At 70.5% G+C, this 55,313-nt stretch carries 57 protein-coding genes, 1 tRNA gene and 1 CRISPR repeat array (1 of these 59 only partly in view); of the genes, 9 read left to right on the top strand and 49 right to left on the bottom strand.

Annotated features, from left to right (window positions below; translation table 11 throughout):
* From atpA to ACFVNO_RS09050, 20 genes are all read right to left on the bottom strand, one after another.
* Window positions 1-98 carry the beginning of a F0F1 ATP synthase subunit alpha gene (gene atpA, locus ACFVNO_RS08955; RefSeq protein ID WP_220562986.1) on the bottom strand. 1,543 nt of this gene lie to the left of the window's left edge, so the window shows 98 of its 1,641 coding nt (coding positions 1-98); it begins with the start codon at window positions 96-98; its stop codon lies beyond the left edge, outside the window.
* A gap of 65 nt (window positions 99-163) precedes the next feature.
* Window positions 164-985 (bottom strand): F0F1 ATP synthase subunit delta, encoded by an 822-nt coding sequence (locus ACFVNO_RS08960; protein WP_355266532.1) that lies wholly within the window; start codon window positions 983-985, stop codon window positions 164-166.
* The gene (locus tag ACFVNO_RS08965; protein WP_355266529.1) at window positions 985-1,533 is read right to left on the bottom strand and encodes a F0F1 ATP synthase subunit B; all 549 of its coding nucleotides are present in this window, start codon (window positions 1,531-1,533) and stop codon (window positions 985-987) included. Before ACFVNO_RS08965 ends, ACFVNO_RS08960 begins: the two co-directional genes overlap by 1 nt.
* Window positions 1,534-1,563: 30 nt before the next feature.
* Window positions 1,564-1,782, bottom strand: a complete 219-nt coding sequence (gene atpE, locus ACFVNO_RS08970) for an ATP synthase F0 subunit C (RefSeq protein ID WP_220562989.1) — start codon at window positions 1,780-1,782, stop codon at window positions 1,564-1,566.
* A gap of 109 nt (window positions 1,783-1,891) precedes the next feature.
* On the bottom strand, window positions 1,892-2,746 hold the full coding sequence (gene atpB, locus ACFVNO_RS08975; RefSeq protein ID WP_355266526.1) for a F0F1 ATP synthase subunit A: 855 nt from the start codon (window positions 2,744-2,746) through the stop codon (window positions 1,892-1,894).
* Between the two features lie 93 nt (window positions 2,747-2,839).
* Window positions 2,840-3,055: a hypothetical protein gene (locus ACFVNO_RS08980; protein ID WP_220562991.1), complete on the bottom strand. Its 216-nt coding sequence runs from the start codon at window positions 3,053-3,055 to the stop codon at window positions 2,840-2,842.
* A 63-nt stretch (window positions 3,056-3,118) separates the two neighbouring features.
* Window positions 3,119-3,556 (bottom strand): hypothetical protein, encoded by a 438-nt coding sequence (locus ACFVNO_RS08985; RefSeq protein WP_220562992.1) that lies wholly within the window; start codon window positions 3,554-3,556, stop codon window positions 3,119-3,121.
* A 231-nt stretch (window positions 3,557-3,787) separates the two neighbouring features.
* Window positions 3,788-4,939 carry an MraY family glycosyltransferase gene (locus ACFVNO_RS08990; RefSeq protein WP_355266522.1) on the bottom strand — a complete coding sequence of 384 codons (1,152 nt, stop codon included), beginning with the start codon at window positions 4,937-4,939 and terminating at the stop codon, window positions 3,788-3,790.
* Window positions 4,940-4,979: 40 nt separating this feature from the next.
* The gene (locus tag ACFVNO_RS08995; protein ID WP_378890883.1) at window positions 4,980-5,777 is read right to left on the bottom strand and encodes an L-threonylcarbamoyladenylate synthase; all 798 of its coding nucleotides are present in this window, start codon (window positions 5,775-5,777) and stop codon (window positions 4,980-4,982) included.
* Between the two features lie 76 nt (window positions 5,778-5,853).
* Complete coding sequence (gene prmC / locus ACFVNO_RS09000) at window positions 5,854-6,717, bottom strand: peptide chain release factor N(5)-glutamine methyltransferase (RefSeq protein WP_220562995.1); 864 nt, start codon at window positions 6,715-6,717, stop codon at window positions 5,854-5,856.
* Window positions 6,714-7,784, bottom strand: a complete 1,071-nt coding sequence (gene prfA / locus ACFVNO_RS09005; RefSeq protein ID WP_220565322.1) for a peptide chain release factor 1 — start codon at window positions 7,782-7,784, stop codon at window positions 6,714-6,716. The genes prmC and prfA overlap by 4 nt, the downstream gene beginning before the upstream one ends.
* A gap of 109 nt (window positions 7,785-7,893) precedes the next feature.
* A complete protein-coding gene (gene rpmE / locus ACFVNO_RS09010; RefSeq protein WP_355266515.1) occupies window positions 7,894-8,106 on the bottom strand; it encodes a 50S ribosomal protein L31 in 213 nt (70 codons plus the stop codon).
* A gap of 194 nt (window positions 8,107-8,300) precedes the next feature.
* Window positions 8,301-10,112 carry an L-lactate permease gene (locus tag ACFVNO_RS09015; RefSeq protein WP_355266512.1) on the bottom strand — a complete coding sequence of 604 codons (1,812 nt, stop codon included), beginning with the start codon at window positions 10,110-10,112 and terminating at the stop codon, window positions 8,301-8,303.
* Window positions 10,113-10,460: 348 nt separating this feature from the next.
* Entirely contained in the window at window positions 10,461-12,416 is a 1,956-nt protein-coding gene (rho, locus tag ACFVNO_RS09020; protein WP_355266509.1) for a transcription termination factor Rho, read from the bottom strand.
* Between the two features lie 442 nt (window positions 12,417-12,858).
* Window positions 12,859-13,821 carry a homoserine kinase gene (gene thrB / locus ACFVNO_RS09025; RefSeq protein WP_355266506.1) on the bottom strand — a complete coding sequence of 321 codons (963 nt, stop codon included), beginning with the start codon at window positions 13,819-13,821 and terminating at the stop codon, window positions 12,859-12,861.
* A 91-nt stretch (window positions 13,822-13,912) separates the two neighbouring features.
* Window positions 13,913-14,977, bottom strand: coding sequence for a threonine synthase (gene thrC, locus ACFVNO_RS09030; RefSeq protein ID WP_220563000.1), 1,065 nt, complete (start codon window positions 14,975-14,977; stop codon window positions 13,913-13,915).
* Window positions 14,978-15,211: 234 nt separating this feature from the next.
* Window positions 15,212-16,498 (bottom strand): homoserine dehydrogenase, encoded by a 1,287-nt coding sequence (locus tag ACFVNO_RS09035; RefSeq protein WP_355266503.1) that lies wholly within the window; start codon window positions 16,496-16,498, stop codon window positions 15,212-15,214.
* Between the two features lie 55 nt (window positions 16,499-16,553).
* Window positions 16,554-17,939 carry a diaminopimelate decarboxylase gene (lysA, locus tag ACFVNO_RS09040; protein WP_355266500.1) on the bottom strand — a complete coding sequence of 462 codons (1,386 nt, stop codon included), beginning with the start codon at window positions 17,937-17,939 and terminating at the stop codon, window positions 16,554-16,556.
* A gap of 111 nt (window positions 17,940-18,050) precedes the next feature.
* Window positions 18,051-19,139 (bottom strand): DALR anticodon-binding domain-containing protein, encoded by a 1,089-nt coding sequence (locus tag ACFVNO_RS09045; RefSeq protein ID WP_355266498.1) that lies wholly within the window; start codon window positions 19,137-19,139, stop codon window positions 18,051-18,053.
* The gene (locus ACFVNO_RS09050) at window positions 19,136-19,519 is read right to left on the bottom strand and encodes a response regulator (RefSeq protein ID WP_220563004.1); all 384 of its coding nucleotides are present in this window, start codon (window positions 19,517-19,519) and stop codon (window positions 19,136-19,138) included. Before ACFVNO_RS09050 ends, ACFVNO_RS09045 begins: the two co-directional genes overlap by 4 nt.
* Before the next feature lie 118 nt (window positions 19,520-19,637).
* Here ACFVNO_RS09050 and ACFVNO_RS09055 point away from each other — a divergent pair.
* Window positions 19,638-19,709: transfer RNA gene (locus ACFVNO_RS09055), tRNA-Arg, on the top strand.
* A gap of 212 nt (window positions 19,710-19,921) precedes the next feature.
* On the opposite strand, the gene ACFVNO_RS09060 is transcribed toward ACFVNO_RS09055, so the two are convergent.
* The 19 genes from ACFVNO_RS09060 to ACFVNO_RS09150 form a co-directional block, all read right to left on the bottom strand.
* Window positions 19,922-21,331, bottom strand: coding sequence for a tyrosine-type recombinase/integrase (locus ACFVNO_RS09060; RefSeq protein ID WP_378890894.1), 1,410 nt, complete (start codon window positions 21,329-21,331; stop codon window positions 19,922-19,924).
* Window positions 21,331-21,537: a helix-turn-helix transcriptional regulator gene (locus ACFVNO_RS09065; RefSeq protein WP_378890897.1), complete on the bottom strand. Its 207-nt coding sequence runs from the start codon at window positions 21,535-21,537 to the stop codon at window positions 21,331-21,333. Before ACFVNO_RS09065 ends, ACFVNO_RS09060 begins: the two co-directional genes overlap by 1 nt.
* Complete coding sequence (locus ACFVNO_RS09070) at window positions 21,534-21,719, bottom strand: hypothetical protein (protein ID WP_378890900.1); 186 nt, start codon at window positions 21,717-21,719, stop codon at window positions 21,534-21,536. Before ACFVNO_RS09070 ends, ACFVNO_RS09065 begins: the two co-directional genes overlap by 4 nt.
* Before the next feature lie 59 nt (window positions 21,720-21,778).
* On the bottom strand, window positions 21,779-23,527 hold the full coding sequence (locus tag ACFVNO_RS09075; protein WP_378890903.1) for an ATP-binding protein: 1,749 nt from the start codon (window positions 23,525-23,527) through the stop codon (window positions 21,779-21,781).
* A complete protein-coding gene (locus ACFVNO_RS09080; protein WP_378890906.1) occupies window positions 23,528-24,502 on the bottom strand; it encodes a bifunctional DNA primase/polymerase in 975 nt (324 codons plus the stop codon).
* A 105-nt stretch (window positions 24,503-24,607) separates the two neighbouring features.
* Window positions 24,608-25,033, bottom strand: coding sequence for a hypothetical protein (locus tag ACFVNO_RS09085; RefSeq protein WP_378890909.1), 426 nt, complete (start codon window positions 25,031-25,033; stop codon window positions 24,608-24,610).
* A gap of 90 nt (window positions 25,034-25,123) precedes the next feature.
* Entirely contained in the window at window positions 25,124-25,345 is a 222-nt protein-coding gene (locus tag ACFVNO_RS09090; RefSeq protein WP_378890912.1) for a hypothetical protein, read from the bottom strand.
* Window positions 25,346-25,452: 107 nt separating this feature from the next.
* The gene (gene dnaN, locus ACFVNO_RS09095; RefSeq protein ID WP_378890915.1) at window positions 25,453-26,604 is read right to left on the bottom strand and encodes a DNA polymerase III subunit beta; all 1,152 of its coding nucleotides are present in this window, start codon (window positions 26,602-26,604) and stop codon (window positions 25,453-25,455) included.
* An 88-nt stretch (window positions 26,605-26,692) separates the two neighbouring features.
* Window positions 26,693-27,004 carry a WhiB family transcriptional regulator gene (locus ACFVNO_RS09100; RefSeq protein WP_378890918.1) on the bottom strand — a complete coding sequence of 104 codons (312 nt, stop codon included), beginning with the start codon at window positions 27,002-27,004 and terminating at the stop codon, window positions 26,693-26,695.
* 68 nt (window positions 27,005-27,072) lie between these two features.
* Window positions 27,073-27,321 carry a hypothetical protein gene (locus tag ACFVNO_RS09105; RefSeq protein WP_378890921.1) on the bottom strand — a complete coding sequence of 83 codons (249 nt, stop codon included), beginning with the start codon at window positions 27,319-27,321 and terminating at the stop codon, window positions 27,073-27,075.
* Between the two features lie 532 nt (window positions 27,322-27,853).
* Window positions 27,854-30,049, bottom strand: a complete 2,196-nt coding sequence (locus ACFVNO_RS09110) for an FtsK/SpoIIIE domain-containing protein (protein ID WP_378890924.1) — start codon at window positions 30,047-30,049, stop codon at window positions 27,854-27,856.
* Between the two features lie 81 nt (window positions 30,050-30,130).
* Window positions 30,131-31,759: a hypothetical protein gene (locus tag ACFVNO_RS09115; protein ID WP_378890927.1), complete on the bottom strand. Its 1,629-nt coding sequence runs from the start codon at window positions 31,757-31,759 to the stop codon at window positions 30,131-30,133.
* 10 nt (window positions 31,760-31,769) lie between these two features.
* Window positions 31,770-31,955: a hypothetical protein gene (locus ACFVNO_RS09120; RefSeq protein ID WP_378890930.1), complete on the bottom strand. Its 186-nt coding sequence runs from the start codon at window positions 31,953-31,955 to the stop codon at window positions 31,770-31,772.
* A gap of 30 nt (window positions 31,956-31,985) precedes the next feature.
* The gene (locus ACFVNO_RS09125; protein ID WP_378890933.1) at window positions 31,986-32,384 is read right to left on the bottom strand and encodes an RRQRL motif-containing zinc-binding protein; all 399 of its coding nucleotides are present in this window, start codon (window positions 32,382-32,384) and stop codon (window positions 31,986-31,988) included.
* Window positions 32,385-32,598: 214 nt separating this feature from the next.
* Complete coding sequence (locus ACFVNO_RS09130) at window positions 32,599-34,056, bottom strand: hypothetical protein (protein WP_378890936.1); 1,458 nt, start codon at window positions 34,054-34,056, stop codon at window positions 32,599-32,601.
* A gap of 3 nt (window positions 34,057-34,059) precedes the next feature.
* The gene (locus ACFVNO_RS09135; protein ID WP_378890938.1) at window positions 34,060-34,197 is read right to left on the bottom strand and encodes a hypothetical protein; all 138 of its coding nucleotides are present in this window, start codon (window positions 34,195-34,197) and stop codon (window positions 34,060-34,062) included.
* A gap of 326 nt (window positions 34,198-34,523) precedes the next feature.
* On the bottom strand, window positions 34,524-35,297 hold the full coding sequence (locus tag ACFVNO_RS09140) for a hypothetical protein (protein WP_378890941.1): 774 nt from the start codon (window positions 35,295-35,297) through the stop codon (window positions 34,524-34,526).
* Window positions 35,294-35,632: a hypothetical protein gene (locus ACFVNO_RS09145; RefSeq protein WP_378890944.1), complete on the bottom strand. Its 339-nt coding sequence runs from the start codon at window positions 35,630-35,632 to the stop codon at window positions 35,294-35,296. The genes ACFVNO_RS09140 and ACFVNO_RS09145 overlap by 4 nt, the downstream gene beginning before the upstream one ends.
* A 168-nt stretch (window positions 35,633-35,800) precedes the next feature.
* On the bottom strand, window positions 35,801-35,965 hold the full coding sequence (locus ACFVNO_RS09150; protein ID WP_378890947.1) for a hypothetical protein: 165 nt from the start codon (window positions 35,963-35,965) through the stop codon (window positions 35,801-35,803).
* 391 nt (window positions 35,966-36,356) lie between these two features.
* Here ACFVNO_RS09150 and ACFVNO_RS09155 point away from each other — a divergent pair, with 391 nt between their 5' ends.
* Window positions 36,357-37,151: a GntR family transcriptional regulator gene (locus ACFVNO_RS09155; protein WP_378890952.1), complete on the top strand. Its 795-nt coding sequence runs from the start codon at window positions 36,357-36,359 to the stop codon at window positions 37,149-37,151.
* Window positions 37,148-37,807, top strand: a complete 660-nt coding sequence (locus ACFVNO_RS09160; protein WP_378890955.1) for a YdcF family protein — start codon at window positions 37,148-37,150, stop codon at window positions 37,805-37,807. Before ACFVNO_RS09155 ends, ACFVNO_RS09160 begins: the two co-directional genes overlap by 4 nt.
* A 413-nt stretch (window positions 37,808-38,220) precedes the next feature.
* On the opposite strand, the gene ACFVNO_RS09165 is transcribed toward ACFVNO_RS09160, so the two are convergent.
* A complete protein-coding gene (locus tag ACFVNO_RS09165) occupies window positions 38,221-38,727 on the bottom strand; it encodes a hypothetical protein (RefSeq protein WP_378890958.1) in 507 nt (168 codons plus the stop codon).
* A gap of 28 nt (window positions 38,728-38,755) precedes the next feature.
* Window positions 38,756-40,021: a hypothetical protein gene (locus ACFVNO_RS09170; RefSeq protein ID WP_378890961.1), complete on the bottom strand. Its 1,266-nt coding sequence runs from the start codon at window positions 40,019-40,021 to the stop codon at window positions 38,756-38,758.
* Window positions 40,022-41,071: 1,050 nt separating this feature from the next.
* Here ACFVNO_RS09170 and ACFVNO_RS09175 point away from each other — a divergent pair.
* Window positions 41,072-42,964 (top strand): DUF2075 domain-containing protein, encoded by a 1,893-nt coding sequence (locus ACFVNO_RS09175; protein WP_378890964.1) that lies wholly within the window; start codon window positions 41,072-41,074, stop codon window positions 42,962-42,964.
* Between the two features lie 17 nt (window positions 42,965-42,981).
* On the opposite strand, the gene ACFVNO_RS09180 is transcribed toward ACFVNO_RS09175, so the two are convergent.
* Window positions 42,982-43,344: a nucleotide pyrophosphohydrolase gene (locus ACFVNO_RS09180; RefSeq protein WP_378890967.1), complete on the bottom strand. Its 363-nt coding sequence runs from the start codon at window positions 43,342-43,344 to the stop codon at window positions 42,982-42,984.
* A gap of 250 nt (window positions 43,345-43,594) precedes the next feature.
* Between ACFVNO_RS09180 and ACFVNO_RS09185 the strand changes: the two genes are divergently transcribed.
* The gene (locus ACFVNO_RS09185) at window positions 43,595-44,560 is read left to right on the top strand and encodes a hypothetical protein (protein WP_378890970.1); all 966 of its coding nucleotides are present in this window, start codon (window positions 43,595-43,597) and stop codon (window positions 44,558-44,560) included.
* 43 nt (window positions 44,561-44,603) lie between these two features.
* Window positions 44,604-45,131: a CRISPR direct-repeat array (repeat unit 29 nt; unit sequence GGGACCATCCCCGCGTGCGCGGGGAGCAC).
* 610 nt (window positions 45,132-45,741) lie between these two features.
* Here ACFVNO_RS09185 and ACFVNO_RS09190 read toward each other — a convergent pair.
* Both ACFVNO_RS09190 and ACFVNO_RS09195 read right to left on the bottom strand, forming a co-directional pair.
* Window positions 45,742-46,401: a response regulator gene (locus ACFVNO_RS09190; protein WP_378890973.1), complete on the bottom strand. Its 660-nt coding sequence runs from the start codon at window positions 46,399-46,401 to the stop codon at window positions 45,742-45,744.
* Window positions 46,398-47,552 carry a sensor histidine kinase gene (locus ACFVNO_RS09195; RefSeq protein ID WP_378890977.1) on the bottom strand — a complete coding sequence of 385 codons (1,155 nt, stop codon included), beginning with the start codon at window positions 47,550-47,552 and terminating at the stop codon, window positions 46,398-46,400. Before ACFVNO_RS09195 ends, ACFVNO_RS09190 begins: the two co-directional genes overlap by 4 nt.
* Window positions 47,553-47,710: 158 nt before the next feature.
* Between ACFVNO_RS09195 and ACFVNO_RS09200 the strand changes: the two genes are divergently transcribed.
* Both ACFVNO_RS09200 and ACFVNO_RS09205 read left to right on the top strand, forming a co-directional pair.
* A complete protein-coding gene (locus tag ACFVNO_RS09200; RefSeq protein ID WP_378890980.1) occupies window positions 47,711-48,625 on the top strand; it encodes an alpha/beta fold hydrolase in 915 nt (304 codons plus the stop codon).
* A gap of 139 nt (window positions 48,626-48,764) precedes the next feature.
* Entirely contained in the window at window positions 48,765-49,535 is a 771-nt protein-coding gene (locus ACFVNO_RS09205; protein ID WP_220563008.1) for a FadR/GntR family transcriptional regulator, read from the top strand.
* Window positions 49,536-49,607: 72 nt separating this feature from the next.
* Here the strand turns inward: ACFVNO_RS09205 and ACFVNO_RS09210 are convergent, their stop codons facing one another.
* Both ACFVNO_RS09210 and ACFVNO_RS09215 read right to left on the bottom strand, forming a co-directional pair.
* Window positions 49,608-50,309, bottom strand: a complete 702-nt coding sequence (locus tag ACFVNO_RS09210; protein ID WP_378890985.1) for an exonuclease domain-containing protein — start codon at window positions 50,307-50,309, stop codon at window positions 49,608-49,610.
* A 27-nt stretch (window positions 50,310-50,336) separates the two neighbouring features.
* Complete coding sequence (locus ACFVNO_RS09215; RefSeq protein ID WP_355258037.1) at window positions 50,337-51,539, bottom strand: MFS transporter; 1,203 nt, start codon at window positions 51,537-51,539, stop codon at window positions 50,337-50,339.
* A 137-nt stretch (window positions 51,540-51,676) separates the two neighbouring features.
* Here ACFVNO_RS09215 and ACFVNO_RS09220 point away from each other — a divergent pair, with 137 nt between their 5' ends.
* The gene (locus ACFVNO_RS09220; protein ID WP_355258741.1) at window positions 51,677-52,132 is read left to right on the top strand and encodes a MarR family transcriptional regulator; all 456 of its coding nucleotides are present in this window, start codon (window positions 51,677-51,679) and stop codon (window positions 52,130-52,132) included.
* 80 nt (window positions 52,133-52,212) lie between these two features.
* Entirely contained in the window at window positions 52,213-52,737 is a 525-nt protein-coding gene (locus ACFVNO_RS09225; RefSeq protein WP_355258040.1) for an LURP-one-related family protein, read from the top strand.
* 45 nt (window positions 52,738-52,782) lie between these two features.
* On the opposite strand, the gene ACFVNO_RS09230 is transcribed toward ACFVNO_RS09225, so the two are convergent.
* From ACFVNO_RS09230 to ACFVNO_RS09240, 3 genes are all read right to left on the bottom strand, one after another.
* Window positions 52,783-53,283, bottom strand: coding sequence for a hypothetical protein (locus ACFVNO_RS09230; protein WP_355258043.1), 501 nt, complete (start codon window positions 53,281-53,283; stop codon window positions 52,783-52,785).
* Between the two features lie 132 nt (window positions 53,284-53,415).
* The gene (locus ACFVNO_RS09235) at window positions 53,416-54,066 is read right to left on the bottom strand and encodes a response regulator transcription factor (RefSeq protein ID WP_355258046.1); all 651 of its coding nucleotides are present in this window, start codon (window positions 54,064-54,066) and stop codon (window positions 53,416-53,418) included.
* Window positions 54,054-55,259 (bottom strand): histidine kinase, encoded by a 1,206-nt coding sequence (locus ACFVNO_RS09240; RefSeq protein WP_355258049.1) that lies wholly within the window; start codon window positions 55,257-55,259, stop codon window positions 54,054-54,056. The genes ACFVNO_RS09235 and ACFVNO_RS09240 overlap by 13 nt, the downstream gene beginning before the upstream one ends.
* Window positions 55,260-55,313: the final 54 nt, after the last annotated feature.

The raw sequence follows: 55,313 nt of genomic DNA on the forward strand, positions 1-55,313 counted from the left end.
CCGACCTCTTCCGCGCGGGTGGCCTCAGGCTCGTACGACTGGACGAAGCGCTGCAGCGCGTCCCGGATCTCGTCCGGCCGGATCGTCAGCTCCGCCATCTCTACGTTGTCCTTGCTCTCAAGTGGCGCCTGACCGGCGCCGTGCGTACTTGCCTTGCGTTTCTTCAGCCGGCCAGACGGCGCTGGGCCTCGGCGATACGCCCGGCGATGGTCCCGTCGATGACCTCGTCACCCACCTGGATGGAAAGCCCACCCACGATCTCGGGGGCGACCTCGATGTTCAGGTGGATGTCGCGGCCGTAGGCGCGCGTGAGCGCGGCCCCCAGCCGGGACTGCTGGTCCTCGCTCAGGGCGACGGCGCTGCGGACGACCGCGACGTAGCGCTTGGCGCGCTCGGCGACGATGTGCCCGTAGTTCTCCAGCGCCTGTTCCAGGGTACGGCCCCGGGGCCGGGTGACCGCTTCGCCGACCAGGGTCAGCGTCGCGGGGTCCACCTTGCCCGAGAGCAGGCTCTCCACCAGGGAGAGCTTGTGCTCGGAGCCGACACCGTCACGGGTCAGGGCCTCGCGCAGCTGCGGCTGGGAGGCGACGATCCGCTCGAAGCGGAACAGCTCGTCCTCCAGGCCGTCCAGGGCCGCGGCGCTGCGGAGCGAGGAGATGGTGGCGTAGACCGCCATCCGCTCCACGGCGTCCACGAGGTCGCGCGCGGTCGACCACTTGGCCGAGACGACGTCGCCGGCCACGAGGACCGCCGACGGCGAGACCTTGGACTCCAGCAGCTGCCCGATGAGGGCGGACTTGGCCTCCGCCGGGTTCGCCTGGTCGGCGAGCCAGCGGCGCAGCGAGTGCTCCTCGGTGAGCAGGGCGACGACCTGGAACAGCTCGCCGCCCAGGGCCACACCGCCGGTGGCGCCGGCCGACGCCAGGACGTTCTCGTCCAGGCGCCGGGTCACCTCGGTCAGCGACGTACGGCTGATACCACGCATCAGCGCACCTCGGCTTGCTGCTTGCCCTCGCTCTGCTCCAGCTCGTCCAGGAACCGGTCGATGACGCGGCTCTGGGCGGCGCTGTCGCTGAGGCTCTCACCGACGATGCGGCTGGCGAGCTCGGTGGAGAGCGCGCCGATCTCACCCTTCAGCTGGGCGAACGCCTGCTGGCGGTCGGCCTCGATCTGAGCGTGGGCGGCGTCGACGATGCGGCGAGCCTCGGCCTGGGCCTCCTCGCGCGCCTCGGCGATGATCGCCGCCCGCTGCTCCTTGGCCTTCTCCAGCTCCTGCGCGTACTCGCGGTGGGCCTCTTCGAGCTTCTCGCGGTACTGCTGGCGGATCTCCTCCGCCTCGGCCTCGGCCTTCTGAGCGCGAGCGATGCCACCCTCGATCTGGTCGGCACGCTCGTCCAGCGCCTTCGTCAGCCGCGGCCACATCTTGTAGACGACGCCGAGGATGATGAGGAAGGCGATGAGGCCGAAGGTGAACTCGTCCCAGTGGATGCGCAGGACGTTTTCTTGTTCAGCTGCCAAATACACGGTTGGCATCCCCTTCGCGTTCTGTATGACCAGGTGTTACTAGACGGCGAACGCGAGAACGAAGCCGAGGATGGCCAGGGCCTCGATGACGGCGAAGCCGAAGATCATCTGACCCTGCAGGACACCGCGGGCCTCGGGCTGGCGGGCGATGGCCTGGACACCGAGACCGAAGACGAGACCCACGCCGATGCCGGGGCCGATGGCGGCGAGGCCGTAACCGATGCTGTTGAGGTTACCTTCGATGGCGGCGAGATCCATTGATATTCCCTTTACTACAGGCCGACGATCATGGACGTCGTCGGGCGAACGTGACGAAACGGAAAACAGGTCCAGCGGTGCGCACTGGGAGGGACCACGGGGGCCTCTCCTAGTGCGCGCCCTCCATGGCCTCACCGAGGTAGATGGAGGAGAGGAGGATGAAGACGTAAGCCTGGACCGCCATGATGAACAGCTCGAAGGCCGTGAAGACCAGGAAGCCGATCAGGGCGATGCCGGAGTAGCCGACCGAGATGGCGCCGAACAGCGGCCCCATCTGGGACATCGGGTTGAACATGTAGAACCCGGCGGCCGCGAACAGTGCGAGCAGCAGGTGCCCGGCGAACATGGTCGCGAACAGACGGATCATGTGCGTGGCCGGCCGGATGATGAAGTTCGACAGCGCCTCGATGGGCACCACGACCGGCAGGATCCACCCGGGGACGCCGCTGGGGACCAGGCGGGCCTTGAAGTGGGCGGCGGCACCGTGCTCACGGATGCCGACCACGTTCCACAGGACGAAGATGAACAGGGCCAGGACCGCGGGGAAGGCCAGGTTGGAGGTCACCGGCAGCTGGAGGCCGGGGATGAGACCCATGATGTTCATGCAGAAGATGAACAGGAACAGGGTCACCATCAGGGGGAGGTACTTGTCCCCCTTCTTGCCCATGGTGGTCCGGGTGACCTGGTCGCGGATGAACATGACCAGCATCTCGGCCATGCTCTGACCGCGGCCGGGGACGACCTTGGCCTTGCGGGTGGTGAAGTACCAGAAGGCGGCGGCGACGATCAGTGCGACCACCGCGACCAGGTAGTACTTGTTCAGCCCGGAGGTGAGGGGAAGACCGAAGTCCACCCACGGGGTCGGGTTGAAGAGGCTCACTCCCGGAGCCTCGAACCCGCACCCGTCTCCGAAGAGGTGGCAGCCTGATTCGGACGCCGCGACGACGCTCACGTCAGCACCCACGGCGATCCCTTTCGTCGTGACGCAACTCAATCCTTGGTGTTCTCGTCGGGACGGTCCCGCCCACAGCGGGGGCGGACGCACCCGGGTGTTCGGTCAGGACCGGACGTACTGGGCATAGATGAGGTAGATCGAGCCGACCAGGCCCACTCCCAGCCCGATGGGCAGGAAGAGACCCGAGAAGCCCAGGGCCCAGTCCACGACCCAGCCCACGCCGCCCCAGAAGGCGAGCCCTCCCAGCAGGTACGAGATGAGAGTGGTGGCGTTGGCGCCGGACGATTCCTCGTCCTTCTTCGCACTCGACCGACTCATGCTCTCGCTCCGGAAGATAGCAGTAGGTGATCAGGCTCGGCGCACCCCCCCGCCCGAACGGGGTCACCGGCGCGCCTCACTGTCCTCGGACTCGGACTCGTCCTCGCCCGCGGGGACGATGGTCGGCTGCTTGCTGCGCTTGACCGCCACGGCCTGGGCCGTCAGCCACGCGATGACACACGCCAGCGCCGACCAGCCGAACACCTGCGTGTCCAGGGCCTGCGTGCCCTTGAAGGTCAGCAGGACGGCCAGGAGGATGCCGAACTTGGTCGTGTAGACGAGGAAGGCCACCGGGAGGAGGAGCTCCGGACGCCGGCCGCCGGTCCAGGAGATGACGAACGCCGAACTGGCGAACGCACCGATCACCAGGGCGACCGCGAAGAGGGCGCCGAGGAGTCCCTGGACGTTGCTGAGGGCGAAGCCAGCGATCATCGCGACCACGCCGACCAGTGCCGTCGGAATCGCGGCGCCGCGGAGGGTCCGGGCGTCGTGTTCCTGCATCAGAAAAGCTCCGTGAGGTTCAGTGGTTGCCTGCTCGTGAAAGCTATCACAAGGTTTTCGGTGCTGAATCCGGGGGTTCCTTAACGCGACCTTAACGCCTCGGGAAACGCCCGCTCCGCCCGCGTTTCGGGCCTTGTGTCACCTTGGCCACACCCGTCACGACCACCTCGGAGGCACCCCGTACCGGGTGCCGAAAGGGACCTGCGACCCCTTTGCGAGGTCACAGTCCTCTCACCGTTTCACACCGTCCCCGGAACGGGCGCCGCGCGCCCGGTCCCAGGGCAGCAGGCCGCGGCGGCGCAGCCGGGGCAGGGCGATGAGGCCGACCGCGCAGACCGCGACCAGGGCGGTCACCGTCAGCACGACCACCGCGGAGTCGAACACCGACAGCGCCACCGCGGCGAACGCCACGATCCCCGCCCACAGGTACATGAGGAGCACCGCGCGCACGTGGCTGTGCCCCATGTCGAGCAGGCGGTGGTGCAGGTGCCCGCGGTCCGGGGCGAACGGCGACTTGCCCGCCAGGGTGCGGCGCAGCACGGCCAGCACCAGGTCCGCCAGCGGCAGCGCGATGACCAGCAGCGGCAGCGCGATCGGCAGGAACACGACCAGGCCGGAGTTGAACTCCTCGCGGGCGGTGTTGGCGTCGAACTGCCCGGTCACCGTGATGGTGATGGAGGTGAGCAGCAGGCCCAGCAGCATGGAGCCGGTGTCGCCCATGAACACCCTGGCCGGGTGGAAGTTGTGGCAGAGGAATCCGACACAGGTGCCCGCGAGGATGATCGCGATCATCGCCGGGTAGGACTGGCGGACGAACCCCTGCTCCACCGCCACCACGTAGTAGTAGGCGAAGAAGGCCAGGGCCGAGATGCCGACGATGCCCGCGGCCAGGCCGTCCAGGCCGTCGGCGAAGTTGACCGCGTTGATGGTCACCACGATGAGCAGCACCGACACCAGCGCGCCCAGCCAGGGGCCGAGCGAGAGCTGGGTGCCGGGCAGCGGCAGCCACAGCAGCTGCACGCCCGCGGCGACGAGGATGCCCGCGGCCGCGACCTGCCCGGCGAGCTTGCTCACCGGGTCCATCCCCCACCGGTCGTCGATGACGCCGATGACCGTGATGAGGCCGCCGGCCAGCAGCAGGCCGATCCAGGTATCGGCGACGAACACGTTCTGCAGGTGCGGCAGTTGCGCGGAGAGCAGCAGGGCCACGGCGAAGCCGCCGTAGATGGCCAGTCCGCCCAGCCGGGGGATGGGCTCGGTGTGCACGTCGCGGTCGCGCACCGGCGGCGTGGCGCCGAAGGCGATCGCGAACTTGCGCACCAGCGGCACGAGCAGGTAGGTCACCGCGGCGGCGATGACGAAGGTGAGCGCGTACTCCCGCACGGCCTTGGCCCTTCTGTCTCTGTGTCCCGGGACGGGGCGGTCAGTCGCGGTCGGTGGCCTCGGGCGCGGCCTCCCCGGCTGCGGGCCCGGTGCCCGTCGCGGGGGCGTCGGCGTCGGCGGCCTCGGGGGTGTCCCCGGCCGGCGCGTCCTCACCGGCCTCCCGGGCCTTGGGCCGGTCGGGGCCCTTGCGCAGCTCGCCGATGACGGTGCCGCACACCTCGCGCAGCTTCTCGATGGGGATGGCGCCGCTGCGCAGCACCCGCGGGACCGCGTAGGTGAGGTCGACGATGGTGGAGGGCACCGGCGTCTCCGCCGCCCCGCCGTCGAGGTAGACGGCGACGGTCTCCTCCCCCAGCTGCGCGATGGCCTCCTCGGCCGTGGTCGCGGCCGGGCCGCCGGAGAGGTTGGCGCTGCTGACCGCCATCGGTCCCGTCTCCTTGAGCAGGTCCAGGGCGACCGGGTCCATCGGCATGCGCACCGCGACGGTGCCCTTGGTGTCGCCCAGGTCCCAGGACAGGCTGGGGGTGGCGGCGCACACCAGGGTGAGCGGGCCGGGCCAGAACTCGTCCATGAGGTCGCGGCCGAACCGGCCCAGGTCGTCGACCAGCGCCATCGCCGCGCGGGTCGAGCCGACCAGCACCGACGGGGGCACGTCGCGGCCCCGGCCCTTGGCCGCCAGCAGGTCCGCGACGGCCTTGGGACTGAAGGCGTCGGCGCCGATGCCGTACACGGTGTCCGTGGGCAGCACCACCAGCTCGCCTCGGCGGACCGCGGACGCGGCGTCGGCGATACCGTCCTTGCGGGCGGTCTCGTCCGCGCAGTCGTAGATGCGGCTCACCTGCGTTCACCTCGTTCTCGAGCGGGTGGGCCGGTCGGCGCCGGCCCGGGGGGCGGGATCGTGACGACCGGGCCGGTCAGTCCTCGTGGTCGGCCCGGCGCATGACCACGAAGCGGTCGCGCCTGGCCAGGTCCTTGCGGTTGAGGACGTCGCGCCAGCCCTTGTCCTCGGGGAAGAGCCAGGGGATGTCGATGCCCTGGCCGTCGTGGTGCTCCACGGCCATGGCCCCGCCGGGGCGCAGCAGCCTGCGGCCGACCGCCTCCAGGTCGCGGATCATGTCCAGGCCGTCCTCGCCCGACCACAGCGCGGGGGCGGGGTCGAAGTTGCGCACCTCCGGGGGGATGGCGTCGGCCTCCCGGGTGGGCACGTAGGGCGGGTTGCTGATGAGCAGGTCGACGCCGCCGTTGAGCTCGGGCAGCGCGGTGCGCATGTCGCCGTGGTGCAGGGTGACCCGGTCGGCGTGCCCGCTGGCGTCGATGTTGCGCCGGGCCCACTCCAGGGCCGTCGGGTCGATCTCCACGGTGTGCACCCGGGAGCGGGGCACCTCCTGGGCGATCGAGATGGCGATGGCGCCCGAGCCGGCGCCCAGGTCGACGACCAGCGGGTCGGCGACGTCCATGGCACGCAGCGTCTCGATGGCCCAGTCGACCATGATCTCGGTCTCCGGCCGGGGGACGAACACGCCCGGGCCGACCCTCAGTTCGAGGTAGCGGAAGTAGGCGCGGCCGGTGATGTGCTGGAGCGGCTCGCGGGCCTCGCGGCGGGCGACGCACTCCCAGTACCGGGCGTCGAAGTCGGTGTCGGCGACCGTGTGCAGTTCCCCTCGACGGACACCGTGCACGAACGCCGCGAGCTCCTCGGCGTCCGTGCGAGGCGATGCGATGCCCGCGTCCGCGAGTCTCAGTGTCGCGCGGGCGACCTCGTCGAGAAGAAGGTTCATGATCCCTGGGCCGCTTCGAGCCTTTCCTTGGTGTCCGCGTCCACGAGGGCCTTGACGACGCCGTCCAGCTCCCCGTCGAGGACCTGGTCGAGGTTGTAGGCCTTGTAGCCGACACGGTGGTCGGAGATGCGGTTCTCCGGGAAATTGTAGGTGCGCACGCGCTCGGAGCGGTCCACCGTGCGGACCTGGCTCTTGCGCTCGGCGGCGGCCTCGGCGTCCGCGCTGGCCTGGGCCTCGGCGTAGATGCGGGCGCGCAGGATGCGCATGGCCTGCTCCTTGTTCTGGAGCTGGCTCTTCTCGTTCTGGCAGGAGGCCACGATGCCGGTGGGCAGGTGGGTGATGCGCACCGCGGAGTCGGTGGTGTTGACGCTCTGGCCGCCGGGGCCGGAGGAGCGGTACACGTCGATGCGCAGGTCCTTGTCGTGGATCTCGACCTCGATGTCCTCGGCCTCGGGGACCACCAGGACACCGGCCGCGGAGGTGTGGATGCGGCCCTGCGACTCGGTGACGGGAACGCGCTGGACGCGGTGGACGCCGCCCTCGAACTTGAGCATCGGCCAGACGCCGGTCCCCGGCTCGGGGGTGCCCTTGTTCTTGAAGGCGATGGTGATGTCCTTGTAGCCGCCCAGGTCGGAGTGGGTGGTGTCGATGACCTCGGTCTTCCACCCCTGGCGCTCGGCGTAGCGCAGGTACATGCGGACCAGGTCGGCGGCGAACAGGGCGGACTCCTCGCCGCCCTCGCCGGCCTTGACCTCCATGATGAGGTTCTTGTCGTCGGCGGGGTCGCGCGGGATGAGCAGGAAGCGCAGCCGGTCGGTGAGGCGCTCGGCCTCGGCGGTCAGGCGGTCGGCCTCCTCGGCGAAGGAGGAGTCCTCGGCGGCGAGCTCGCGGGCGGCCTCGATGTCGCTCTCGGTCTCCTTGAGCGCGCGGTACGTCTCGATGATGGGGGTGAGCTGCGCGTAGCGCTTGCCCAGTGTGCGCGCCCGGCCCTGGTCGGCGTGCACCTCCGGGTCGGCGAGCTGCTGCTCCAGCTCGTAGTACTCCCCCAGGAGGTCGTCCAGCTTCACTTGTGCCACCCCGTCTTGATTCGCGTGCCTCGCCTGCCGTGTCGCCCCCGCGGGGGCCGTGGGTCCCGTGGCGCCGGGTGCACCGGCGCCACGGGCGGAGCGGGCGCCGCTACTTGGTGCGCTTGCCGAAGCGCTTCTCGAAGCGGGCGACCCGGCCACCGGTGTCGAGGATCTTCTGCTTGCCCGTGTAGAACGGGTGGCACTCGGAGCACACCTCGGCGCGGATCTTGCCGTCGGTCACCGTGCTGCGGGTCACGAACTGGGCACCGCAGGTGCAGGTCACCTCGGTGGTGACGTACTCGGGGTGGATGTCGGCCTTCATCGTGTGTCTCCTTGTTATGCGCGGCCGCCGGGCGCACGCCTGACGCACCACCGCTGCGGTGGGGCGTCGTGAAGGTCATGCGCGAACCGGTGCCGCGGCGATCCAGGTAAGGGGCGGCGGGTCCTCATGGAGGAGGACGGGCCGTATCCCCGACTACCAGTTTGCCAGAACCACAACCATGCCGTGACCGGTATCTATTCCGCCTTCCCGCCCCTCCCCTCCGCGGTGACGGCGGCGCGGCGCGCGTCGGACCGCCGCAGGTACACGGCGAGCCCGGCGAGCAGCAGCAGGAGCGCCGCCAGGACGAGGGTCCCGGCGTCGAACCCGACCCCGTGGATGAGGATGTGGGCCAGGGACCCGGCCGCGACGACGTAGTAGACCATCGGGATCACCGTCTGGCGGATCAGGTCCCCCTCGCGTCCGGCGAGGCCGACCACGGCGGAGGCGGCGACCACGTTGTGCACGGTGATCATGTTGCCCGCGGCGCCTCCGGCGGCCTGGGCGGCGACCACCGTCTCGGGGGGCACGCCGATGCGTTCGGCGGTGGAGAACTGGAAGAGGGAGAACATCAGGTTGGAGACGGTGTTGGACCCGGCGACGAAGGCCCCGAGGGCGCCGATCCAGGGGGCGTAGAGCGGCCAGGCGGCGCCGCCGAGCTCGGCCGCGCCGGAGGCGAGGGTCAGGGGCATGCTCGCCAGGTCGGTCTCGCCGAAGTCGGCGCCGGTGTTGATGAAGACCCGCACCAGGGGGACGGCGAAGAGCAGGGCGACGGCCGCCCCGGCGAGCTGGGAGCCCGCCATCCCCCAGGAGGCGAGGATCTCGCGGCCCTTCATCCGGTGCAGCCCGTAGGTGAGGAGGCAGACCAGGATGAAGGTCGCGCCCGGGGAGTAGAGGGGTTCGATGGCCTGGGCCACGGGCGTGCCGAAGATGTCGGAGGCCCCGACGGTGATGCCGGTCAGCCAGGCCTTGACGGGGTCGATGGTGCGGGTGGCGACGAGGATGCCCGCCACCAGGAGGTAGGGGGACCAGGCGCGCAGCAGCCCCATGCGCCGTTCGGCGGTCCCGGCCCCGTTCTCCGGCTGGGCGAGGCTCCCGCTCCACCGGGCGAGCCAGTCCTCCCGGGGCGGGAAGTCCCAGGTCTCCTTGGGCATGAGGAAGCCCTTGCGGGCGGCGAGGACGACGATGACCAGGCCGGTCAGCCCGCCCAGGAGGCTGGTGAACTCGACGCCGAGGAAGTAGTTGTACAGGACGGAGGGGACGGTCATGGCGAAGGCCGCGAAGAGGGCGAACCTCCACACCCCGAAGCCGTCGGAGAAGCGCCTGCGGCCCCCGTAGAAACCGCAGAGCATGCAGCTGATGAAGAGCGGGACGAGGGTGCCGGCCGCCGCGTGCAGCAGGACGGTCTGGAACCCGATGTGGGAGACGAACTCGGGGAACGCCAGCCCCAGGACCGAGGCCCGCTCGGCGACGTCGGGCGAACCCTCCAGTCCGCCCGAGACCCCGACCAGGATGGGGGTGCCCACCGCGCCGAAGCTGACGGGGGTGCTCTGGATGACCAGGCCGACCATGACGGCCGCCATGGCGGGGAAGCCCAGGGCGAACATCAGGGGGGCGACCACGGCGGCGGGCGTGCCGAACCCGGAGGCGCCCTCGATGAAGCTCCCGAAGAGCCATCCGATGATGATGGCCTGGATCCGGCGGTCCGGGCTGATGTCGGTGAAGGTGGCGCGGATGGTGGCGATGGCGCCGCTCTTGGTGAGGGTCGCCAGCAGGAGCAGGGCGCCGAAGATGATGTAGAGGAGGCCGATCGCGAGGATCAGGCCCTGGACGGTGGAGGCGGCGACCGCCACCCATTCGGTGTTCCAGGCGGTGACGGCGATGAGGACGACGACCGCGTAGCCGACGGGCATGGCGTACTTGGCGGGGGCCCGGAACCCGACGAGCAGGACGCCGACGACGAGGATCGGGGTGAGCGCGAGCAGGCTGAGCAGGGCGAGGTTGTCCATGTGGACGGCTCCCTGGTGTTGCTGGGGGTACTCGACCGGGCCGACCCTAAATCGTTTTATGAAGCGGGGACATCCCCCGAGGGTGACCTGCAACACATCGGTGATCTTTTTCGTCTGCCAGTGCCCGTTTTCCGGATAACGAAAGAACGGCCCTCTCCTTCCGGAGAGGGCCGTCCGCTTCCCTCGCTCTCCCCACATGGGGGGCGGTGCCGGTTCGGACGCGCACTCGGGACCGCCCCTGGTCTTCGCAGCGGGTGCGGGGACGGGCGGGACCCTACCGGCCGGTGACGACGGACGGCGGCCCTCCCCGGGTGGGGAGGGCCGCCGTGCGCGTCACGCGGTGGGCGCTCAGGTGGTCTTCTGCACCTGGAGCAGGAACTCCGCGTTGCTCTTGGACTCCTTCATCTTGTCCAGGAGCAGCTCGATGGCCTGCTGGGTGTCGAGCGCGTGCAGGACCCGGCGCAGCTTCCAGACGACGTTGAGCTCCTCCTGCGACATGAGGATCTCCTCCTTGCGGGTGCTGGAGGCGTCCACGTCGACCGCGGGGAAGATGCGCTTGTCGGCCAGGGAGCGGCTGAGCTTGAGCTCCATGTTGCCGGTGCCCTTGAACTCCTCGAAGATCACCTCGTCGGCGCGCGAGCCGGTCTCCACCAGCGCGGTCGCCAGGATGGTGAGCGAGCCGCCGCCCTCGATGTTGCGGGCGGCGCCGAAGAAGCGCTTGGGCGGGTACAGCGCCGTGGAGTCCACACCGCCGGACATGATGCGCCCGCTGGCCGGGGCGGCCAGGTTGTAGGCGCGGCCCAGGCGGGTGATGGAGTCCAGCAGGACGACGACGTCCATGCCCATCTCGACCAGGCGCTTGGCCCGCTCGATGGCCAGGTCGGCGACGACCGTGTGGTCCTCGGCCGGGCGGTCGAAGGTCGAGTGGATGACCTCGCCCTTGACCGTGCGCTGCATGTCGGTGACCTCCTCGGGACGCTCGTCCACGAGGATCACCATGAGGTAGCACTCCGGGTTGTTCTCGGTGATGGCGTTGGCGATCGCCTGCATCACCATCGTCTTGCCCGCCTTGGGCGGGGAGACGATCAGCCCGCGCTGGCCCTTGCCGATGGGTGCGACCAGGTCGATGATGCGCGTGGTCAGCACGCCCGGCTCGGTCTCCAGCCGCAGCCGCTCCTGCGGGTACAGCGGGACGAGCTTGGAGAACTCCTGGCGGTTCTTGGCCTGGTCGGGCGACATGCCGTTGACCGAGTCCAGGCGCACCAGGGCGTTGAACTTCTCCTTGCGCTCGCCGTCGCGGGGCTGGCGGACCGCGCCGATGATGTGGTCGCCCTTGCGCAGGCCGTGCTTGCGCACCTGGGCCAGGGAGACGTAGACGTCGCTGGACCCGGGCAGGTAGCCCGTGGTGCGGACGAACGCGTAGTTGTCCAGGATGTCGAGGATGCCCGCGACCGGCAGCAGGACGTCGTCCTCGCCGATCACCGGCTCCGGCTCCTGGCCGCCCCGTCCGCCGCGCCGGTCCCTGCGGTCCCGGCGGCGGCCCCGGCGGCGTCCGCCGAACTCGTCGTCGTCGGCGCCGCCCGCGCCGCCGCGTCCCTGCTGGCCGCCGCCCTGGCCGCCCTGCTGGGAACCTCCGGCGCTCTGGTCGTCGCCGCCGCGGTTGCGGTTGCGGCGGTTGCGCTGGCGCTCACGGCCCTGCCCGGACCGGCCTTCGCGGTCCTCGGAGCTGTCGGAGCCGGTCTTCTGGGGGGTGCTGGATGTCTTGGTCACGCTGCTCGCGGAGGTAGAGGAGTCGGTGCCGTCCACCGATCGGGGCTGGTCGCCGGCCTCGTCCCCGCGCCTGCGGGTGGAGCGGCGGCTCCGGGGCGCCTTCTCGCCCCGCCCCTGGGGGTCGGTCACGGCCTGGTCCGACGACCGGTCGGCGCGCGTGCGCGCCTCGTCCGAGCCCGACGGCTCCTGGGACCGGCTGTCGGTTGCCTCGACCTTACCGGCCTCGGGCTCGGTCTCGGTCTTCTTCGGCGATTTGGCCTTGGTCGGTGCTCCCACGGGACCGCCCTGCTTGGCCTCGATGGCGGCGATGACGTCGCTCTTGCGCATGCGCCCCGTACCGGTGATGCCCAGGCTCGACGCGAGCTTCTGCAGCTCGGGGAGCTTCAGGGCGGCGAGACCGGTGCCGCGCGCCGCGGCGCGGGACCTGCTCGGCGACGTCGTGGCCGAAGCGTCGCCGGCCTCCGCTCCGGAGGCGCCGGTGCCGTTCTTGCTGTCGACCGCCGCGTCCGTTCGGAGTTCGGTGGTGTCGCTCACTAAGGGTCCTTCCCAAGGAGCGGGCTTCGGCCGTCAGCGGGTGCTGGAGCGGCCGGCCCGGTGGTGCGAACCGGCTGGGCCGGGTAGGGCGTGCCCCACGTGGATGTCGGAAACCGGCGAGAAGACGGTCCCCTACCCGATCGCGGCGGGCTCTGGGTACAGCCAGACGTCGGGGCGGGTGGCTCGGTGGTACTGCCGATCGACCGCGGCGGAACGCTCATCCGGGGAGGAGGAGCTGGCAGCGGGGATGTCGACACGTTCGCGGAGAATCCGCGGAATCGACACACCGACCACCGCTTCCGGACGGTCGTGGGACCGGACCACCGGAGTATGGGATGCGGAGGCCGCTGTGGCGGATGAGCACTCGCCCCGCAACGGGGCATCTGGTGCTTCACCTAGCCTAACATCACCAGAGGCCACGGCTATTCCTCGACACATGGTGCTACGGATGGGGAGATGGGGACCGCACCCCCGCCTGCTCGACCGGCAGGGGGCGTATGTCCCAATCATTACCCGCACTACGACGGATTGAATCAAGCGCCTCGGCGATTTCCGGCGAATCGGCCTCCGCCTCCCCCTCCGCCACGGAGCACAGCACCAGGACCGTGGGTCCCGCCCCGGAGACCACGGCGGGGAGTTCCCACTGGTCACGCAGGTCGCGTACGAGGTCGAGGGTGCGCGGCATGGCGGGCGCCCGATACTCCTCGTGTAGCCGATCCCGGGTGGCCGCGTACAGGGTTTCGGGATGGCCACAAACGGCCGCGGTCATCAGCGCGGCACGGCCCGCGTTGAAGGCCGCGTCGGCGTGCGGGACGCTCTCGGGCAGCAGCCCGCGGGCGCGTTCGGTGGACAGCCGCCACCCCGGGACGCACAGCACCGGGAGCAGGCGCGGGTCCGGGGCCAGGGAGACGGCGCCCCAGCGGTCGGCCTCGCGGTAGGCGACGGTGTAGCCGCCGAAGACGCACGGGGCGACGTTGTCGGGGTGGCCCTCCAGGTCGGCGGCGACCTGGTAGATCCAGTCGCGGTCCGGGCCGCCGTCGGGACCGGTGCGCCCCAGCAGGGCCGCGGCCGCGGCGACGCCGCCGACGATCGCGGAGGACGACGACCCCAGGCCGCGCGCGTGCGGGATGCGGTTGACGCAGGTCAGCGTGAGGCCGGGCAGCTTCTCCCCGGCGCGGTCGAAGGCCTCGGCCATGGAGCGGACGACGAGGTGGCGGTGGTCCGCGGGGACCTCTCCGGCGCCCTCACCGCTCACCTCCACCCGGAGTTCGCCGTCGTCGCGCAGCACGACCTCGAAGTCGTTGAACAGGGACAGCGCGAGGCCCAGGGCGTCGAAGCCCGGACCCAGGTTGGCGCTGGTGGCCGGGGCGCGGACGGAAACCCGGTCGGGGCGCGGTGGGGTCATGGCGGGGTCTTTCGGTGGGGTCTTCCGGTCGTGCGTGTTCACGGCGGTCCCGCTCCGGCGGGGGCGTGCGGACGCCCCCGCCGGAGGGTGCTCAGGCCAGGTCCAGGGCCCGGGCCGCGGCCAGGGCGTCGACCGGCACGGTGGTGGCCGAGGAGGCCCCGGCCAGGGCCCAGTCGGGGTCCTTGAGGCCGTTGCCGGTGACGGTGCAGACGATCCGGCTGCCGCGCTCGACCAGCCCGGCCTCGACGGCCTGGAGCAGGCCGGCGACGGAGGCCGCGGAGGCGAGTTCGACGAACACGCCCTCCTCGGCGGCCAGCAGCCGGTACGCGGCCATGATCTGGCGGTCGGTGACCTTGTCGATGATCCCGCCGGAGTCGTCGCGCGCCTGCTCGGCCAGGCTCCAGGAGGCCGGGTTGCCGATGCGGATCGCGGTGGCGATGGTGCTCGGGCTGGTGACCGGGGCGCCGTTGACGATCGGGGCTGCGCCGCTGGCCTGGAAGCCGAACATGCGCGGGTTGCGGGTGGAGATCCCGTCCCGGCTGTACTCGGTGTAGCCCATCCAGTAGGCGGAGATGTTCCCGGCGTTGCCGACGGGGATGCAGTGGACGTCCGGGGCGTCGCCCAGGGCGTCGACGATCTCGAAGGCGGCGGTCTTCTGGCCCTGGAGGCGGTAGGGGTTGACCGAGTTCACCAGGGCGACCGGGTAGTCGACGCTGAGCTTGCGGGCGAGTTCCAGGCAGTCGTCGAAGTTGCCGTCGACCTGGAGCAGGCGGGCGCCGTGCACGAGGGCCTGGGCGAGCTTGCCCATGGCGATCTTGCCCTGGGGCACCAGGACGGCGCAGGTCATCCCGGCGCGGATGGCGTAGGCGGCGGCGCTGGCGCTGGTGTTGCCCGTGGAGGCGCAGATGACGGCCTTGGCGCCGTCCTCGGCGGCCTTGGTGATGGCCATCGTCATGCCCCGGTCCTTGAAGGAGCCGGTGGGGTTGAGACCCTCCACCTTGAGGAAGACCTCGCATCCGGTGAGCTGGGATACGCGCGTGGCGGGCAGCAGGGGCGTGCCGCCCTCCTGGAGGGTGACGACGGGGGTGCTCTCGTTGACGGGGAGGCGGTCGCGGTACTCCTCGACGATGCCTCGCCACGCCCGTGCCTTGCTCACGACAGTGTCCCTTTCGGGTGGATGCGGATCCCGCTCGATACGCATGGAGAAGATGGAGAAGCGGCGGGGCGCCGTGGCCCCGTAGCGGACCCGGGACGCTGCCCCCACCTGGTACGAGTCTACGGCCAGGCCGGGATCATCTCGAATCGCGGTCGCCCTTGTCCGCATTCCGAGACGGCCGTCGGCGGGCCGGGGCCGGGGGCGGCGCGGGTGCCGCGCCAGCCCCGGCGGCGGTCAGTCCGCGAAGGTCTCCACGCGCATCACGCTGGCGACCTCGCGGACCATGTCGTGGACGCGCAGGTCCTCGACCGTGCGGCTGAGCGCGGCGTCCGGCGCGGGGTGGCTGACCAGCACCAGCTGGGCGTCGTCGCCGCGGCCCTCCTGGCGCACGTTCTTGATCGACACCTGGTGGCGGGCGAAGATCTCGGCGACCTTGGACAGCACGCCCGGGCGGTCGGCCACGTCCAGCGCCACGTGGTAGCTGGTGATGGTGTCGCCCATGTCGTGGACGCCCAGGCCGGTGTCGTGGCCGCCCTCGGCGACCGAGGTCCCCGCCCGGCGGTTGCGCGCCACCGCGACCACGTCGCCCAGCACCGCGCTGGCCGTGGGGGTGCCGCCCGCGCCGGCGCCGTAGAACATCAGCCGGCCCGCCGACTCGGCCTCCACGAACACCGCGTTGTAGGCCTCCTTGACGCCGGCCAGCGGGTGGTCGACCGGCAGCATCACCGGGTGGACGCGCACGCCCACCGACTTGTCGTCCTCCGAGCGCTGGCAGATCGCCAGGAGTTTGACCACGCAGCCCATCGCCCTGGCGCTGGCGATGTCGGCGGCCGTCACCCCCGTGATGCCCTCGCGGTGCACGTCGGCGGCGGTCACCCGCTGGGTGTGGAAGGCCAGCCGCGCCAGGATCGCGGCCTTGGCGGCGGCGTCGAAGCCCTCCACGTCGGCCGTCGGGTCGGCCTCGGCGTACCCCAGGGCCTGGGCCTCCTCCAAGGACTCGGTGAACCCGGCGCCCAGGGAGTCCATCCGGTCCAGGATGTAGTTGGTGGTGCCGTTGACGATGCCCAGCACCCGGTTGACGCGGTCGCCGGCCAGCGAGTCGCGCAGCGGGCGCAGCAGCGGGATGGCGCCCGCCACCGACGCCTCGTAGTACAGGTCCACCCCGGCCTCGCGGGCGGCCGCGTGCAGGGTCTGGCCGTCCTCGGCCAGCAGCGCCTTGTTGGCCGTGACCACGGACTTGCCCGCCCCGATCGCCGCCAGGATCAGCGAGCGCGCCGGCTCGATCCCGCCGATGACCTCCACCACGACGTCGATGTCGGGCCGGGTGGCCAGGGCCATGGCGTCGGTGGTCAGCAGCTCGGGGGAGACGCCGCGGGCGCGGTCGATGCGCCGCACCGCGATCCCGCCGACCTCGATGGGCGTGCCGATCCGTGCGGCCAGCTCCTCGGACTGCTCCTCGATCAGGCGAACGACTTGCGAACCCACAACGCCGCATCCGAGCAGCGCCACCTTCATCGCCATTTGGGCGTGACTCCCAGTTCTCTCGTGATCCTCTGACCGTCGCCGCGCGGACCGGTCAGCCGACGTCCAGGCGGAGGAGGTCCTCCTCGGTCTCCCTGCGCACGATCACGCGGGCGGCACCGTCCCGGACCGCGACCATCGCGGGCCGCGGCAGGTGGTTGTAGTTGCTCGCCATGGAGAGGCAGTACGCGCCGGTGGCCGCGACCGCGACGAGGTCGCCCGGGCGCAGGTCGGCCGGCAGGTACAGGTCGTGCACGATGATGTCGCCGCTCTCGCAGTGCTTGCCCACCAGGCGGGACAGCATCGGCCCGGCGGCGCTCTCGCGCGAGACGAGGCGGCCGGTGTACTCGGCGCCGTACAGGGCGGTGCGGATGTTGTCGCTCATGCCGCCGTCGACGCTGACGTAGGTGCGGATGCCCTCGACGTCCTTGACCGTGCCGACCTCGTAGACGGTGATCCCGGGCGGGCCCGCGATGGCGCGGCCCGGCTCCACGGCCAGGCGCGGCACCGGCAGCCCGGCCTCCTCGCACTCGCGGCGCACGATCGCCGTCAGGCCGTCGGCGATGGTCTTGGGGTCCAGCGGGGTGTCGTCGGAGGTGTAGGCGATGCCCAGGCCGCCGCCCAGGTCCAGCTCGGCCAGGGTGACGCCCAGGTCGGTGTGGATCCCGGCGAGGAACCGGGTGACGCGGCGCGCGGCCACCTCGAAGCCGGAGGTGTCGAAGATCTGGGAGCCGATGTGCGAGTGCAGGCCCACCAGGTCCAGGTGCGGCGCGTCCAGCACCCGGCGGACCGCCTCGGCGGCCGCGCCCGTGCTCAGCGCGAAGCCGAACTTCTGGTCGTCGTGGGCGGTGGCCACGAACTCGTGGGTGTGGGCCTCCACACCGGTGGTGACGCGGATCAGGACCTTCGGGGTGCGGTCCAGCCCGGCGGCGACGCGCTCCAGGCGCTCGATCTCGTCCAGCGAGTCGATGATGATCCGGCCGACGCCGGCCTCGACCGCCCGGTGCAGCTCGCGCTCCGACTTGTTGTTGCCGTGCATGCCGATGCGGTCGGCGGGCACCCCGGCGGCCAGGGCGACCGCCAGCTCGCCGCCCGAGCAGACGTCGAGCTTGAGGCCCTCCTCGATCACCCAGCGGGCGACCGCCTTGGTCAGCAGGGCCTTGCCCGCGTAGTAGACGTCGGACCCGGCGAACGCCGTGGCGTAGTCGCGGGCGCGCGCCCGGAAGTCCTCCTCGTCCATGACGAAGAGGGGCGTCTGGTAGGTGTCCGCCAGCTCGCGGACGTCGACGCCGCCCACGACCAGGGCGCCGTTCTCGCGGCGTGCGGTGGCGGGCCACACCCGGGGGTCGAGGGCGTTGAGGTCCTCGGGCGGCAGCGGCGGGTTGTCCTCGGGGAGGATCTCCGCGTGACGGGATCCGGCGGGGTGGGCGTAGCGGCTCATAACGGGCTTTCGGCTGGAACGGCGTGACGGGAGGGACGGCACCCCTCCCCCATTGTCCACTTCTCCGATCGGAACGCGGGCGTCGGGTGCGGCCCACCGGGCGCGGCGGGGTCACAGCCTTGTGGGCGCGGACACCCCGAGCAGGAACAGCCCGGTGCGGAGAATCCCGGCGACGGCGGACGGCAGCGCCGGGTCGGCGGTGGTGTACCCCGCCTGCGCGGTCGCGGCGGAGGGACAGGTCCGCCATTCATCGTAGGCACCGGCCAGGGTTTCCAGGTATCGGACCAGGATATGGGGTTCCTCTCGGCGGGCCGCCCCGGCCAGCGCGCTGGGTCCGTCCACCAGGGCGCGGCGCACCGGGGCGGTGTGCCGCTCGCAGGCCGCGTGCCGGGGCGCCCCCTCGGCCACCCACCGTTTCCGGGAGACCGCGTGGGCGTGGGCGTAGCGCAGCCGGAAGGCCGGGTTGGCGTCGGTCAGGCGGGCCCACGCGCCCGGGTACTCCGCCGACGGCAGCACCGGGAGGTCGCGGCCGGTCGTCTCCGTCTCGCGCGGGCGCTCGGGGATGGAGCGGCAGAACGCGATGCGGGCGCTGTCCTCGCCGACCGCGCCCAGCGCCCGGGCCGCGGGGGTGAACAGCCCGGCCCGGTCGCCGTCCAGGTAGGGGTCCCGCCAGGAGACCTCCCCCGCCTCCGGCACCGCGGGGGGAGCGTCGCCCGTGGCCAGGGCGATGCGGGAGCGCGCGTCCGCCCGCGCCCACCGGCGGGCCTGGGCCACCGGCCCGGCCGCGTGCAGGGCGGTGCGGGGCCACTCCCCCGCCCCGTCCCACCCGCGGCCGGTGAGGAAGCGGGGACCGTCCGCGGCCGCGCCCAGCAGGTCGTCGCGCTGGCGCGCGCCCAGGGTGACGTTCAGAAAGCCCCGGTCGTCGGCGTGCAGCCGGGCGTAGGACAGGCGGCCCCGGTCGCGCAGGTCGGCCATCCGGGCGGCGATGCGCCCGGCCACCCGCAGGTGCGGCCGCCCGGACCCGGGGGGCAGGCGGTCGCCCACCAGGCCCACCAGGCGCGGTGCCAGGGCGGTCGCGGCGTCGGCGCCCTCGGCGGCCTGGTCGCCGCGCGGCCACACGAACGGGATCCGCTCCGCGGGCAGGTCGAAGGCGTCGGCGGCGGCGGACCTCACGACCGCCTCCAGGTCGGCCGGGGTCACCCGCGCCCCCCGAGCAGGCCGCGTACGACGTCGATCAGCGCGTCGGGGTCGAACGGCTTGGTGACGTAGGCGTCCACGCCGATCCGCTCGCCCCGCCGCACGTCCTCCTCCTGGGTGCGCGCGGTGACCAGCACGATGGGCAGCGTCCGCGTCCGTTCACCGGCGCGCAACCGCTCCGCGGTCGTCCAGCCGTCCAGCCGGGGCATCATCACGTCGAGGGTGACCACGTGCGGGTCGATGTACCCGATCCGGTCGAGGCAGTCCTGCCCGTCCACGGCGGTGAACACCTCGAACCCCTCCAGTTCGAGGTTGAGGCGGATCAGTTCCCGGATCACGTCGTCGTCCTCGACGACGAGAACCCGTGCGGGCAAGGCGTTCACGGCGCGACACTACCGCCGCGGGGGCGGGCCGCACCACCGGAACGGGGGGATCCGCCGCGCGCGGCAAACGGGTGGACGAAGCGCGCGGAGCCCCTGCTACAGTTGTTCACGCAAGCCAGCCCCCTTAGCTCAGGGGATAGAGCAACGGCCTCCGGAGCCGTGTGCGCAGGTTCGAATCCTGCAGGGGGCACACAAGACGGACCAGCGGGTTCACCCCGCTGACCAGGCGAGAAGGCGTCCTTCGGGACGCCTTTCGTGTTTCAGGATTCATCATCTTCCACCAGGTTTCCCGAACCTCTGTGGTCGAGCTGTGGTCAGGACATTGAGACACAAAAAGGGCGGGGATCCCGATCGCTCGGGATCCCCGCCCTTGGTGCTGCTCCGACCCGGGATCCGGGTCGCTCAGTGGTGGTCGCCCATCCGGTCGATCCACACCTCGTCCATCTCGGTCCACACCTGTGCGTAGATCCGTTGCAGGACCTCCACACTGTGGCCGGCCCACTTGGCGACCTGGGTCGCCGGCACGCCGGAGTTGAGCCGGTAGGTCACCCCGGCGTGCCGGAGGTCGTAGGGGCGCTTCAGCAGCGGGCCCTCGTACTCCTCAGGGGTGAGGGCCAGTCGGCGGGTCCGGTCCCACACCCGCCAGTAGGTGCTGGGTTGGACGGGGTTGTCCCGAACGCTACGGAAGACCCGCCCGTCCGGTCCCGAACCGAACTTCAGCAGGTGCTCCCGCAGCAGCCGGACCAGCTCCGGGGGGATAGGGACCGTGCGCGACGCCTTCTCCCCGCGGCCCTTCAGCTCACGGTCGTCGTGCACGTGTCCGCTGTCGGTCCAGGCCTTGCCCGCGGCCGGCGCGGAGCGGGAGAAGGTGAGCTTCCCCCACCCCTCCGCAGGCAGCTCGCATCCGGAGCGGCGGAGGTTGGTCACCTCCTCCGGCCGCATCATCCCGTAGTACATGCAGCCGAACCAGGCGGCGAACCGCTCCCCCTGGTGGTGTCCGACGTAGGTCACCATCGTCAGGACCTGGCGGACCCGGGCCGGGTTGCCGATGGCGCGGGGGTCGACCTCCTCCTCGGTCTTGGGCGGCTTCCACTCCTGCGGTAGCTCGGCCCCCTTCTTCAGAGGGTTCTCCGGCAGCCGCTGCTTCAGGACGGCGTGGCTCAGGAGTGCCGAGAAACCCCGCCGGCGTCGACTGAAGTAGTCGGCCGACGCCCGGGAGCCGTCCAACAGCCGGGAACAGGCCCGTACGGCCGCACCGAGGCGCTGGGGATCCTTCAGGGCGCTCACTGGCAGGGATGCCTGCTGAAGCCTTTCCAGGACCTCCGCTGCCCGGGGAGGGGGCGCCAGGAAGCGCCACTCCCCCGCCTCGTCCCGCTCCAGGCGGAACGCCCACCGCCCCAGGACCTCACGCAGCAGTTCCCGGTCCTCCTTGCTCCATGGCTCCCGTACGAGGGCGGGAGTGACCGCGGTGAGCGCCTCCATCGCGCTGATGCGGGTCTTGGCAGCCATGTCCGGCCATCGCTCCAGGAGGTACTCCCGCGCGTGGGCGTACCAGGAGATGTCCCGCAGCTCCCGCAGCTTGGACTCGGGAAGGCCGGTCTCGGCATCGAACAGCTCCCCTTTGCGAGCCGCCTGCCGCAACTCCGTCATCCAGTTCTCGGCGAGTTCTTCGGTGGCGAAGGAGCGGTTGTGGACTTGGGCACCGGCCTTCCAGCGGGCCTGGTAGGGCTTGGGGTAGTTCTCTCCCTTCCTGGCGCCGGGCTTCTTTCGGAAGCGGATCTTGTAGAAGACCACGTCACCGGTCATGGGCATCAGGCGCCGCCCTCTTCCAGCCAGGCGTCGAGCCAGCTGCGGCGGATGCGGATCTCGCCGCGGCGGCCGCCCATCCGCTTCATCTTCGGGGCTTGGCCGAGCCGGACCATCCGGTCCCAGGTGCTGCGGGAGATGCGCAGTTCCTCGCAGACCTCCCGGACGGTGAGGAAGGAGTTCGGGCGGTCGGTGCGCGTTCCGGTGCTCATTCGGGGGTGACCTCCAGGTAGACGCGGACGTGGCCGGGGGTCTTGCGGCTGGGGTAGGGCTGGGAGGGGGCGGTGGCCGGCAGGGCGGAGGTGATCGCGTCGACCACCCGGTCGACGATCTCGGGCGGTCCGATCACGCGGACCTTGGCCAGCTCCAGGCGGGGTTTGCGGTCATGGGCCATGCTGGTGGTGCCTCTCCTTCGGGTTGGGTTGGGCGGCCCCGGCCGGGGCTTGGCAGGCATCAGGCCGGGGCCGCTTCGTGAGCGGGTTCATAGGTGCGCCGGGCGTGCCGAGCACACGAGGTGCACACCTTGGGGTGCGTGGTCGCCTCGAACCGGCGGAAGGCGGCGCTGCAACGCACACAGGGACCGGTCTCCACAGGCCCCTGAGGGTTTTTAGAGAGTTGGGGGAACACAGCCTCCGCAGCCCCCGCAGCCTCCGCCACCCGCACTGAGCTGGCCGGATGTGCGGATGCTGGGGCGGAGGCTGAGCCTCCGGCAGGGTCCGCTTCAGCCTCCGCAGCCTCCGCTGGGGCGGTCTCGGCAATGCGGTGGGCGGTGAAGGTGTAGAGCTGGCGGCGCTGCCGGTCGGCAGAACGCCCGGCCTCGGTCACGGTGATGCCGATGGACCGCAGTACCGGGGCGTCCCGCTTGAGCTGGCCGGAAGCGCGGGTGGCGTCCACCGGCCAGGACCGGGGTCGCGGCTCGGGGACGGTCACCAGGTCCAGGAGCTGGCTGACCGATCCGGTCCACGTGCCGTGCTGGTCGACGAAGTCGGCCACCGCGGACGTGAACGGCTTGGCATCGAGCAGGTCTGCGGTGGTGACCTGGGAAGCGGTCAGGTAGGTGGCCAGGGTCTCCCAGCCCATGACCCGGTCCAGGGCTCCCAGGACGTGCGCAAAGTCGGCCATGCGCGGTGCCTCGGCCAGGCGGACGTCGGGCAAGGTCGCCAGTACCTGGCACAGCAGGTCGAGCAGCGCGGCCCGGATAGCGGGTGCGGACCGGGTGAAGGCCGCCTTGATCTCGGCGACGGGACGGCGCTCACTGCGCTTGATGGGCAGGAACTCCACTGCGAGCATCCGCTCGGACAGGTCCGAGGCCAGGGCGCCGGTGTCGATGCTGGTGAGCGCGATCAGCCGTTGGAAGCTGAGGACGGACACGTCGTCGTCGCTGTACAGGGCCCGGTCGACCAGGCTGTCGCCGGTGACCGCCTTGCACAGGGTGTCCGACAGCCACATGGGGATGGCCGAAACGTTGTCCAGGCACACCGCCCAACTCGCCGTGGCGACGGTCGCCCAGGTCTTGATGTCCTTGGGTAGGGACCGCAGCGCGGCCGGTGAGGGGTCCACCAGGTTGACCAGCATCTCCAGTGCGGTGGACTTGCCGGTGCCCTGTTCGCCCTTCCCTGCCAGGATCGGGTGCGGGATATCGGGGAGCAGCCCGGACACCAGCCATCCGACGATGAGCCGGAACGCGCTCTCGTCGACGTTGAGCAGGCCCCGCAGGGCGGCCAGCCCTTGGTCGGTGTGCCCGGCCGGACCGGGGTCGGACATGGGGCTGGTCAGCTTGGTGCGCCGGAACAGCACCGGGGACCGTTCGCACACCCGCCACCCGTCGGGGCCGGCGACCACGCACCGGCCGTCGGGGGTGCCCAGGTCGATCACGACCTGGGCACCCGCTTCGGTGTGGTGGGTGGTCAACCGTAGGTGGATGCCCTGCGGGTCCTGGTCCGCTGCCCGGCCCTCCAACACCGCGATGGCGTCGGTGAGAGCCGACTGTGAGGGAACCGAGTGGTGCTCGTCGTAGTACTGGCGGGCGAGTTGGACCCGCAGGCCGTCCTTGCGCAGCAGCGGGAACGCGATCCGGGGTCCGCCCCGCCGGACGGCGTAGGCCTTACCGTCGGGCCCGGCCACCACATCGACGTGCCGGTCGGCCATCTCGATCAGCAGGGTGGCCTGGGAGGGCTTTTTCTCGTCGCTGTTCCCGCTCATCTACGCGGCCGTCCTTCCTGGTCGTGGGGTGGTGCGGCGGGGCTCCCGGAGGCCTTTGGCGAGTCCGGAGCGGATGGTGGCCTCGATCTCCCGCACCGGGTTGGGGTCGCCGGCGGCGTTGGCGTCCAGGGCGGCGTTGCGCAGCGCGTCGGCGACCCAGTCGGCATCGAGCAGGCCTTCGCGGGCCAGCTGGCCGAGCGAGGCGGCGGCGATGTAGAGGTTCTCGTTGCGCGTTCCGGGAGCGGCGTCCCGAACCCTGGCTAGCTCCCCCTTGATCGCTGCTCGCACGTAGGCGGCACGCCTGCGGTCGTCGGTGAGGATCCCGGACAGACCACCCGTTGCGGGCCCCGGGGCGGGGCGGGCGCTGTTGGTCGGCTGGTCCTGGGAGTCGGGCCTGCGGAGCAGGCGCCTATGAATCCACCAGGGCAGCGGCGCGGGGTCTTCGCGGTGGGTGACCTCGTAGGTGCCGTTGCCGTCGGGGGTGGTGATGGGGCAGCCGGGGCCGACGACGTAGCCGCCGTGGGCGCGGGTGTCGATCAGCCATCCGAGGGTGCCGCTGGTGTTACCCAGCCGCAGGCCGTCGGTGGGGTGGGTGAAGTACAGGTGGGTGCCGTTGCGGCGGGTGCGGACGGTGAAGGTGTCCAATGGCAGCGGCTGTCCGGCCTGTTCGGCCAGGACCGCCAGCACGTCGGCTCCGTCGACCACGCCGGGCAGCGCCCACTCTGCGGGCGGAGCCTGCTCGGGCTTGGGGACATCGAGGTCGATCACGACCAGGCCCGCGGGGCCGGTGGCGATGCCGTAGTTCGCCGTGGGCCACTGCTTCCACCAGGCGTGGATGCGGGCCGGGTCGGTGGTGGCCGTGCGCTCCCAGTCCTTGACCAGCGGGGGTTTCTTGCTGTTGGGAGTGAGGGGGAAGACGGGCCAGCCGCGGCGGGCGGCGGCCAGGGCGTAGTCGACGGGCTTGAAGGCGTTCATGGGGGCCTCCCGGTGCTCACAAGGAACTCCTCAGGTCAGGGGTGCTACGGACGAGGAAGGGGCGGGCCGTCACGGTGGTGACGGCCCGCCCCTGGGGTGGCGCGGTCAGAGCCAGTCGGGACGGTTGCGAGCGGCCAGGGTGAGGGTGATGCGGTCGCGGTGGCCGGCTGCGGCGGTGATCGCGGTGAGCACCGAGGCCGTGGTCGTCGCGTCCATGCCGACCAGGGTGTCGCGGAGCTTGACGGGGTGGCCCTCTGCCAGGGACGCGGCGATGCGCAGCACGGAGACCTCGGAGGAGGAAGCGGGGAAGGCCTGCCGGTTCAGGGCCTTGGTGGCCTTGTCCCAGTCGATGTGCGCGAGGGGCCGGTCGGGCTCGAACAGCTCCGAGTCGGGGACCTGGTGGACGCATCGGCTCACGAAGTCGGTGCGCCGCAGCCACACGTCGTGGTCGATGAGCAGGTTCACGGCGGCCAGCTGGGCGGTGTAGCCCTCGGCCCAGTTGCGCAGGCCCTCGGCGAGTTCGGCGGTCATACTGGTGGTGCTCCTTCGGTGTAAGGGGTCGGCCCGCCCCGAGGTCCTTGGTCAGAGCTGGGGCGGGCCGTTTTCATGTGGTGGGATGGGTCAGAGATGAGCCTCTCCGGCCGGGGTCAGCCGGAAGGCGCGGGTCTCGGGCGCGGCGTACCGGGCCTGGTGGGGCATGCCCTGGATCAGGCCCGCCTTGATCAGGTCGGCCAGTTCGTTGAACGCCTCCTGCAAGGGGATGTCGAGCGCCTCGGCCACCAGCGGCCCCGTGGTGTTCCCCGCGTTGATCGCCTTGAGCACGGTCACGGTGCGGTCGGTCATCGGTCTCCTTCGTTGGATGCGGTGGTCCGGACGGACCCCCCACACCCCAGACCGCCCAACAGAGGTGAGCTGGGGTGCAAAACGAGCGCCCGGCGGCACGGGCAAGGTCACAGGCGGACGGGCATGACGACGTGCCAGTAGGAGGCGTCGTCGGTTCCGGGAACCAGCAGGGCCGGGACCGGGGTGCGCCGCAGGAGCATGCGGACGGTGTCGGCGCGGCAGGCCCGCAGCGCGTCGGTGAGGTAGCGGTGGCTGAACGCCACCGTGGTCTCCGGTTCCCCGTCGTCCAGGACGGTGACGGCGGCGGGCAGGTCCTCGCTGGCGTCCTCGCCGTCGGCCCCGCCGTGCACGGTGACCTGGTCGGGGCCGGTGGTGAGGTGGACGGGGGCGGCGTCGGCGAACAGGCGGGCGCGGTCGATGGCATCGAGCAGCTCGCCGGTGTCGGCCACCACTTGCACGGCGGCCTCGTTCAGGGCCTTGTCGTGGAAGGAGGCGGTCTTGACCCACGCGGCGTCCAAGGGCCGCATCGCCAGGAACCGGGCCTGGTCGGCCACGGCCAGCACGGTGGCGGCGGCCTCGGTGTCCAGGTCCGCGGACAGGGTGATGGTGCCGGTCATCGACTTGGCGGCCAGCGCCAACGCGGTGCTGGGGATGAGCGCCGTCACCGGCCTGTCCCCGTCCGACTCGGACGGGTTGGGCAGGGTCGGTGACCAGGGCACGGTGCGGTGACCGATCCGGTACCGGTCGGTGCCTTCCACGACCAGCCCGACGGGCGCGAATTCCAGGTGCAGCCCGGCCAGCATCGGCAGCGTCGGGTCGTTGGAGACGGCCACGCTGGTGCGGTCCACGGCGTCGGCCAGGTCGGCGGCAGCCATGGTGCCCAGCTCGGTGGCGGGCCGCTCCGGCGGGTCGGGGTAGTCGTCGGCGGGCAGGGTGCGCACGGTCGCCGTCACCGGCCCGCAGGCGATGCGCACGCGGGCTTCCTCGGTGGTGAGGGTGAGGGTGCGGGAGGCGGGCAGTCGGGAGACCAGGTCGGCCAGCAGCCGCCCGGGCAGGATGACGGTCCCGGTGTCGGTGGTGTCGGCTTCCAGGGCGGCGGTGCCCCAGACCTCGTAGTCGGTGGCGGTGATGCGCACCTGGTCGGGGGCGATGTCCAGCCGGATACCGGCCAGGACCGGGATCGCGGGGCGGGCCGGGAGCATCTTGGCGGCCCAGGTGAGCTGTTCGGCCAGCACACCGGCGGTAGCGGTGATCCGCATCGGGAACCTCCTTCTTGTCAGGTAGAAAATGGGTGAGGGGCACCTGCCGTGTATGGGTCGGCGGGTGCCCCTCGCGTGTGTTCGGGGTTCAGGCAGCAGCGGCCTTGCGGGCGGCGTTCTTGCGGTTGCGGCGCAGGCGCCGCCGGTCGGCGCGGGTGGCGCCGCCCCAGATGCCGTGTTCGAGCCACCGGGATGCCATCGCGGCCTCCAGACAGGCGGTCCGGACGGGGCAGCGCTCGCAGACCTCGATGGCGGCGGCGGTGGCGTCGTGGTCGTCCTCGTCCGGGTACCAGTCACCGGGCCGGCCGATACGGGCGCACAGCGCCTGGGTCGCCCACCGGGGTGGGGCCGGGAGCAGGTCGGTGCCGCGCGGGCGCGGCCGCAAGCGGGTGAGGGCCATCAGGTTCGTCTCCTTCCAGGACCGGTCGGGAGACCCGCTCTTGCGGGGCGGGCCGCCCGACACGGGGGTCACATGCGCAGGTCGCCGTAGAAGTCGCCGCCGACCTGCATCACCCCGGACACAGGGCCGCTAGCGTGGACGGTGTTGCGGACGGTGCGGTGCCGGCGGGGCGCGAAGTGCAGTTCCAGGACGCCGTTGTCGATGGCGTCCATGAGCGGAATGCCGTCGGCGTCGGTGATGCGGTCGTCGTCGTGCAGGGTGTCCAGGACGGCTCGCAGGCGAGCGACGGTCATCGGGCGGCCGGTGGTGTTGCTCATCGTGGGGTCCTTCCGTGTGGTGTATGGGGGTGGGCCGGGTGGTCCCCCGGTGGCCCCGCCCGGTTGCCAGGCGGGGGCACCGGGCCATCACCCGGGTGGGGCGCAGGCAGCGCCTACGGCGAGCACGATGGCAATTCCGAGAAGGCCGCCGATGATGGGTGCGAGCGGTGGCGGACCGCTCTCGGGGGAGCCTTGGGAGTCGATCGTGTCGGCCACGCATACGGCCGCCAGAACCGCCAGGGGAACACCCCCGGCGAGTAGCCATCCATCCGGCATCACGGTCCCTCCTACAGACCCCCGGGGGCTCTCCCCGGGGGTGCCCTCACGGGGCCGCAACGGCCCGGGGAGGGGGTCTTCGCAGTCTCGTGTGACAAAGGCCGTATCGGCTGTTCAGGCGCTGTGACAGGTGGTTGTGACAAGGGTGTGTCGGGTGCTGTGACGGGCCCCGTGACACGGTCCTGTCACAGCACTCGACACGGCCCTGTCACAGGCCCCGTGACGGCGTTCGTCACGGGGGCTGTGACAGAGCGGATCACTGCGGTCGGTCGGGTGCGTCGATCCCGGGCGGGACCTGAATCTCGCCCGCCAGGATGCGGTCGCGGGCGACCTCCAGAGCGGCCCGCCAATAGCCTCGCTCCGAAGCCGCCCCAGGCACCCACCGTTGGGTCTTGGGGTCCTCTTCGACCCGGATCGACTTCATTCGGGCACGCACGGTCGGCCGGGACCACCGCAGTGCCTCGGACAGGGCCGCCACCGACACGCCCTTGGCGGACTCGCCATCGCTCAGCTCCAGGGCCGTGGACAGCACCAGAGGCAGCCCGGCCGAGACGGGGTCGACCTTGAGCCCTTCGGTCATGGCGCGGAACACGTCGTCTCCGGTCTCGTTCGAGGCCGGGCTGGTGTTCTTGCCGTCTTCGATCTCCTCGCGGGTGCGCCGGACCGACTCGGCCAGGTCGGACATGGCGTCCCCGAACCCGCTGAGTCCCCCGGCGGGCGACGTCGACCCCGAAGTCTTCTTCGGGGCCGGGTCTGCCGGGGCGGCCGGCCGCGACTTGGGGCGGCCCGGGGCCGAGACACCACCGCCGGGCAGCCATCCGTCCTTGCGGGCCCGCTCCCACCGGTCCATGTACAGGCCCGGGTTGACCCGCACCGTCACGTCGTCCAACTCGGGCCGCCACGATGCGGTGGCCTCGGCGGCCTCGGCCCCCTTCGAGGGGTTGGCGTACAGGCCCCGGAAGACTCGGGGGACATCGCCGCCGCCGTGGCGGACCAGCCCGTACCCCTCGGCGGGCATCTCCTCAGGGGCCGGGAGCTTGCCACGCCATCCGAACAGGTGGTTCAGCTCCGTCTCGTCGTTGACCCGCAGGCCCATCCGGATCTGCATCTGCGCGATCAGTGCCTTGGGCACCGAGTCCGAGACCGCCCGCAGGGAACAGATCACGGACCGGATCGACGCCGCCCGGGAGCGGTCGTTGAGGTCGGTCAGCTTGGCCTTGAGCTCGTTGGACAGGGACGCGGTCTCGTCGGCGACGATCACGATCTGCGGGATGGCGGAGGACACGGGCACCTTGTCCTGGTCCGACGCGGCCATCAGGTCGGCGTAGCCGATCTTGCGGGCCGGGATCGCGTCCAGGGCGAAGTCGAGCATCTTGTGCATCTCGGCGGGGCGGGTGGCGACCCAGTCGATGGCGGGCCGGTCCACGCGCCGCTCCAGCCACGGGCGCAAGTAGGGCAGGAACACCCCGCCGCCGTTGGGGTCTATGCCCCAGATGATGACGTCGTCGCAGCGCAGCAGGGACGCCATGAGCGCCGCGAGCTGGCTGGATTTGCCCGATCCGGTGGCGCCGATGAGCAGTGCCGACGCCCACCGCAGGTCGATCTCCATCGCGGTGCCGTCGCGGTAGACCCCGGACGGCAGCGGCTGGTTGATCGACAGGCGGGAGTAGTCCTGGGGGTAGGGCAGGGTCTCGGCGAGTGCGTCCACCGTGGACACGAACAACTCGAACCCCCGGCGCGACTCGGGCAGGCCGGCCACTTCCACACCGCACCCGGAGGGCAGGTCGGCGGCGTCCGCCAGCGCCCCGGAAACGCGCTTGAGCGCCCCCAGCCCAACGGTGGGGGGCAGTTTGCCCTTGACCGTGTACCCGGTCTTCCAGGTCCGGGACGGATCGCGCGGGTCCGGGTGCTCCCACTCCCGGATGTCGGTGACCACGGTCCCGGTGGCGTGCAGGGCCTTGTCCACACGCCGCTCCCACGCAACGGCCAGGTCCAGCCGGGCCGCCTGCTCGGCTTCGGCCTCGGCCCGGTCCTGGGCGGCGATCTCCCACGACGTGGACGCCGGGCGCAGCAGTGCGGACGCCGCGGCCCCGATGCCCAGGGCCGCGAGCATCTCCGGTGACCAGGCGGTGCCGGTCGCCAGTGCCAGGGACGACCAGCCAGCGAATCCCGCCCACCGGCCGGGCCGGTACAGGCGGGGCAGCAGTGGCAGGCGGGCGGTCGCCGCCTTGGTGAACGCGGCGGTCGCGCCGATCGCTCCGACAGCGGCCGGGGCCCACCAGGGAAGACCCACCTCGGGCAGGGACCCGACCGTGCCCACGGCCAGGGACAGCGAGGCGGCGTTGGCGGCGGACAGGAACGGGCCCTGGCGGTGGGACCACCGGCGCGCGACCTCGGCGCGCTCACGCGTGGACTTCTTCTTGGACTTGCGGGCCGGGGTGGCGATGGACATGGGGAATCCTCCTGGTCTGGGTGCGAACAAGGGGGCCGGGCCCGGAGACTTCCGGGCCCGGCCCCCTGCGGGGCGTCACAGCTAGTCCTCGCGGGTGGCCGCGTCCCACCGGTGCTCTCCGGCGCGGGGGGCCATGAGCCGCTGGATCTCCGTTTCGTGCGCCGCTCGGAACAGTCCCGGCAGCTCGTCGGCCACCGAAGCGACGTTCTGGACGGCCTGGCCGATGTTGTGCAGGTACTCCAGCACGGACGGGTGGATCGGCTGCTCGTCCTGGGCGACGGTGGCCATAGCACCCAATCCGGCGGCGACCGTGCGCAAAATCGCCGGAAGGGAGTCGAGTCCGCCCATGTAGGTGAGCATGTGGACGTCGGCCGATCCGAACGCCGCCAGCGCCTCGCGCATCTCCTCGGCCGCGGCCTCAGCGCGCACGATCTCGATCGGCTTCTTCATGACGTGTCCTTCCAGTACGCCGGAGGAGGCGGCTCCCCCTCCGGCCCCGATGGCCAGGCGCTCCCTGGCCGTGATCTCTCCCGGGGTACGGGCCGACGTGCCGATGACCCGGCCCCGCACGGGGCGGCGCGGCCGGGACCGGCGCTCGGACGCACCGAGCATCGCCACGGCCATGGCCGCCGGCCCCGACTCCCACGCCCACATGGGCCCGTAGCGGTCATCGCCCCGCACCCGCGCCCACAGGCGCCCCCACCAGGCGGCGAACCCCTGCCACAGGGCGGTGGCCCGCAGCACGGCGGCCCGACGCCGCATGTAGTCGCGGGTGCGCACCGAGGCGCGCTTGAACCGGACCCGGGTGCGCTTGAACCGGGGGTGGGACCAGCCGCGGCGGGCGGCGCCGACCATGCCCCGCAGCGGGCGGATACGCCCGGACCGGGAGGGGACCGGCAGGGCCGGGTCGCTGATCGCGGTGGTCGCCCGGCGTGCGCGCCGGGCCGCCCGGAACAGCGACCCCGCCCCGGAACCGGCCCGGCCCCCGCCGAAAGCGCTGGTGGCCCCACGCTGGGAGAACCCGCCGGGGCGGATGGCACCGACCGGGCCTACGCTCGGGGACCGGCCCCGAGCGGCCCCGAAACCCCCGGAGTGCCCGGGGAGCGAGCCCGCCGGGTCGCTTCCGGTCCTGCCGCGGCCCCGGAAGGCCCCCGAGCGCATGCCTGTGCTGCGCGCCCCCGGCAGGCCACCGGTCGTTCCTCGGCGGCCCAGGCCGCCGGATGCGGCAGCGCTGGAGCGGCCCCGGCCCGCGCCTGCGAAGCCGCGACCGCTACGGGTCCCGGCCGCACGGCCGGCCTGGCCGCCGGGACCGAACAGGGCCCGGGCCAGAGGCCCGCGAGCTCGCCCGCCACGCACCCCCGCCGCGCCGCCCTGGCGGGCGGCGTTGCGGCGGCTGCGGCCGCGCGCCATGTAGGCGGCCGCTCCGAGGGTGCCTACCGCCGCGACGGCCGCCAGCCCCAACGGGCCGACGGCCGACCAAGCGAGCCCTGAGACGGTGGCCAAGTTCGACCCGGCCAGTTCCAGAATCGGCGGTAACGGAGGCGGCTCCCCCTTCCCGGCCTCGTCCTGGTCAGCAGGCGGGGTGTCCTCCCCGGGGGCGGTGGCCGGGAACGGGGTGTCGGCCGCGGCGCGTTCGGCGTCGTCGATGGCGGGGAGCGGTTCGGCCTCGGGGATCTCCACATCCCCGTCGGCATCGGTGTCATGCGACATGACGTGCTCCTCAGATCGCAGAGAACAGCGGGGCCAGGGAGCTGGCGAACCGGCCGATGGCATCGGCGGCCCCAGCGATCATGCCGACGAACCCGGTGATGAGGCCTGCGACGCTCTCGGGGGCGCGGAAGAACCACAGGATCAGCAAGCCGACGATGAACACCGTGAGGATCTGCCCCAGGCAGCCACGGAACATTGGTCTCTCCTTCAGGTAGGTGGGGTGGGGCTAGGCGGCTGCGCTCCAGCCCTGATCGGTGGCGCATCCGGTGCCGGGCGGGCAGGTGCGCCCCAGCGAGGTGGGCAGGCAGTAGGGGTGTTCGAGGCCGCAGTCGCGGCAGGTGCGCCGCGCGGCCATGGCCTTGTCCAGGGCGGCCCGTTTGGCGGGCGTCATGGGCCGCACCGGCTTGGCGGCGTCGAGCCGGTACAGGTAGGCGATGCGGACGCCGTGGCGGGAGCCGCCGCAGCGGGAGGCCCACATCAGCTGAGCGACCGGGTCGTGTCCGCCGGGCCGCAGGCCCATCGAGCGGAGCTGGTTCTTGGTGGCCAGACCCGAGGGGGCCAGGTTGCGGGGGTAGGTGGGGATGCCGTGTGCGGTGCCTTCGGGGTCCCAGAAGCGGCGGCCCACGAGGCTCTCCTTCCTGTGCGTGGTGGTGTGGGGGTGGCGGGCTCTCACACGCGGACACCAGGGGTCTCGCGGTACCGGCCGCACCGGATGCCGGGAAAGTGCGCACAGCCACCCCGCACGCGGTGTGCGGGGTGGCTGTGCGCACCCGCCGGAAGCGGGTGGGAGGGGGCCGCCCCCTTCTCCGCCCAAGGGCGGGGAAGGGGACGGGGGCGGTTCAGGAGTCGTTGACCTTGCTGGGGTCGAACACGGGGTAGCCGTCGGACCACAGGGCCGTGCGGGTGTCGCGGACGGTGGATCGGGGGATGCCGGTGTCCCGCACGATCTGGCGGGTGGGCACGCCCCGCCCGTGGGCGGCGATGTAGAGCATCACCTCACGGCGGTGCCCTTCCAGTTCCAGGTATTGGGCCAGTTCGTCAGGGGTGGGCGGGGTCTTCGCCCCCTCTTCCGCCCGGGGGGCGGGCGCCGTGTCCGCTAGCAGGTTCTGGCGGTCCTGGGTCGGCGGGGTGTCGGGCGTCGCGGGTCGGGCCGCGGCCGCGCCGCCGCCCGGGGCGGGCGGGATCTCGCCCTGGGGGGCGCCCGTCTCGCCCGGGGTGGGCGGGATGCGGTTGAGCAGCTCCTGCAAGGCGTCGGTTCCGCGGTCAGCCAGTGCCGCCACGTGCTCGTCGGCCAGCGTCGCCAGGACCCGCCGCAGCCGCTCGGTCTCGGCCTGTTCGGTCTTCTCCGGGCCGGGGTGGGCCGGGGCCTGGTCGGTCTCATCGATGGTGGGGATGAAGACGCCGGCGGCGGTGGCCTCCAGCCGCTGGCGTTCGGCCGCCCACTGGTCGGTGCGCCACTGGGCGGTGTTGGCGCGGATGACCGCCCGGATGACGGTGGTGGTGCCCCAGGACGCCGCGGAGGCTCCCAGCGCGATGACCGCACCAGCGATCCCGACCACTCCCAGCAGGCCGGTGTCACCGGCGGCGATACCGATGGCGTTGAGGCCGACCGAGACCAGCAGCAGGACCACGATCGCGCCGAGCATGAGCGACAGCACCCGCTGGGCATCGGTGCCCAGGTCCTTGGCGGCGCCCTTGTTGTGGGTGCGCACCAGCCCCTGGAAGGTGAGCAGCAGGATCACCGGGACGGTCAGCAGGACCTCGGCCAGGACACCGACCAGGACCGCGATCGGCAGCTCCCAGGAGGTGTTCGCCCACGCCCCGATGCCCAGGGCGGAGGCGGCCGATCCGGCCAGGGACACGGCGATGAGCATCCGGCGGATGCGCGGGTCGGCCTCGTGCAACGCCAGGCTCGAAGCGGCGGGGTTGTCGGCTTCCTCGTAGGCGTCGATGGCCTCCAAGGTGGCGGCAGCCCGGTCCGCGCGGGCCTCGGCCATGGACAGCGCCCGCTCGCCCCGCTGAGCGCGGGAGCGGCGCCGGCGGCGGGCCTGAGCGAGCCGGTCCTCGGCCTGTTCGGCCTGTTCTGCCAGCACCGCCCGGGACACGGTGTCGGCGACCGCGATGCGCTGGGACAGGGTGCGGGGGTTGGCCGCGGGGTCCTCGTTGAGCGTGGAATCGTCGATGCCGTGCAGGTCATCGGTGGCGGCGGTCAACTCGCGCCAGGTTTCCACCGCCTGCTGGGGGTCGGGGTCACCGACCGCGGGCGGGTCGTCGGGGTGCTTCTTCTTGCGCAGCATGGGTCAGCCCTCCTTCGGGGTCGGGTGGGTCTCGGGGCGGGTCTGGGTCATCAGGTAGCGGCCGCCGGTCACGGCCAGCAGCACCGCCACGGCGGCGAAGACCAGGGCCAGTCCGGCCAGGCCGATCACGATGCCGGTCACCGGGTCGCCCCGCAGTGGCACACGTAGGCGGCCCTCAGGACGTCCCAGTCCATCGCGGACCCGCAGTGCATGTAGACGACGGTGGTCGGGGGCCAGGTCAGGAAGGTCAGCACGGGACGACCTCCTTCGCAGGCGCCGGGGCGGTACGGGGGTTCGTAGACTTGCGGTGGTCGCGCATCCTCATCTCCTTGCAGGCGGGTGCGTGACAGAGCCCGCCCGGGATGCAGCCCCAGGCGGGCTCGTCTGTTCAGCAGGTGGACCCTGGTGGTCCCCCCGTCCCCACCGGCCGCGACGGGCCGGTGGGGACGGGCACCCCAGGGGCGGGATCAGGCAGTGAGTGGTGCGGAGGAGGTCGCCACCGACCGGAGGCCGGCGGGGGCGGGCAGCGCCCGCTCGATGGCCTCCAGCACCGGGGCGGGGACCTGCGACCAGCGGCGCGAGAACGGGCGGTTGCACCCCATCCGCCGGTAGGTGAGGGTCTCGCGCTCGGACCGGCCCACCCGGGCGGCCCCGGCTTCCCAGATCCGGCCGCAGGTGCACACCAGGTGCGCCCGCTCCGGGGCCGCGGGGTGCCAGACCAGCTCGCGCGTGGACTGGGAGCAGTCCGGGTCCTGGCACTCCCACCCGGGCACGTTCTCCCAGGCTGTGAACCGCACTTGGGCCAGCAGGCGCTCGGCCTCTCCGTGGGGGGTTGTCATCCCGGCGGCTTCGACCAAGGCGTAGGTGCGGGCCAGCGTTCCGGCCTCGTACGCGACTTCCAGCATCCGGGCCCGGCCCAGCGCGAACCAGTCCACGTAGGCGGCGGTGCGCTCGCGCTCGGCGTCCAGTTGCTCCGTGAGCCGGTCGATCTCGGACAGCCGCTCGCGGACCCGATCGGGGATGGCGGCCTCGGTCAGCCCGTACTCCAGGCTCGTGCAGGCGTCGATGATCTCCTGCACCTGGTGCTCGGTGGCCCGCAGGTCATCGGCTAGGACCTCGCAGTGGTCGTTCAAGCGGCCGACCTCGGTGGTCAGCTTCTCGGCTTCCTCGTTCAGCTCCTGGGCCTGCGCATCGAGCGCGGCGGCCTCGGCGCGGCATCGGCGGTGGGTGAGTCGGATCATGCGGCGGCGCTCCCGTGCTCGGAGGAGAAGGGCAGGGCGGTCAGGGCGGTCAGGGCGGTGATGCGGTGGCCGTGGACGGTGACCAGGGCGCTGATCGCGGCCGCGGCCTCCTCCACACCGGCCCGCACCCCGTCGGGGTGGTCGGCCATCGGGCTAGCCAGGGTGGGGTGGTCGATCGCACGGGTCTCCAACAGGTCGGCGAGGATGTCGGCACGGGCGGCCTCGCGGGCGGCGCGTTCGTCCTCGGTCTCCTCGGGCAAGGTCTCGGCCCCCAGGTCGGCCAGGAGTTCCAGCCAGGGACCGACCAGGTCGGCGGTGGTGGGCGTGTTGGGCATGTGGGCTCCAGAAGATGAGGTGGCCCCGGACACGGTGGGCGTGTCCGGGGCCGCGGGTGGGCTCTGGTCCGGAAGGTGGACCCGGTCGGTCCCCGCCCGGCCCCGGTCACCACGCCACCGCAGGACGGGCGGTGACGGGGTTGCCGGGGCCGGGCAGGCACCAGCGGGTCAGCGGTTCAGGTCGGGGAGCCGGCCGGAGAGCATCCGGGCCTGGTCGGCATCGAGCCAGCGCTCGATCTCGGCGGCATCGGCGGGGGTGATGTGGCCGGCCGCCAGGTCCTGGGCGAGCATCCGGCGGGCGTAGTCGGCGCCCACGGGCAGCGTGTTCGACATGGGTTTCCTCCGTGTTGTGGAAGGGGTGTGGGTGTGGACCCGGGTGGTCCCCGCCCGGTCCTCGGTCCGCCGTGTTGTGCCAGCGGGGTGAGGACCGGACAGGCACCCCAGGGGATGCGAGGTGAAGCGCGGCCATTCCGTACCGCCCTGGTGAAGGCGGTGCACGAGGTCTGGGTGCCGTGGCCGGTGCCGTTCGCCGTCCCTTGGGAGCTCGGGATGGGGTCGGGGCAGAGCGCGCTGTTGAGGAAGGAGAGCTCCTGATCACCAGGCACCTACGACCGCGATTCCCGCTGTCCTAGGACTGTGGAGCTGCAACTAGACTGCACCACAGTCCTAGGACTGTCAACAGTCCTGGGATTGTGATTTCCTTGGGTCTGGAGAGGGGTTCCACATGGCACCGAAGTGGCGAGAGCTGGCCGATCGGTTGGCGGACCGCATCAGGAACGGCGACTACGGGCTTGACGGTCAGCTGCCGCATATCCGTGAACTGGTCGAGCGAGGAGAGGGCTCCAAGGCGACCGTGCATGCCGCTTACAAGGCACTGGAGGCCGAAGGGCTGGTCACTTCATCACGAGGTCACGGGACGAGGGTCCGCCCCCAGCTCCCGCTCAAGCGCATCGGAGTCGAGCGGTACGACAAGGCCAAGTGGCGAGATGGCGACCAGGTGGCCTTCATTGCTGACCGCGTGGCTTCGGACCGGGCCTATCGCCGCGATGAGCAGACTCAGACGGTCGATCGAGTAGAAGCGTCTTCGACTGTTGCGAAAGCTCTCGGTGTGCCGGTTGGATCCGAGGTCTATGCCCGGGCGCGACTCGTCAAAGAAGGGCAACAGCCGACGCACACTCTGACCAGCTACTACCGGCCCGAGCATGTTGAGGGAACGCGTCTCGTCGACCCGACCCCGGGGCCTGCCGGCCGCGGTGGTGGTTTCCGCGTGTTGTACGAGGCCGGTTACGAGATCGACCACATGAGGGAAGAGCTGTTCGCCCGGGTGCCGACGCAGGACGAAGTCAAGAAGCTCTTGCTGCCGCCGGGGGAACCCGTGATGGAGCTTCACCGGACCACGTTCACCGCAGATGGCACCATTGTCGAGTTCGCGATTGGTGTACACGCGGCATCGCGTTTTTCGTGGATCTATGACTTCAAAGTCCCCGACTCAGTCAGAGATGGAAAGGATGGACAGTGATCTCGAAGCAGTCGTGGTCAGACGCCGAGGACCTCTGGAACTTTCATCGCATGCATCACGAGCCACGGCCGTGCTCGGTGGCTATCGGGCTTGGGAGTCATGACCTCGGGGTGGCCGATGCGACCGTCGACCTCTACAAGCGGGGGATGGCGCCGCTGATTGTTTTCACCGGCTCCACGAGCCCTACAACAGAAAAGCGGATGCCGCGCGGTGAGGCAATTCATTACCGTGAGCGGGCCTTGGATCTAGGCGTGCCCGGCTCCGCCGTGTTGATCGAACCAAACGCCCGCAACACGGGTGAGAACATCCGTTTCTCTCGCACTGTCATTGAAGATGCGGGCATCGAAGTGGACTCGATCCTGCTGGTCAGCAAACCATACGAGGAGCGGCGCTCCTGGGCCACAGCACGAAAGCTGTGGCCTGAAGTCGAGATTGTCAGCGCGTCGGATCCTGTGAAATTCGAAGACTACGTTGATGGCATCGGGAGTGCGCGTCTGGTCATCGACATGATGGTAGGGGCGCTGCAGCGGCTCCTGATCTATCCGAGCCAGGGCTTCATGATCGAGCAACCAGTTCCATTGGACGTGGTAGAAGCATACGATCGCCTACGCAAGGAAGGCTTTACGAGTCGACTCGCGAAAAGCAGCGCAGTGTAAATAATTAAGCAACGAGACTGCCGCTCCAACACCTAAATTCCAGGACTCGGACCCACACTCCACAAAAGAGAAACCGCATCCCCCGAGATCCTCCAACCCGACCCACCCTATTTGTAGGTCGTGAAACACATCCGCGCCGAGATCGAATCCAAGAGTCCCAAAGAAGGAGATCTCCTCGACTTAGTGCACACGATCAGCAAAAAGTGGGGAACCTCTTTGGCGGCGGCCATCAAAGCCACAGGGGCCCTCAAATCGGAGGGCCCTATGCGCAGCGAACCAGGAATCGACACTATCGTTTCTCTAGGGAATTCTGGGAGAATTACGACAACAAGCGAACGAAAATTAATTCTTACGAAAACAAATCGAACCCAGGCCATAAACGCTTGAGTTCGATTTGCCTTACACCAAGCGATTTACATCAGGGCAATGAAACCGGCAAGATAGGAGGCCGCAAAAGCAAGCGGAACCCACTGCTCAATATGAGAAAGGGGGAGATAAAGCCTCCAATTCTTCCCCTCGCCAAGAGCAGCCCACTCCGCACGCCAGTAGGGCGAAGCTGGGAGCCGCTCCTCCAGGGCCCCGATAACCAAGAATTTGGCGCCATTCAAGAGCCGATATGATCGAACCATCATATACCACGCCAAGCACGAAATCAAAAGAATCAAGAACCCTGGAAACAGCGCAAAGAAGGAAAACTGCCCCTGCTGACCTTTTAGTACTGCTGTCAATACGGTCACAACCAGAGTATTCAAAGAAAGAAAGAACGTGTTGGCAACACTTCGCCGGGCACTCACCCTATCCGCCATTTCTATACATATCTTATACTGCTCAATCAATATCTGCTGGTAAGTTTCACCGCTTCCACTACGGGGATCTTCGAAGAAATCTTCATTCCAAAGCGACTTCCTAACGCTTTCCATTTCACTCCTCGCAAACATCTTGAAGAAACTAATCGTTCTCGCAAGTTAAACGAAGATGCTGAGCTTCCAGTTCACACAGCGGATCCTGCAGTCCCCTCGCAAGAATCGAAAAATAGTTGACAACTCCAAGCTCTGGAGCGTACAAACCATAAGCAGCCCTAGATTTACTCTGCCACGATCTCGTGAACCAAATAAAACCAACAATGCCTCCCGGAAAAACAGGAAGAGTCGGGCAGGGAATTTTTTCTTTGCGCTGCCTTTGGTTTTTTTTCAGCTTAGCATGGATCTTCTTCACCACTTCTTGATATTCTTGTTCTCCCATCTTTTCTGGAGTAATCAGGAGAAGACGGCTAGGAGGAAGCAAGCGGACCGCCTCCGCCACCTCCCAAATTGTAGATTCTCCAGGCCCCAGGAGAATAACAACAAGCCTGGAATTCAGCATTAGTTTTTTTACTGCATCCTTCCAGTCATCTTCCGGAAGATACGTCCTCAACGCCCCTGCGTGCGGCTTTTTTTCTCCCGGAATCCCCACAGCTACCATTTTCCCGACAGGCTTGAACGCCATTGCCATTTGTTCTTCCTGTGTGCCACCCCCCAAAAAAATGCTTAAAATTGAGCCAGTCACAAGAGAAGCAACGAGGGGGGCTTCGATGCGAGATTGCCGCTCATCCTCGTTAAAAGTTCTCAAATAAAGAACATAGCTTCCCGGCTCCAACGAATCAATATCCTCCAGCACTGGGGAAGCCATCCTTCTCGAAGAAAGGTGAACCTTCCTCCCCCATTTAAAAATCGCATAACTGAGAATCAGGCCAAGGGAATTAACTATCCACACCAAAGAAGCCGACAAAGTCGAATCAAAGGAGGCGCCATAGGCCACTACAGCTGGATAAAAAGCTACGGAAATAAATAAAAACCCAAGACCAATAGATCTCGCCAGCAAAGCTAGAGACGGCAAGGCTGACTGCGCTCCAGCGCCCGAGCGCCCCGCCCCATCGAACCAACCCCCTGCCCTCCCACGATTTTTTAGCTCGTCCTTCCTGAAATTCCAACTCCTATTCCAGGACACTTTTTTTGCGAATGTCAAAAGCCAGAGTGCAACCCCACCGAAAGCAAACACCAGAGCTGCACTGAGCCAGTGCAAAACACTAGGACCCGGTGAACCAAAAAACACCGGAATCGCAGCCGAAAGCATAGCCAGGAGTAGCAAAGTCCACCGGAAAACATCACCCCGGTTTAACCATTTTCCTCGCATCGGAACAAACGAGGTAGCCAACAAAAGCATCAGGAAAGCCATTGCCAGGCCGTAGGACCCTAAATAAAATCCACCATCCAAATGGGATCACTCTTTCGCATTTTGATCTAACTGAGCACGGGTTTATCCAACTGACTCGCACGCGAGGAGCCTTCAGCAAGAGAATAGCGAAAAGCCGACGTGGCGACCAGCCCAGGAAAGATATTGGAGCTTTTTCGCCGAATGACCGATTTGGTTTTCCAGTGACTTGAGTTCTTCATGATGCCCTGATGCTGGAGCTGCGTTCCTAGAGACCGACAGCAGAGCACTTCATAACCAAATATCACTTCTCCGGAGAGCACGAGGTCGCCTAGGTGCTACTGGCCCTCTCGGTGAGACCACCCCCGTATGCGCGGGGAATACACCGTCGAAGAGCCCGAGCCCGACGGCACCCCAGGGCCATCCCCCAATGCATGGGGAGCGAGTCAACAACCTGCAAAGGTTCCACCGGAAACCAGCCAGATTTATGACTTCCCAAGAAACGGACATTCAACCCATAAAGACGAGTGTTGCCCACCGATGCCTCCCGAAGCTACTCGGAGGGGACTGAACCGGTAGCCACTGCTTCAGGCAAACGGCAGCGGAGGCTGAAGCGGAGCCTGCGGAGGCTGGCGGAGGCTGAGGACGGAACTCAGCCTCAGCAGCATTCGAGCAGGTGAGCGGTACCGGTGGCGGCATTGCGGAGGCTGCGGAGGCTGGTTCTTCTTACTCTCTAAAAAGGCGAGGTACAGCAGGCGCCCACCCCCACTGGCTAGCCATGGAGGGGCGAACGCTCCGCCGGGGAGCGGGCCTTCGAGGGGGCTCCGTGGGCAGGCCCTGGTCGGGTGGTGGACAGAGGGAGCATCTGCGACGGTGTTCAGGCAGGTCAGGGCGATTCAGCCCTACGGCCTCCGAGGCCGTGCGATGGGCCAACGTGGTTCTCGAAGGTCACAGAGTTCTTTGGGCCTGTTTCGCACGAAACCGATTGGCTGCTGTCGGAGCCGTGAGCTAAGTTGCTGCCTCGCATCCCCTGACCGTCACACGGTCCCACCGCCGTGAAGGAGCCGCTCCCCAGTGGGTCTGCACTGCCTGTACCAGGCGACAGCCTCAGAAGTCGACAGTGCCCTGCAGGAGGGGCGACTCATCCCCGCCATGGTGGACAGCTTCCGTCAGTCGACCGGGAACTCCCCCAGCCCCGGGGAAGTCGAGTCCTGGCAGAACAGCAACTCCCATCTCGCCCAGGTGCTCGTTGATGCCGGGCTCGGAGAAGTGCAGATGCTGCTCGAACTGCAGCTCCCGATCGCCGATCTGCGCATGGATGCCGTCCTCGTGGGTTCGCAACCCGGGTCCGGTGCCATGTCCGTGGTGATCATCGAGAACAAGCAATGGTCCCGGGCTTATCCGGTGCCCTACAGCGAACTGGTGTCCTTTTCCCAGCACCCGGCAGCCAAGTCCTATGTGCATCCCGTCAATCAGGCCTGGGGCTATCAGCAGGTCCTCAAAGGCTTCGTTCCCCTGCTGCGCCGTACCCGGGTGAGGTTCATCGCCAACCTGCACAACGCCGGCCCCGACACCATCAAGGCCATCTCGCTGACCGGCATGCCGACGGCCGAACTGTTGAACTCACCGGACAAGCTCTACGGTCGCATGTTCGGCGGCCATCAGCGGGAGGCCTTCATGAGCGCTCTCCGCCAGGTCCTGTCCGCGGACAACGCCACCGAGCACGCCCGGGAGTTGCTCGCGGCCACGGTGCGCTCCACCGAGCCCCTGATGTCCGCGATCGCCGACGGTCTCGGCGAGCGCACCATCTTCCCGCTACTGGACGAGCAGCGAGAAGCCTACGACTACGTGCGAGGGCAGCTCCGTCGGTCCCGAGCAAGCCAGCACAAGGAAGTGGTCGTCATCGTCGGCGGGCCGGGCACGGGCAAGAGCGTCATCGCGCTCGAACTCATGCGCTCTTTGAACGCTGACGGCACCAATAGCGTTCACGCCACCGGCAGCCAAGCCTTCACCCAGACCCTGCGTAAGAGCATCACCCGATCCTCTCGATCACGGGAACTGGCGTTCAGTTACTTCAACCAGTTCGCCAAACGCGAGGGCAACAGCGTGGACGTCCTGATCGCTGACGAAGCCCATCGCCTGCGCGCACGCTCCACGCCGAACAGCCCCCGCTCACAGGTCGACGAACTCATCGAAGCGGCACGGGTCCCCGTCTTCCTGCTGGACGATCACCAGAATGTCCGCTCCAACGAAGTCGGATCCGTGGCACTCATCCATCAGGCTGCGCAGGACCTGGGGCTGAGAGTTCACCAGATCGACCTTCGGCACCAGTTCCGGTGCGGAGGAGCACCCGAGTACATCGACTGGATCGACCGTCTTTTGGGACTCGCCGAGGACCAGCCCCCGGTGCCCTGGCCCGGGCTGGAGAACTTCGAGCTGCGCGTAGCACCCAACCCTGCGGAGATGGAGGCCTTTCTGCAGGCAAGGGCCAACGAAGGCTTCGGGGCGCGGATCGCCGCCGGTTACTGCTGGCCGTGGAACAAACCCGGCCCTCAGGGTCTGCTGAACGACATTGTCATCGGAGACTGGAAACGCCCCTGGAACTCCTTCGCGGACCGCTACCTGGGCCGGATCCCCCCGTCCTCTTTCTGGGCCACCGACCCCGGGGGGATGGGCCAGATCGGCTGCGTCTACACCGCGCAAGGCTTCGAGTACGACTACGCCGGCGTCATCTTCGGCAACGACCTCGTCTGGAGAAGCGGCCGTTGGCTCTCCAATCCTGCTGCCAGTCACGACAACCGCATCGACAGGGGCCGAGGCTTCGACTTGGCCGTCCGCAAGATCTACCGGATCCTGGCCACTCGAGGGCTCAAAGGCGCTGTCTTCTACTCCACGGATCCCGAGACCAACCACTACTTCGTTGAACTCGGCATCCCGAAAATCGGGCGAGCCGGATCCAGGATCTGACCCCGCCATGCTCGCGCTCAGGTTCCGCGCTGGTGTGCTGTGTACTTCAGCGCGTTCCCTCTTGCCCTGTCCGCCGGGTAGCGGGTCTCGTTGATAGCGACCTTGGCTCTCAGGGCCTCCTCCAAGTCCACGTCGAGCACATCGGCCAGCCTCAGAAGGTAGGAGAACACATCGGCCAGCTCTTGGCGCACCGCTTCCGCCCTCTCAGGGTCCTCCATGACCTGCGCGGCCTGCTCCGAGGTCAGCCACTGGAACTCGGCTGCCAGCTCACCGACCTCCCCCGAGAGCGCCATGACCAGGTTCTTGGGTGTGTGGAACTGAGCCCAGTCCCGTTCTTCGGCGAAAGCAGAGAGTATGGCCTGCAGCGATGAGATGCCCATATCCGACAGATATCAGAGCCCTGGCCCGGCCGGCGCCGACTGTGACCCGAACAGCAACCGGATGGCCTGGGACCTAGAGTCGTCACTCCCTACCAGCGGTGGAACTACGTGGACCTGCTCCGCATCGGTTCCGTCCTCATGGTGCGGTACAACGGCTCCTACACCCTCACGCGCTCACCTGCGAGGCCTCATGCCCACTTCCGTCTTCGTCTACGTCCCGACACAGCCCGTCTCCCGTGCCAACTACAGCGTGGGCAAGAAGCACGGGATCTGGGGCTGGAAAGACGGCGCGCTGGATCAGAAGATGCAGAACCAGCAGCACAACGCACGTGAACTTGTGGAAAGCCTGGTTCCTGGAGATCACATCATCTTCGGCCACTCCGTCCCCCGCGGTCCACGGGGCAACAAGGGCCGGGATCCGTTGAGCCTGACCTTCGAGCACGTGATGATGACCCGGGTAACCGAGCAACCACACCAAGGAGTGGTCCCCGTCTGGACAGACGAGGATGCGCAAAACCCCGTCGTCTACCCCAAGCGGATCCGATTCGAGATCGTCTGGGAGCAGGAGAACATGTCCGGCGGCCTCTTGGGGACCGAGGTCGTGGCCGCGCTCCTACAGTCCGGCAACAACCAGGGGGCGCCCATCACCGTCAGCCAAGAGGCTCTGGACTTCAGCGGATTCACCGGTGAACCCCACATCCAGACCGTGGCTGTGGAGCCCTCCGAAGCCACCGGACAACCGACCTCCGCGATGACCGTGCCCCCTGACCCGAAGAAGGCCGGCCGAATCGATTACAAGAAGGACACTGTCCACGGCAAGACATGGGCAAAAGTCCGTAAGGAGCACAAGGAGCTGAAAGAGGCAAAGTTCGGCAATGCGGAATATCTGGAGTGCTCCTTGTGCGGCCGAACCCTGCCCGCCGCCGTGGTCCGTGCGGCTCACATCAAAGCGCGCAAGTTCTGCCAACTGGACGAGTACTTGGAAATGGCGAACATCATGCCCGCCTGCGCGCTCGGGTGCGACGAACTCTTCGAGCACGGTTTCGTCTACGTCGACGAGCATGGCTTCGTGCGTGCAAACCTGAGTAGCAAGGCCACCCCTGCGCTGGCACAGGCAGCTCAAGCCCTCGATGGGAATCTTTGTACAGCCGTGAGCCCGCACAGCGCAGACTTCTACGCCTTCCATCGGGCCAAGGCGATCGGGACAGCGCAGTGAATCGTATAGGGCTCTAAAACGCGAAGCGCGACACCTCACGAGAGGGACTACCCCCGCACGCGCGGGGAGCGCTTGATCCGGGCGTCCTTGGCCTCGGTGGGCCGGGGACCATCCCCGCGTGCGCGGGGAGCACCCGCAGGAAGCCGGGCGGCCTCCGCCACGCGGGGGACCATCCCCGCGTGCGCGGGGAGCACACCGGGCTGTTCATCGCTTTCGGGGCGGCCTTGGGACCATCCCCGCGTGCGCGGGGAGCACTGGTCGCCGTCCCCGACGTGGACCGGGCCCGAGGGACCATCCCCGCGTGCGCGGGGAGCACCGCGTGCGTAGCCGCGCAGGCTCGAGCCCCGCCGCATGAACTTGGGACCATCCCCGCGTGCGCGGGGAGCACTCCAAGGTGAGTCCGGAGACGTATCCCTCCCAGGGACCATCCCCGCGTGCGCGGGGAGCACTTCGCGGACCTGGACGCCCTCACCGGCGGCGGGGGACCATCCCCGCGTGCGCGGGGAGCACGAGGGGTCTAGTTCCTAGGGGCTGTGACCCTAGGGACCATCCCCGCGTGCGCGGGGAGCACAGTCAACGACCTGCAAAGATTCCACCGGAAACCAGCCAAATTTATGACTTCTCGAGAAACGGACATTCAACCCATACAGACGAGCGCTGCCCACCGATGCCTCACAAGGCTACTCAGGAGGGGACTGAACCGGTAGCCACTGCTTCAGGCAAACGGCAGCGGAGGCTGAAGCGGAGCCTGCGGAGGCTGGCGGAGGCTGAGGACGGAACTCAGCCTCCGCAGCATTCGAGCAGGTGAGCGGTGCCGGTGGCGGCATTGCGGAGGCTGCGGAGGCTGGTTCTTCTTACTCTCTAAAAAGGCGAGGTACAGCAGGCGCCCACCCCCACTGGCTAGCCATGGAGGGGCGAACGCTCCGCCGGGGAGCGGGCCTTCGAGGGGGCTCCGTGGGCAGGCCCTGGTCGGGTGGTGGACAGAGGGAGCGCCTGCGACGGTGTTCAGGCAGGTCAGCGCGATTCAGCCCTACGGCCTCCGGAGCCGTGTGCGCAGGTTCGAATCCTGCAGGGGGCACAGTGCGACGGGCAGCGGAAACGCCGCCCCGACCAGGCGAGAAGGCGTCCTTCGGGACGCCTTTCGTGTTCCAGGGCACCGGGTCCTTCCACGGCACCCGGTCTCACGACACCAGGCCGTGGCGGTAGGCGTAGACCACGGCCTGGACGCGGTCGCGCAGGCCGAGTTTGGCCAGGATGCGCGAGACGAACGTCTTCACGGTCTCCTGGCTGATGAACAGCGCGGCGGCGATCTCGCCGTTGGACAGGCCCTCCGCGAGCAGGTGCAGGACCTCCAGCTCGCGGGGCGTCAGCGGGGAGTCGGCCGGGTCGGTGCGGGAGGGCCTGATGCGCTCGGCGTACTCGCCCACCAGGCGGCGGGTGACGTCGGGGTCCAGCAGGGCCGCGCCGGAGGCCACCGTCCGGATCCCGTGCAGCAGCCGTTCCGGCGGCGCGTCCTTGAGCAGGAAGCCGCTGGCACCCGCGCGCAGCGCCTCGTAGACGTACTCGTCGAGGTTGAACGTCGTGACCACGAGGACCTTGACGGGGTGCTCCACCCCGGCGCCGGCCAGCCGGCGGGTGGCCTCGATGCCGTCGAGCACGGGCATGCGCACGTCCATCACCACGACGTCGGGGCGCAGCCGTCCGGCGAGTTCGACCGCGGTCGCGCCGTCCGCGCACTCGCCGACGACCTCCAGGTCGGGCTGGGCGTCGACGATCGTGGCCAGCCCGGTGCGGATCAGCACCTGGTCGTCGCAGACCAGGACCCGGATCGGCGCGCTCATTCCCGGCCGCCCGCCGGTGCGGGCGCGGGGATGCGCGCGTGGACGGCGAAGCCCCCGTCCCGCCGGGGCCCGGCGGCGAAGTCGCCGCCCAGGTCCTCCACGCGTTCGCGCAGCCCGGCCAGGCCGCGCCCGCCGCCGGGTGCGGCGGGGGCGGACCGGGAGCGGTCGGTGCCGACGTCCACGGTGATCTCCTCGGGGCGGTGGCGGACGCGGACGGTGGTGCGGCTGCCGTGCGCGTGCTTGAGGGCGTTGGTCAGGGCCTCCTGGACGACGCGGTGCGCGACGAGGCCGGCGCCGCCGTGCGGGGCGTCCCGCGCGCCCTCCTCGGTGAACTCCACCGGCTGCCCGGCCCGGCGGGTCCGCTCCACCAGGGGGAGCAGCCCCTCGCCGGAAGGGGGACCCGTGTGTCCGGGGTCGATCACGTCGAGCAGGCGGCGCAGGTCGCCGATGGCCTGCCGGCCGGTGCCGGCGACCGCGGCCAGGGCCCCGTCGAGCCTTTCGGGCGCCGCGGCCAGGTGGCGGGCCGCCTCGGTCTGCACGACCATCGCGGTCACGTGGTGGGTCACGACGTCGTGGAGTTCGCGGGCGATGCGGGCGCGCTCGGCGGCGCGGGTGTCCTCGGCGACCCGGCGGCGGCGCTCGGCCTCGGCGGCGCGGGTGGAGCGCAGCCACGCCCCGATCCCCCAGGAGAGGGCCAGCGCCGCGTAGAACATCGCCCACTCGGCCAGGGGCTCGCCCGTCCCGACCCGCGTCAGGGCGACCGCCAGCACCGCGAAGGCCGCCGTGCCCGCCAGCAGGGTGGTGCGCCGGTACCGGTCGAGGTGGGCGCCGGCGCTGATCAGCGCGAGGGGCAGCGCGGTGCCCGCCACCAGGTGGTAGCCGAGCAGCTGGTCGAGGGCGAAGCCGCACGCCACCAGGGCCAGGGCCGGGGCGGGCCACCGCCGCCGCCCGGCCAGGGGCAGGCACTGGAGGGCGGCCACGGCCAGGCCCAGGGCGTCGAGGGGGCGGTCCGGAACGCCGCCGACCTGGGTTCCGTGGTGGTGCAGTGCCGGGAGGAGGGAGGCGGCCAGGAGCAGCAGGCCCAGGGGGAGGTCCCGGAGGGTGACGTCGAGTCGCCGCCACAGGAGGAGGGGGTGCCGGAGTCTGGTCACCGGTGCAGTGTAGTGGCGCTGTGACGCAACGCCCCGGGCCGCGTCCCCCGTGCGAGCTACGCGCAGGTGCCCTCTGAGCGGTGATGACCGGCGGGCCGCCGGATCCGTAGCGTGTCGGCTGTTCGTCCGCCGTACCGTTCCCTTCCCCGGAGGCCACCGTGTCCCGTATCGTCCGCGCCACCGCCCTGACCGCACTGTGCTGCCTCGGCCTCACCGGCTGCGGGGTGGCGTCCGACGTGGAGGAGGGGCTGGGCGAGGTGCGGGAGGACCTGGAGTCCGCCGCGGACGAGGTGATGACCGACGGGGAGCTGTTCACCGGTTCGAAGACGCTCACCGTCGACGGGGGCTCCGTGCACGTCTCCTGCTCGGGCGCCCCGGCGGCCGGCCGGCCGGTCATCGTCCTGATGGCCGGGATGGGAGACGGGCTGGACACCATGGCCGACCTGCAACGGACCCTGGCCGAGGACGACCGGGTCTGCTCCTACGACCGCTTCGGCGAGGGCGAGAGCGACCCGCCGAGCGGCCCCCAGACCATCGCCGACAGCGGGGAGACCCTGACCGCCGTCCTCGACGACGTCTCCCCCGACGCCCCGGCCGTCCTGGTCGGGCACTCCCTGGGCGGGCTGATCGCCGCCCGCTACGCCCCGGACCACCCGGAGCGGGTCGGGGGCCTGGTGCTGCTGGACGCCACGTCGCCGACGATGCTCGACGACATCACCGGCGTGATCCCCGAGTCCGCCACCGGCGAGGGCGCCGAGGTGCGCGCCCAGAACATCGCGGTGTTCGAGGGGGAGAACCCGGAGAGCCTCGTGATCGAGAGCGATCCGCTGGTCCGCTCGGCCGGGGACGTCCCGGTGGAGGTGGTCCGGCACGGGGTCCCCTACCTCGGCGAGATCGCCGAGTACGGCGACGAGCTGGAGCGCGTGTGGGCCGAGGGGCAGGAGAAGTGGCTGGAGCTCTCCGGGCAGAGCCGGCTGACCACCGCGTCCGAGAGCGGCCACTACATCCACGTCGACCAGCCCGGGGTCGCCGTCGAGGCCGTGCGGAGCGTCGTCGAGCGGGCCGCCGGCTGAGGTCCGCCGCGCGTCGCACGGCGGGGTGCCGGGCGCTCCGCGCCTCGGGTGCGGGGTCTCCCGGAGGGCCGCGGCGGGGGTTCGGCCCATAGGATGACGGCACCGCGACGCGACGAGGGGAAAGCGGAGGGCCGCCGGGGTGAACGAGGCGAGTACGGGCGATGCGCCCCGGGCGGAACCGGCCTGGCGGCCGGTCCCCCGCAGCCGGGCCTACGAGCTCGTGGTCGACCGCATCGAGGAGCAGATCGTCAGCGGCGCTCTCCGGGTCGGCGACCACCTGCCCCCCGAGCGCGAGCTCGCCTCCTGGCTGGAGGTCAGCCGCGCCGCCGTGCGCGAGGCGATCCGGACCCTGGAGGCGCACGGGGTGGTCAGTTCCTCGGTCGGCTCCGGCAAGGGGGCGGGCACCGTGGTCACCGCGATGACCAGCGGCGCGCTCACCCGGATGCTGCGGCTGCACGTGGCGCTGACGAGCTTCCCGATGGTCGACGTCATCGAGGCGCGGGTGATGCTCGAACGCACCAGTGCCGCGCTGGCCGCGCGGGAGGCCTCCGCCGAGGACCTCGCTCTGATGCGCTCCCTGGTGGACGCCATGGACGACCCGGCGCTCGGCCGTGAGGAGTTCAACGAGTTCGACACCCGCTTCCACGTGGCGATCGCCGAGGCGGCCGGGAACCGGCTGGTCGCGGACATGACCATCGCCATCCGCGAGTCGATGAAGCAGCGGGTGCTGGAGGGCTTCCGGGGCGCCGCCGACTGGCCGGCCACGTCGGAGGTGCTGCGCGGCCACCACCGGGGGGTCATGGAGGCCGTCGAGGCGCGTCGGGGCGAGCTGGCGGCGGACCTGGTGGAGGAGCACATCCGCTACGCGTTCGCGCACCTTCCGGGGTTCCGGTCCGGCGGCGACCGGTAGGGACGGCGGCCTTCGGGGGCGGCCCCCGGCCCGCCGGCACCCCGGCCTGCCCCCCGGTCGGCCCGCGGCCGGTCAGCCCTCCGCCAGGGGCCAGCTCCCGTCGATGACCGCCTCCGGGTCGCGTCCGCGCCTCAGGTAGGCCTGGAAGGACGCGGCCTGCTCGGCCTTCCAGGCCGCCTGGGCGGCGTGCAGGGCGTCCAGGTCCAGGGACGCGAGCTCCTCGTGGGTCGCGCCCAGCCGCCAGGCCAGCCGCGCCGCGGCCAGCGCGTCGGCGGCGGCCCCGTGCGCCTGGCTCTCGTCCAGGGGCACCCCGTGGTGGGCGCACACGTCGGTGAGCTTGCGGCCGCCCCGCCGGTAGGGGTCGGTGTGCTTGTCGAGCACCAGGGGGTCGATCACCCGCAGTTCCCGGAGGAACCCCGAGGACAGGCCGTGGCGCTCCAGCTCCGCGGACAGCAGCCCGAGGTCGTAGGGCGCGTTGTAGACGACCACCGGCAGCCCGTCGGCGGCGACCTTCTCCAGCGCGGCGGCGATCTCGGTGACCGCCTCCACCGCGGGCCGCCCGTTCTGGCGGGCGTGCTCCGTGGTGATGCCGTGGATGGCGGTCGCCTCCTCGGGGATCTCCACACCCGGGTCGGCCAGCCAGGACAGCTTCTCCTTGGTGCCGGCGGCCGGGTCGATGCGCCACAGGGCGGCGGTGACGATCCGGTCGGTGGCGAGGTCGAGTCCGGTCGACTCGAAGTCCAGCGCGGCCATGGGGCGGGTGTGCCAGCTCATGTGGGCCCTTCCGTTCGGGGTGCAGTCCTATCGTGCCCCCTCGCGGTGACGTTCGGTGTCCGACTCCGCCGACGGGCGGGCGTGTTCTCCGCCGGGCAGCCGGGTGGCGGCGACCATGGCGGCGAGGCCGGCCAGGGTGATGAGCGCTCCGGTCCACAGCGGGGAGGTGTACCCGAACCCGGCGGCCAGGCCCAGTCCTCCGGCCCACGCGCCCAGCGCGTTGCCGACGTTGAACGCGGCGATGTTGGCGCCCGAGGCGAGCGTGGGCGCGGCCGAGGCGAACCCCATGACGCGCGACTGGAGCCCGGGGACGGTGGCGAACCCGAGGGCTCCCATGAGCAGCAGCGCGGCCACGGCCGCCCAGGGGACGTGCGCGACCAGTGCGAACACGGCGAGGACCGCGGTGAGGGCGGCGAGCAGCCCGACCAGGGTGCGGCCCGGGTCGCGGTCGGCGGCCCGGCCGCCCAGCAGGTTGCCGGCGAACAGCCCGGCACCGAACAGCACGAGCAGCCAGGGCACCGCCCCGGAGGAGAACCCGCTGACCTCGGTGAGCGTGAACGCGATGTAGGTGAAGCCGCCGAACATGCCGCCGAAGCCGAGCACGGTGACCGCGAGGGACAGCCACACCTGGAGGCTGCGGAAGGCGGAGAACTCCGAGCGCAGCCCGCCGGGGCCGGACTCCTCGCGCACGGCGGGCACCAGGGCGAGGATGCCGACGAAGGCGACGACGCCGATGGCGGTGATGGCCCAGAAGGTGGCGCGCCACCCGGCGGCCTGGCCGAGGAAGGTGCCGAAGGGGACGCCCAGGACGTTCGCGGTGGTCAGCCCGGCGAACATGATCGAGATCGCGGCGGCCCCGCGGCCGGGCGGGACGATGCGGGAGGCGAGCACCGCGCCGATGCCGAAGAACGCGCCGTGGCACAGGGCGGCGATGACGCGGCCGAGCATCATGACGCCGTAGTCGGCGGCCAGGGCGGAGACGGCGTTGCCCGCGATGAACAGGACCATGAGCAGCAGCAGGGCGCGTTTGCGGTCGACCCGGTGGAGCAGCGCCGTCAGGCCGACGCCGCCGACCGCGACGGCCAGGGCGTAGCCGGAGATGAGGTACCCGGCGACCGCGGGGGTGACGCCGAAGTCGGCGCCGACCTCGGGCAGCAGGCCCATGATGACGAATTCGGTGAGGCCGATGCCGAAGCCCCCGAGGGCGAGGGCGTAGAGCGCGAGCGGCATGAGGAGTGCTCCCCGGAGGTACTCGGAGACAAGGAACGTTGCGCATGCACTAGTTGCAGGCGCAACTAAAATAGTTGCACGCGCTCTCTACCTGCGCAAGCTGGTATCCTGTGGCCTCTGACACCGGGAGGCTGCACATGGGCATCGCCGACGACGCCGTCGAGATCCGGGCCCACGGCTGGCGGACCCTCGCCGCCGTGCACTCCCTCATCGAGAACGCCCTGGAGCGCGCCCTCCAGGAGGAGCACGGGCTCTCCGTGGTCGAGTACACCGTCCTGGACGCCCTCGACCGGCAGGACGGCTGGCACATGCGGATGCGCCAGCTGGCCCGCGCCGCCGCCCTCTCCAACAGCGCCACCACCCGGCTGGTCACCCGACTGGAGGACCGCGGGCTGCTCACGCGCGTGCTGTGCGCGGACGACCGCCGGGGCATCTACACCGAGCTCACCCCGGCCGGGAAGCGGCTGCTGGAGCACGCCCGGCCCACCCACGACCGGGTGCTGCGCGAGGCGCTCGCCGAGGCCGGGGCCACCCCCGAGCTGGCCCCCCTGGTGGCCGCGCTGCGCGAGCTGGAGCCCCGCCCGGCCCGCTGACCCGCGGCCCGCCTGGACCGCCGTCCACAGGGCCGCCCCCGCCCCTGGTGCGCCGCGTCGCGGCCCTCTAGGTTGGGGGCATGAAATTCCTGGTACGCGAACGTTTCTTCGACATCGGCGACGACTTCTGGGTGACCACGGAGGACGGCGAGAAGGTCTACCACATCGACGGCAAGGCCCTGCGCATCCGCACCACGTTCCACCTGGAGGACACCGACGGCAACGTCCTCACCACCATCCGCCGCAAGCTCTTCAAGGTGCGCGACCAGATGCGCATCGAGCGCGACGGCGAGACCGTGGCCACCGTGCGCGAGCGCCTCTTCGACCCGCTCAAGGAGAAGCTCGTGGTGGAGATCGAGGGCGGCCCGGAGTGGGAGGTGACCGGCGACTTCCCGGGCAAGGAGTACGTGGTCTCCGACGAGCACGGCACCATCGCGCACATCTCCCGCAAGCTGCTGCGCATCCGCGACACCTACGCGGTGGACGTCAACACCCACCGCTCCGACCTCGGCGGCGACCCGGTGCTGGCGCTCAGCGTCGCGGTGGCGGTGGACGCCCTCACCGCCGACAAGGACGAGGACGGGCAGGACGCCCCGGCCGAGTGACGCCCCGGCCCCGGCGCACACCCCCGCCCCCGGTGTGCCCGGCGGTCAGTCCCCGACGGACACGACCAGGCCGCGCTCCCAGGGGAGGTAGGGCTCCCGGCGGCTGCGCAGCACCGGGCGCGGGAGGCCGCCCTCCACGGCGCAGCGGGAGATCTCGCGCGCGGCCATGGCGCCGGCCACCCGGAAGGCCCTCGGGGTGGAGTCCTCCGCGTGCCAGCGGGCGTCGACCAGCCGGACCAGGGCGGCCAGCGGGGGCGGCCCCTCGTCGGGACCGTACTCCTCGGCCTCCTCGGCGGTCAGGGGCGTCCAGGCCTGCCGCGCGCCCTCGGCGAAGGCGCGGGCCAGCTCCGGGGGCATCCGCTCGCCGCGCGGGCCGCGCGGCGGCACCGCGGCGTCGAACACGAAGCCGTCGGGGGCCCCGGCGGGCAGCGGCTCGGCCTCCGCCCAGGCCGCGGCGAAGTGGCCGCCCCCGCAGGTGTATCGGATGCTGCGCACGTAGACGCCGGCGACGGTGCGCGTCAGGGGTATGCGGTTCCGGGAGGGCACTCGACCCCTCCTTCCGGCGCGTGGGACGACTCGGATGCAGTCCTGATTCCCACTGAAAGGACCGAAGATACCCCGCCTTCCCCCTCCTTTCGCCCTCACGGGCCGAAGCCGGTCACCGGGGTCCGGAAGCGGTCACCGCCGCCCTCCGTCGAGGTAGGCGAGCACCGCGCGGACCCGCCGGTGCCCGGGGTCGGCGGGGGCCAGTCCGAGCTTGGCGAAGATATTGCCGATGTGCTTGTGCACGGCGTTGTCCCCGACCACGAGCCGTGCGGCGATCTCCCGGTTGTCCGCGCCCTCGGCCATCAGCGCCAGCACCTCGCGCTCGCGCCGGGTGAGCGTCTCCAGCGGGTCGCCGTCGCGGCGGACCAGCAGCTGGGCCACCACCTCCGGGTCCATCACGGTGCCGCCGCCCGCCACCCGGTGCAGGGCGTCCACGAACTCCCCGACCCGGCCCACCCGGTCCTTGAGCAGGTACCCCACCCCGCCGCGGCCGTCGGCCAGCAGCTCGCCCGCGTACCGGCGCTCCACGTACTGCGACAGCACGAGCACCGCCAGGTCCCGGTGGCGCTCCCGCAGGGCGATCGCGGCCCGCAGCCCCTCGTCGCGGAAGTCCGGCGGCAGGCGCACGTCCACCAGGGCCAGCCCGGGCCGGTGCCGGTCCACGGCGGCCGTCAGGGCCTCGGCGTCGCCCGCCACCTCGACCACCTCGAAGCCCTTGGCGGTCAGCAGGGCCTCCAGCCCGGCCGACAGCAGCACGTTGTCCTCGGCGATCACGATCCGCACGGCAGCTCCACGCGGACCACCGTCGGGCCGCCCGCCGGGCTCGACACCCGCACGGTCCCGTCCAGGGCCGCCACCCGGTGGCGGATGCCCCGCACGCCCGTCCCGCGCTCCTCGTCCACCCCGCCGGGGCCGTCGTCGGCCACCCGCAGGCGCAGCACGTCCCCCTCCCGGGACAGGGACACGTCGACCGCGGTCGGCGAGCCGTGGCGGACGGCGTTGGTCACCGCCTCGGTGACCACGAAGTAGGCGGCGGTCTCCACGGCCGCCGGCAGGCGCCCCGGGTCGGCGGCGTCCAGGCGCACCGGGACGGAGGTGCGCCCGGCCAGGGAGTCCAGGGCCCCGACCAGGCCGCGGTCGGCCAGCACCGGCGGGTGGATGCCGCGGATCAGCTCGCGCAGCTCGGTCATCGCCTCCTCGGTGCCCTCGTGGGCCCGTTCGATGATCGCGACGGCCTCGGGGTGCCCGGCCAGCGCCTCCTTGGCCACGCCCAGCTGCATGGCGATGGCCACCAGGCGGGCCTGGGTGCCGTCGTGCAGGTCGCGCTCGATGCGGCGCAGCTCGGCCCCGTGGGAGTCGACCACGTCGGCGCGGGTGCGGCTCAGCTCGTCGACCCGGGCGGCGAGCAGCTCGGCGCGGGACGGGGTCAGCCGGGCCAGGGTGAGCCGGGCGTGGACCCGGGCGGCGGGGACCAGGGCCCAGCGCAGCAGGACGAGTCCGCCGACGAGCTGCCCCGCGGTGGCGCACGCGGCCGTGACCGGGTCGTTCACCGTCAGCCACAGGAACGTCGTCTCGCCGGGCAGGGCCCACCAGAACGGGAACTGCAGCGAGGCGGGCGGCATCAGTACGGCGGTCAGGCCCAGCAGGCCGAAGGGCAGCCCGAGCAGGGGGGCGACCGGCAGCCAGCGGCCCAGTCTCAGGGTGGAGGGGGCCCGCAGGAGCCTGCGCGGGCGCGTCTCCGGTGCGGGCGCCTCCGGCACGGGGGCGCCCAGCAGCAGGGCGGCGCGCGCCCGGTGCCACCGGGCCCACCCGTCCACCGTCCGCACCCACAGGGGCAGCAGGCCCAGCCGCCCGATCGGGGCGGTCAGCGCCGCGACCGCGGTCAGCGGCAGCATGACCAGTGACACCAGGGCCGCACCCAGTGTCACGACCAGGTACCCGGCCGCCCTCCCGACCGCCGCCCACGTCGCGCCCATCCGCCGTCCTCCTTCGCCCGCACCGTCGTTCACCCGACAGTCTGGGGCATGCGG

This window comes from Nocardiopsis sp. NPDC057823 (genome assembly GCF_042797335.1).
In the GTDB taxonomy this organism is placed as follows: domain Bacteria; phylum Actinomycetota; class Actinomycetes; order Streptosporangiales; family Streptosporangiaceae; genus Nocardiopsis; species Nocardiopsis changdeensis.

Excerpts from the sequence above, each read along its gene's own strand:
- ACFVNO_RS08960 (WP_355266532.1), bottom strand. The coding sequence starts at position 985 with ATGCGTGGTATCAGCCGTACGTCGCTGACCGAGGTGACCCGGCGCCTG.
- ACFVNO_RS08965 (WP_355266529.1), bottom strand. The coding sequence starts at position 1,533 with ATGCCAACCGTGTATTTGGCAGCTGAACAAGAAAACGTCCTGCGCATC.
- atpE (WP_220562989.1), bottom strand. The coding sequence starts at position 1,782 with ATGGATCTCGCCGCCATCGAAGGTAACCTCAACAGCATCGGTTACGGC.
- ACFVNO_RS08980 (WP_220562991.1), bottom strand. The coding sequence starts at position 3,055 with ATGAGTCGGTCGAGTGCGAAGAAGGACGAGGAATCGTCCGGCGCCAAC.
- ACFVNO_RS08985 (WP_220562992.1), bottom strand. The coding sequence starts at position 3,556 with ATGCAGGAACACGACGCCCGGACCCTCCGCGGCGCCGCGATTCCGACG.
- prmC (WP_220562995.1), bottom strand. The coding sequence starts at position 6,717 with ATGAACCTTCTTCTCGACGAGGTCGCCCGCGCGACACTGAGACTCGCG.
- rpmE (WP_355266515.1), bottom strand. The coding sequence starts at position 8,106 with ATGAAGGCCGACATCCACCCCGAGTACGTCACCACCGAGGTGACCTGC.
- ACFVNO_RS09015 (WP_355266512.1), bottom strand. The coding sequence starts at position 10,112 with ATGGACAACCTCGCCCTGCTCAGCCTGCTCGCGCTCACCCCGATCCTC.
- thrB (WP_355266506.1), bottom strand. The coding sequence starts at position 13,821 with ATGACCCCACCGCGCCCCGACCGGGTTTCCGTCCGCGCCCCGGCCACC.
- ACFVNO_RS09035 (WP_355266503.1), bottom strand. The coding sequence starts at position 16,498 with ATGGCGATGAAGGTGGCGCTGCTCGGATGCGGCGTTGTGGGTTCGCAA.
- lysA (WP_355266500.1), bottom strand. The coding sequence starts at position 17,939 with ATGAGCCGCTACGCCCACCCCGCCGGATCCCGTCACGCGGAGATCCTC.
- ACFVNO_RS09060 (WP_378890894.1), bottom strand. The coding sequence starts at position 21,331 with ATGCCCATGACCGGTGACGTGGTCTTCTACAAGATCCGCTTCCGAAAG.
- ACFVNO_RS09065 (WP_378890897.1), bottom strand. The coding sequence starts at position 21,537 with ATGAGCACCGGAACGCGCACCGACCGCCCGAACTCCTTCCTCACCGTC.
- ACFVNO_RS09070 (WP_378890900.1), bottom strand. The coding sequence starts at position 21,719 with ATGGCCCATGACCGCAAACCCCGCCTGGAGCTGGCCAAGGTCCGCGTG.
- ACFVNO_RS09075 (WP_378890903.1), bottom strand. The coding sequence starts at position 23,527 with ATGAGCGGGAACAGCGACGAGAAAAAGCCCTCCCAGGCCACCCTGCTG.
- ACFVNO_RS09080 (WP_378890906.1), bottom strand. The coding sequence starts at position 24,502 with ATGAACGCCTTCAAGCCCGTCGACTACGCCCTGGCCGCCGCCCGCCGC.
- ACFVNO_RS09085 (WP_378890909.1), bottom strand. The coding sequence starts at position 25,033 with ATGACCGCCGAACTCGCCGAGGGCCTGCGCAACTGGGCCGAGGGCTAC.
- ACFVNO_RS09090 (WP_378890912.1), bottom strand. The coding sequence starts at position 25,345 with ATGACCGACCGCACCGTGACCGTGCTCAAGGCGATCAACGCGGGGAAC.
- dnaN (WP_378890915.1), bottom strand. The coding sequence starts at position 26,604 with ATGCGGATCACCGCTACCGCCGGTGTGCTGGCCGAACAGCTCACCTGG.
- ACFVNO_RS09100 (WP_378890918.1), bottom strand. The coding sequence starts at position 27,004 with ATGGCCCTCACCCGCTTGCGGCCGCGCCCGCGCGGCACCGACCTGCTC.
- ACFVNO_RS09105 (WP_378890921.1), bottom strand. The coding sequence starts at position 27,321 with ATGAGCAACACCACCGGCCGCCCGATGACCGTCGCTCGCCTGCGAGCC.
- ACFVNO_RS09110 (WP_378890924.1), bottom strand. The coding sequence starts at position 30,049 with ATGTCCATCGCCACCCCGGCCCGCAAGTCCAAGAAGAAGTCCACGCGT.
- ACFVNO_RS09115 (WP_378890927.1), bottom strand. The coding sequence starts at position 31,759 with ATGTCGCATGACACCGATGCCGACGGGGATGTGGAGATCCCCGAGGCC.
- ACFVNO_RS09120 (WP_378890930.1), bottom strand. The coding sequence starts at position 31,955 with ATGTTCCGTGGCTGCCTGGGGCAGATCCTCACGGTGTTCATCGTCGGC.
- ACFVNO_RS09130 (WP_378890936.1), bottom strand. The coding sequence starts at position 34,056 with ATGCTGCGCAAGAAGAAGCACCCCGACGACCCGCCCGCGGTCGGTGAC.
- ACFVNO_RS09140 (WP_378890941.1), bottom strand. The coding sequence starts at position 35,297 with ATGATCCGACTCACCCACCGCCGATGCCGCGCCGAGGCCGCCGCGCTC.
- ACFVNO_RS09145 (WP_378890944.1), bottom strand. The coding sequence starts at position 35,632 with ATGCCCAACACGCCCACCACCGCCGACCTGGTCGGTCCCTGGCTGGAA.
- ACFVNO_RS09150 (WP_378890947.1), bottom strand. The coding sequence starts at position 35,965 with ATGTCGAACACGCTGCCCGTGGGCGCCGACTACGCCCGCCGGATGCTC.
- ACFVNO_RS09155 (WP_378890952.1), top strand. The coding sequence starts at position 36,357 with ATGGCACCGAAGTGGCGAGAGCTGGCCGATCGGTTGGCGGACCGCATC.
- ACFVNO_RS09165 (WP_378890958.1), bottom strand. The coding sequence starts at position 38,727 with ATGGAAAGCGTTAGGAAGTCGCTTTGGAATGAAGATTTCTTCGAAGAT.
- ACFVNO_RS09170 (WP_378890961.1), bottom strand. The coding sequence starts at position 40,021 with ATGGCTTTCCTGATGCTTTTGTTGGCTACCTCGTTTGTTCCGATGCGA.
- ACFVNO_RS09180 (WP_378890967.1), bottom strand. The coding sequence starts at position 43,344 with ATGGGCATCTCATCGCTGCAGGCCATACTCTCTGCTTTCGCCGAAGAA.
- ACFVNO_RS09190 (WP_378890973.1), bottom strand. The coding sequence starts at position 46,401 with ATGAGCGCGCCGATCCGGGTCCTGGTCTGCGACGACCAGGTGCTGATC.
- ACFVNO_RS09210 (WP_378890985.1), bottom strand. The coding sequence starts at position 50,309 with ATGAGCTGGCACACCCGCCCCATGGCCGCGCTGGACTTCGAGTCGACC.
- ACFVNO_RS09215 (WP_355258037.1), bottom strand. The coding sequence starts at position 51,539 with ATGCCGCTCGCGCTCTACGCCCTCGCCCTCGGGGGCTTCGGCATCGGC.
- ACFVNO_RS09220 (WP_355258741.1), top strand. The coding sequence starts at position 51,677 with ATGGGCATCGCCGACGACGCCGTCGAGATCCGGGCCCACGGCTGGCGG.
- ACFVNO_RS09225 (WP_355258040.1), top strand. The coding sequence starts at position 52,213 with ATGAAATTCCTGGTACGCGAACGTTTCTTCGACATCGGCGACGACTTC.
- ACFVNO_RS09240 (WP_355258049.1), bottom strand. The coding sequence starts at position 55,259 with ATGGGCGCGACGTGGGCGGCGGTCGGGAGGGCGGCCGGGTACCTGGTC.